Origin of the sequence: Allobosea spartocytisi, from assembly GCF_014764685.1 — a bacterium.
GTDB classification, from domain to species: domain Bacteria; phylum Pseudomonadota; class Alphaproteobacteria; order Rhizobiales; family Beijerinckiaceae; genus Allobosea; species Allobosea spartocytisi.
Genome location: NZ_JACXWY010000020.1, coordinates 1 through 57671, shown reverse-complemented (window position 1 = coordinate 57671; position 57671 = coordinate 1). Strand labels below are relative to the sequence as shown.

The window sequence follows — 57671 nt, the reverse complement described above, 5'->3', positions numbered from 1 at the left end:
CGGGCTTCTGGCCGCTGTGCGCCCTGTGCTGCGGGGCGGCAATTATCTGGCCTACTCGGCTGTGATGACGCCGCTGATCATCCTGCTCATCGACGCCGGCCGGACGTTGGAGAACGATCTGCTGCTCGATCGTCTCGTCGCCACGCTGATCGGCGCATCACTCGTGGTTGGCGCCAACTTGTTGTTCGTCCAATTCACTGCACGACGAAACGAAAACACGTCCCCGCCCGCAATCGCCCGGTCCCTCGACGACGGTGAGCCGTAGGCGCCGTCGGCGGCGAGCTTGGCCGGCCACAGGCCGAAGCGCTCTTGCGTCCAGTCGAGCATGGTCCGGGTCGAGCCGACCTCGGCCTGCCGGATCGCGCGGCTGGCCTCGACCTCGACGATGACGGCGTGATCGAGATCGATCAGATCGTTGGTGGCATAGGCGAAGAAGGCCTGGCCCTTCAGGGCTCCGGTCCATTGCGCCGCCGGATCGGTGCGGGAGACGAACTTCGGCTAGGCCTCGCTGGCCGCGCCCCAGGTGGCCTCGTCGAGCGTGTCGAGATACTCGCGCACCGAGCGGCGGGTCCGGGCGAGATCGTCCCAGTCGACCGGCTCGGAGGCTTCGGCCGAACGCTGCTTGTTGGCATCAGCCTTGATCAGGCTGGCATCGACCGCAAAGCCTTCGCCGCCGACCAGCCCCTCCGCGATGCAGAGCCGCACGGGCGTCTCGAACAGCTCGCGCAACAGATCGCTCTCGCGGAAGCGGCCCTGCCGGTTCTTCGAGAAGGTCGAGTGATCAGGCGCGCCGCCGTCGAGCCCGGACCGACAGAACCAGCGGTAGGCCAGGTTCAGACGCACCTCCTCGCACAGGCGGCGCTCGGAGCGGATGCCGAAGCAATAGCCGATCAACAGCATCCGGATCATTCGCTCCGGATCGCTCACTTTGCCTAGATCAGGCTGCCTATGTTTCCAACGAGCTGCCCCTTGGCCACAAAAGCATGCTCGGTTTGCCGCAGGACGAAGCCGGACACCGGCGCCTTGATCTCAAGCGCATTCGCGGAAACGCCGCCAATCGGGTGCAGTCGCGCTACTAGTTGCCCACTTTCAACCTTGTCGCCGAGCTCAATGCAATGTTCCACCAGTGCAGGCGCAGGAGCGAGATATTGCCCGTCCGACCCGGCGCTGAAATGCACGCCGGCAAAGGGCACGGGCTCTAGCTGCGGCTTGATCGCGCCGAAATCGGCGAGCGCGCGCAGGAGGCCGTCCTCCATGATCGTCAGCTCTTCGGATTTCATCCGGCCGCCGCCGCCCTCGACCTCGATCGAGGCGAGATCGGCGAGCTTGGCGGCACCGCAGGCCGTCTCGTCGATGCCGTCGACATGCTGGACGAAACGGTAGCCCCAGGCTTCCATCAGCCGATTCAGGCGGGCATCGTCGACCACGCTCTTCTGCGTCGCGAAGCCGAAGACCATCGGCACCACCGAGACGTCGCTGCCGCCGGCATGAACGTCGATCAGCAGATCGACGACGGGGAAGAGCCGCTCCGTCACGAAGGCGCAGAGCCGTTCCGTCGGCGTGCCGTCCGCCTTGCCGGGGAAGCAGCGGTTCATGTTCTGGCCGTCGAAGGGAGAGAGGCGCTTGCCCTTCTGCGAGGCCGGGAAATTGAGCGAGGGGATGATGATGACGCGCCCGCTGACATCGGTCGGCGTCAGCCGTTCCGCCAGGCGGCGCAGCACGATCTGAGCCTCGTATTCGTCGCCATGGATGCCGCCGAGCAGCAGCACCGAGGGGCCTTCGCCATTATTGATGCAGCAGAGGATCTCCCCTGCGATCCCCTCCGGTGGTCCCGCGATCGGGCCGAGGTCGTGGACGGTCTTACCGGGGCGGGCGGGGTCGAAATCGGTCAGCATGAATCCAGATCCTGTCCTGCGGCGGATGCGGGCAGGGCCGCATCCGCCGGCTGGCGTCGATGGTGTGGAGGGGTCAGGCCGCGGCGCGCCCGAGCGCGGCGGCTTTGAGCATCTCGGCCGGCTTGTGGAAGCGCAGCGGCGAGAACGGCTCCAGCGCCTCCGGCTTCTCGCCGGTCGCGATCCATTCGCTGAACAGCCTGGTGAAGCCGAGCGAAATGGCGAAGCCGTGGCCGGACCAGCCATAGCCGTAAATCAGGTTCGGCAACGCCTCGGCCTGTCCGATCAGCGGAATCTGGTCGGCCGCGACAGCCTCCACCCGCGACGCGTCGACGCTGAGCAGGCTGGAGTTGTCGATGAAGGGCATGGTCAGGAGGCCGTCGGTGACGTTCTGCGTCATCGAGCTGAGGGAGCCCTTCCACAGCCCTTCCGGCGTGTAGCCGACATGGGCTCCGCCCGAGAGCATGATCGTGCCGTCCGGGAGCTGCTTCACCGCCAGCCGGCGATGCGCATGGGAGAGCAGGTGGTTGATCGTCCTGTTCAGCGGGTTCGAAACGAAATGCATCTGCGGCATCAGGTTCCAGACCGGGCCGAGCTCATGCGGTTTCAGCACGGGCTTGAGCAGCGCCTCGGCGCCGGCATTGGCGACGACGACGAGGCGCGAGCCGACCGGGACCGTCTCGCCGCTGGCGAGCTTGACCGCCGTCACCGCCCCGCGCGTCTGCACGATCTCGGCGACCTTGGCGCCGGTGCGGATGACGGCGCCGGCCTTAGCCGCCTCCTTGGCGAATTGGCGCGTCGCGAAGCTGTGGTCGCCGACGCCGTCATGCGGGCACCAGATCGCGCCGAGGATGCCGGGAGCAAGCTCAGGCTCGCGGGCGAGCGCCTCGTCGCGCGAAAGCACCTCGGAGGGTGTGCCGAGGCTCGCCTGGACCATCGCGGTCGCTTCCATGCGGCCGCGCACCTCGTGCTCGCGATGGCCGTAGGAGACGTCGTAGATCTTGAGACCGCCGACGCGGCGGTAGCCGACGCCGCCCTCGATCCTGGCCTGGTATTCGGCCCAGAGTTGCTGGGCCAGCGCGCAGACCGGCAATTCGCGCAGGTCGCGGCCGCTGGCGCGCACACCACGCTCGCCGGGCCCGCCCGAGGCACCGCCAGCGATCTCGCCGGCCTCGAGCAGGGTGACGCTGCGGCCCGCCTTGGCGAGTTGATAGGCCAGGCTCGTCCCGTAGATGCCGCCGCCGACGATGACGACTTCGGAGGCGCTGTTGTGATCGGACATCGATCGAATCCTTCGTCTTTCAACTCTCTTGGATGTGGGGGCGTTCAACCGCGAAATGACAGCTCGCGGCGCTGCGGCCCCCGGGCGCAGGGTGGAGAACGGGCGTTTCCTCAACGCAGCGGCGCGGCAGGCGTCCGTCGGGCGTGTTGACGCCCGGCAGGCCCTCGGCGGCGAGCTCGCGAGCGAGCGGGCAGCGCGTGTGGAAGCTGCAGCCGCTGGGTATGGCGAGCGGGCTCGGGATCGAGCCTTCGAGCAAAGCGGGGCGCCCGGCGCGCTGCGGCGGCACCGCAGGCGCGGCAATCGCCATCAGGCTGCGCGTATAGGGATGACGCGGCGCGCCGCAGACCTCCTCGACATCGCCCTGCTCGACGAAGCGGCCGAGATACATGACACCAACCGCGTCAGCCATGTGGGCGACCAGGGCAAGGTCATGGGTGATGACGATATAGGTCAGCGCGAGGCGGGCCTGCAGCTCGGCGAGCAGGTTGATGATCTGCGCCTGTACGGAAACGTCGAGCGCGCTCACCGGCTCGTCGAGGACGAGGATATCCGGCTCGCAGATGATGGCGCGGGCAATGGCGACGCGCTGGCGCTGGCCGCCCGAGAGCTCGTGTGGATAGCGGACCAGATGCGCCGGGTTCAGCCCGACCATGGCGATCACGGCATCGATGCGCGCGGCGCGGGCGGCGCGCTCGCGATGCAGGCCATGCACGGTCAGCGCCTCTGCCAGGGTGTCGAATACGGTCATGCGCGGGTCGAGCGAGGCGCGCGGATCCTGCAGGACGAGCTGGACCTTGCGGCGCAGCGCGCGCAGGCCGGTCTTGTCGAGCGTCGAGAGCCGGGTGCCGTCGATCGTGACCTCGCCGGCAGTGGGCTTGAGCAAGCCGACGACGAGCCGGGCGAGCGAGCTCTTGCCGGAGCCGGATTCGCCAACGATGGCGAAGCAGGTCCCGCGCCGGACGCTGAACGAGACGCCGTCGACGGCGCGCACCACCGGCGCCGCGACGCGGCTCAACAGCGTCTTCCGGCCGCCGAAATGCCGGCTGATCCCATCCACGACGACGATGTCGTCGCTCTCGGTGTCCGGATGTCGGGGCGGCAGGCGGAAGAGCGCGTTCACGACAGGCCCTCCTCGGCGAAGAGGCAGGCGACCTGCCGGCCGGAGACGGTCCGCGGCTCGGGCTCCCGCTCGGCGCAGTCCGGGCGCCCTTGCGTGCGCGGGCAGCGCGGGCGGAAGGTACAGCCCGCCGGGAACTGGCCAATGAGCGGCGGCTCGCCCGGAATGCTGCGCAGCGGCCGGCCGCGCCCCTCGCCGGCACCGGGCGCGGAGGCGCGCAGCGCCAGCGTGTAGGGATGCAGCGGCCGCTCCAGCACGGTCGCGACCTCGCCGCTCTCGACGATGCGGCCGGCATACATCACCGCGACGTCGTCGGCGAAGCGAGCAACGAGGCCCAGGTCATGGGTGACGAGCAACACCGCCATGCCGCGCTTCGCCTGAATCTCGCGCAGCAAGACCAGGATCTGCTGCTGGATCGTGACGTCGAGCGCGCTGGTCGGCTCGTCGGCGAGCAGAACCTGCGGGTCCTGGGCGAGCGCGATCGCGATGACGATGCGCTGTTTCATCCCGCCCGAGAACTGGTGCGGATACATGGCCAGGCGCCGCTCGGGATCGGCGATCCTGACATCCTTCAAGAGGGCGATGCAGCGCTGCCGGACGGCTTCCTTGTCGAGGCTCGATCCGGCGCTCACCGCCTCGGCGAGCTGGGCGCCGACCGTCAGGACCGGGTTGAGGGCGCTCGCCGCGTCCTGGAAGACGACGCCGATCTTGCGTCGGCGCAGCTCGCGCAGGGCCGTCGCGGAAAGCCCGAGCGCGGATTGCCCGCCGATGCCGATCGCTCCTTCCGTGATCGCGACCTCCTGTGGATTGGCGAGCGTGCCGATAGCCCGCAGCAAGGTCGATTTGCCGGAACCGGATTCGCCGACCAGCGCCAGCGTCCGGCCCGGACGGATCGCGAGATCGACCCCGCGCACGACATCGAGCAGGCCGTCGCGGGTCCGGAAGGCCATGCGCAGGGCCTTGACCGAAACGGCGTTCACAGCGTCGGGAGCAGTGGCGGGAATTGTCGGGGAACCGCGGCGCAGGAAGGCGAAGAGCGGCGCCCTCCGGGCAGTACGCCGGCTGGTCGGGTCGTAGATCACACGCAACGCTTCGCCCAGCAGGTTGAAGGCAAGCGCGGAGACGGCCAGGAACAGCCCCGGAAAGGTCGCGAGATAAGGGTGGCTGCGAATATAGGAGCGGCTTTCGCCGAGCATCGTGCCCCATTCCGGGAAGGGCGGCTGCGTGCCCAGCCCGAGGAAGCCGAGGCCGGAGGCCGAGAGAAGCGTCGAGGCGAAGAGCAGGGTCGAGAGCGTCAGGAGCGTGCCCGAAATGTTCGGCAGCACATGGCGCAGGATGATGCGGGCCGGGCTGGCGCCGAGCGCGGCCGAGCCCTCGATATAGGGTTCGGCCAGGATGCTCAGCGTCACGGCGCGGGCCGTGCGAGCGAAGACCGGCACCGCGACCACGCCGACCGCGATGATGACGTTCTGGGTATTGGCGCCGAGGATCGCTACCACCGCTAGCGCGAAGACGATGTCGGGAAAGCTCAGCATGATGTCGATGGCGCGCATCAGCACCGCCTCGATCCAGCCGCGCCGCCAGGCGGCGAGGATGCCGAGCGGCACGCCGATGAGGAACGCCACGGCGACACCGCCGACACCGATGCCGAGCGTCGCGCGCGCACCCACCAGCACGCGGCTGAAAACGTCGCGGCCGAGCTGGTCGGTGCCGAACCAGTGGGCGGCGGAAGGCGGACGCAGGGTCTGGGCGAAGTTCTGGCGGAAGGCATCCTGCGGCGCCAGCATCGGCCCGAAGACCGCGAGCAACAGGTAGAGCACGACCAGCGTCAGCCCGATCGCGCCCTTGGGCTGGGCGAGGATGCGCCACAGCAGGGTCCAGCGCCGGCGCGGAGGGGCAGCGTCGGATTTCGCGGCGAGAGGGGGAGCGCCGGCGGCCATGTCCTGCACCAGGCTCATGCCGGCCTCTCCTGCTCGCGGGTGCGCGGGTCGAGCCATTGCGTCAGCAGGTCGGTGACGAGGTTGATGACGACGAAGAAGACCGCGAACATCAGGATCGCGTACTGGATCACGGGATAGTCGGCGCGCGAGACCGCATCGACGAGCAGCCGGCCGACGCCGGGGATGCCGAACACAGTCTCGGTGACGACCGAGCCGCCGAGCATGCCTCCGAACTGCACGCCGGCGACGCTCACCGCCGCGATCAGCGAGTTGCGCAAGGCATGGGCGAGCACGACACGGGTTTCGCTCAGCCCCTTGGCGCGGGCGGTGTCGAGATAGTCCTTGCCCATCGTCTCGGTCAGGCTGGCCGCGACGAGGCGGCTGAACATCGCGGCCGGCCGCGTGGCGATGACGAGGATCGGCAGGACGAAATGCGCCGGTGTCGAGGCCCCGGCCGCCGGCAGCCAGCCGAGATGGACCGCGAAGAGCCAGATGCAGAGCAGGCCGAGCCAGTAGATCGGCATCGAGATCCCCGCGAGCGTCAGCACGGTGATCGCCGCATCGGCGAAGCCGCCCGGGCGCATCGCGCTGACAATGCCGGCGAGCGTGCCGACGACGACGCCGATGACGAGCCCGCCAATCGAGACGATCAGCGTGTTCGGCAGCCGCTCCGCCAGTTCGACGACGACGGGGCGATGGGTGCGGAAGGAGGTCGCGACGGCCGGGTCCCAGATGCCGCGCAGGAAATGGCCGTAGCGCGTGAGCAAAGGCTCGTTCAGGCCGAGGAACTGACGGATGCTCTCGATCTCCTCGTTCGAGGCGGTCGGCCCGGCGAGAATCTGCGCCGGGTCGCCCGGAATCAGGTCGACGAAGAGAAAGACGAGCAGCGAGACCGCGAACAGCGTCGGCAGGGCTCCGCCCAGGCGTCTCAGAACGAACATCGTCCGGCCCTCCGCTTGCGTGGCGCCGGAGCATTTCCGCGTTTTCCAGAAACGCGGAAATGCTCCAACTCTTTGTTTGATCGCATTTTCTTCACGCGAACCCGTGCCCACTTCGCTCGAGAAAGCGCTAGTTCAGGGTCACCTTGTCGAAGACCAGCGTCTCGTTGGGCTGGACGGCGAAGCCCTGGACGCGGTTGGCGACGCCGATCGCCTGGGTTTGGTACCAGAGGAAGAGGAAGGGCTGATCCTTCCAGACGATCTCCTGGACCTCGCCATAGATCGCCTTCTGCTTCGCCGGATCGGTCGTGGCCCGGCCTTCCTTCAGCAGGGCGTCGACGCGCGGATTGGAATAGCCGGTGCGGTTGGCGCCGACGCCGGTGTAGAACAGGCGGTAGAGCGTGTAGTCCATGCCCGCCGTGGCGCGCCCGACCATGCCCATATTGTCGGTGCGCTGGGCCGGCTCCATGCCGACCACCTTGGTCCAGGTCCCGCGATCGACGACGAGCGGCGTCGCCTTGATGCCGACATCCTCGAAGGAGCCGGCCAGGGCCTGGCAAACCTGCACGTCCTTGATGTAGCGCCCGGTCGGGCAGGTGAAGCTGAGCGCGAGCTGGCCGGGCTTGTAGCCTGCTTCCGCGAGCAGCTTTTTGGCGCCGGCCGGATCGAACGGGATCGGCGGGAAGGTCTTGCGCAATTCGTCCTGCGTGCCGGGGCCGACCATGCCGACCGAGGGCGTGCCGAGCCCGCCGAGGACACCCTTGGCGATGCCCTCGCGATCGACGGCGAGGTTCAGCGCCTGGCGCACCCGCGGATCGGCCAGCGGGCCGCGCAGCACCATCTCCATGTTGATCGAGAACATGCTCGGCGGGGTGACGACCTTGGCGCTCTTGAGCGCATTGATCGCGGCGATCGATTCGGGCGGTACGCGCTCGACGATGTCGGCGGCGCCGGTCTCCATCAGCGCCATGCGCGAGCCGTCCTCCGGCACCACGGTGAACTCGATCGCCTTCAGCGTGGCCGGATAATCGCCCGCATATTTCGGATTGGGCACGAGGCGGAAGCCTTCGCCGCCGACATAGCGCTCGACCATATAGGGGCCCGAGCCGACAGGCTTGCGGCCGTACTCAGCGCCCATCTCCTTGAGCGCCTTGACGTTGACGATGCTGGCTGCGGTGCTGGCGAGCAGCATCAGCACGTGGCCGTTGGGCTCGGCCATGTGGAACTCGACCGTATCCTCGCCGACCGCCTTCACCGTGCCGAGCGAAGCGTAGAGCCCGCGATAGATCGAGCCGGTCTTCTCGTCGAGCATGCGGTTGAAGCTCGCGGCCACCGCCTCCGCGTTCAGCGGGTCACCGTTGCTGAAGGTTTTCCCCGCCCTGATCTTGACGGAGAAGACCTTGCCGTCCGGCGAGAAGGAGGAGTCCGTCGCGAGGCTCTTCTGGACGTTGTTCTGCGGATCGAGCCGGAAGAGCCCCTCCAGCACCGCGAGATCGACCGCATTGCCGACCGGCAGGTCGTTGAAGGCCGGGTCGAAGGTCGCCGGATCGGCACCCACGGCGACGCGCAGGACCCCGGCGGGCTGCGCGAAGGCCTGGGCGGCGAGGAAAGAGAGGCCCGTGGCCAACGCCGCCACGGTGCAGGAATGACGAAGGCTGCGCATGTTCTGCTGTTCCCCAAGCTGGCAATTTCGTCGGTCCGGGCAAGCGTCATGGCGCGCGCGAGCGCCCCACCACCGTCCCGGTGCGAAGTCAGTCTCTGGTTTTTTGGCCGCCTTCCCGGTCATCCGGTCGAAAGTGCGGATAACGGCGACATCGGTCAGCAGATCACAGCATTCGATCTGCCTCAAATTCATAAATTTACGATCTATATGAACTCAGGTTATGGTCATGCCATGCATTACCGCCAGGTCGAAGTCTTCAAGGCGATCATGGATTCCGGCTCGATCACCGAGGCGGCCAACATCCTGCGCATCTCGCAGCCCGCGGTCAGCAAGGCCCTCAAATTGCTGGAGGCCGAGCTGGGCTTGCGGCTTTTCGCGCGCACGACCAAGGGCATCGCCGCGACCGAGGAGGCGCGGCTGCTCTATACCGAGGTCGAGCGCACCTATTTCGGCATGCAGAATCTGGCGCGCTTCGCCGCCGGTCTCAGCGACCGCAAACAGGGGCGCATCGTCGTCAGCACCATTCCCGCGCTGGGCATCGCCTGGCTTCCGGCGATGATCGCCCGCTTCTCCGAAGCGCATCCCGACGTCACGATCTCGCTGCATTCGAGCAATTCGGCCGACGCCGCGCGGCTGGTCGGCAGCGGCGAGATCGATCTCGGCATCGCCCAGCTCCGCAGCGAGGAGTACAATCTCTCCCGTCGCAAGCTGTTCGACCTCGAAGGGGTCATCGCCTTGCCGGAAGGGCATCGGCTCGCGGGCAAGCCCTTCATCGAGGCATCCGATCTCGCGAATGAGAGGATCATCGCGCTCGGCCCCGAGGACGAGTTCCGCCGCAAGCTGACCCAGGCTCTGGAAAGCGACGGCCAGCATCCCCGGACGATCATCGATGCAAGTCTCGGCCTGACCATTTGCGCGCTCGCGGCCGCCGGCTGCGGCGTCGGCATCGTCGACAGCGAGGCGGCGCGGATGCGTGACGGCCATGGCCTCATCTTTCGCAGCTTCCGGCCGGCGATACGGGTTCCGATCTTCCTGTTCCGCCAGCGCGGCCGGCCGACGAGCAAGCTGGTCGAAACTTTCATCGCCAGCCTCAAGCCGCCGCCGCCTTTCCGGAGCGCGGCGGGCTGAGCCTGACCGCGGCCGACCCAGCTCTCTGCCCGGGGCCTTCCCACAATGCCTCAGGCGCTTCCCCGCAGGACGCCATTGGGGGAGTATCGCTCCGCGAACTGCGCAGCCACGGGCACAGGACGCAGCGGTCGCATGTCTGCGAGGGGACGGATGACGGTGAATCTCAGGCATGTCGAGCTTTTCCGCCACATCATGCATCTCGGCACGCTGACCCAGGCGGCCGAGATGATGTCGGTCTCGCAGCCGGCCGCCAGCAAGATGCTGAACCAGCTCGAGCGCAGCACCGGCATCATCCTGTTCCAGCGCATGAAGGGACGCCTCAAGCCGACACGGGACGGCGAGCTGTATTTCGCGGAGGTTCAGCGGACCTGGGAAAGCGTCGAACGTCTCGAGCGGATGACGAAGGACATTCGCGAACTGCAGTTCGGGCGGCTCAATCTCGGCGTCATGCCGATGCTGGCAGGGACGCTCATCCCGCCTTTGCTGACGCGCTTTTGCCGGCAGCACGAGAAGACCTCGGTCAAGCTGCATTCGCGCAGCTCCGACCGCATCATCGAATGGGTCATCGCCGGGCAGATCGATGTCGGGATCACCGAACATTTCACCCCGCATCCCAATGTCGTGTGCCGCCTGATCGCGCGCATCCCCAATGTCTGTGCCGTGCCCGAAGGCCATCGCCTCGCGGGGCTGAAGACGATCCGGCCCGAGGATCTCGACGGCGAGAACTTCGTCTCGATCGGATCGCCGGATCGTCGCATCTTCGTCGAGAAGGTCTTCGAGCAGGCAGGCGTGCTGCCGCGCATGTTCATCGACGCGCCAATGGCCAACGTCGCCAGCGCCCTGGTCGCGAACGGCGCCGGCATCGCGCTGGTCGATGAGCTCAACGCGCAGAGCTTCATCGGACGCGGCCTCGTCGCGAAGCCCTTCACGCCGGAAATCTTCTCTCCGGTCTGGCATCTGCGTCCGAACACCCTGACGGGCTCCTCGCTGGCCGACGCACTGATCCGGGATATCGAGGACGAGCTGGAACGGCTCGGCTACAGCGCGGATTCGTGAGGAGCGGGAGGGCGCCGCAAAGGTCCAGGTCGGCACGGACGCCATAACCTGCAGGAATGAACTGGCAAAATCATATTCTTTGACGCCTCGATTTCCGGTCCATACCTTCGCTGTCATTGACATAGATCAAACAAACGGGACCCGGTCCTGGCTGCGCCGCACAGCGCATCCAGAACACGGGAGATCTATGGTCAATCTGAACGGGAGATACTGGCCGCAATGCGGGTTTTCGTCTTTCTGACGAGGAGGCTGATCTTTGCGATCATCCTGATGCTCGGCGTCAGCGCAGCGATCTTCTTCCTGATCAACGCGATCGGCAATCCGATCGAGCTGATGATGGCGGAGACGCCCGGCATGACCGGCGAGGTGATCGAGCGCATGAAGTCCTATTACGGGCTCGATCAGCCGCCGCTCACCCGCTACCTGCTCTGGCTCGGGCGGCTGCTCCACCTCGATTTCGGCACCAGCATCGTCTATAACCAGCCGGTCGGTTCGCTGATCCTGACCTGGGGCTGGCAGACCCTCAAGATTCAGGTCCCCGCCATCCTGATCGCGCTGGCAATCGCGATCCTCTTCGGCGTCACGGCCGCCCGCCGCCAGCATTCGCGCTCGGATTTCGCGGTGATGGGCACGGCGCTGCTTGGCCAGTCCCTGCCGGCCTTCTTCCTCGGCATCCTGCTGATCTTCCTGTTCTCCTACACGCTCGACTGGCTGCCGAGCTACGGCGCCTATTCGACCCGCAACCCGCTCGGCGGCAGCCCGACGCTCGACGCGCTCTGGCACATGGTGCTGCCCGTCGCGATGCTGACCTTCTTCAACACCGCGACGCTGACGCTGCTGATGCGCTCGAACATGGTCGACGTGCTGAAGAGCGACTTCATCGCGGCGATGCGCGCCAGCGGCATTCCCGAGCGGCGCGTCATTTACGTTCACGCGCTGCGGGCCGCCTTCATCCCGATGCTGACCTATCTCGGGCTGCTGATCGGCCTGATGCTCGGCACCGCGCCGGTGACGGAATCCGTCTTCACCTGGCCGGGGCTGGGCTCCCTCTATGTCGCTGCGATCCACCAGCTCGACTACCCCGTCATCATGGGCGCGAGTGCGGTCATCGCCTTCATGCTGATCTGCACGACCCTCCTGACGGACGTGATCTACGTCCTCATCGATCCCCGCATCAGCCTGGAGTGAGCGGCGTGACCGACCAGACGATCGCGAGCCACGCATCCCTGCCAAAGCCGCTGCCCAAGCCCGCAAAGGGGATCTGGCGGCAAGGTTGGCAGCGCTTCACGAAGAGCCGCACCGGCATGCTCGGCCTCGTGCTCGTCATGCTCGTCGTCGCGACAGCGGTGATCGGCCCCTTCCTCGCGCCCTTCGATGCGCATGACCAGAGCCCGATGCTCGACCCCGGCGCCAAGGCGCCGCCGAGCTGGACGCATTGGCTCGGCACCGACCGCATGGGCTACGACGTGCTCAGCCGCCTGATCTACGGCGCGCCGACGGCGCTCGCCGTCGGGCTCGGCGCGATGTCGATCGCCTCCGTGATCGGCGTGCTGGTCGGAGGCTTTGCCGGCTATCGCGGCGGAACCACCGACGAGGTGCTGATGCGCTTCACCGATTTCTTCCTGGTCATCCCGATGTTCGTCGTCATCCTCGCCGTGGTGCGGTTGCTCGGCGTCGCCATCGTCAACACGCCCTTCGAAAGCGTGCCCTATCTCAATCTCGGCGTGATCATCCTGCTGATCGGCGTCTTCTCCTGGGCGCCGATCGCGCGGATGACGCGGGCCGAGTTCCTGCGGCTCAAGAACCAGGAATTCGTCGAGGCGGCACGCTGCATCGGCGCGACCTCGGGCGACATCCTGTTCCGCCACATCCTGCCGAACGCCCTGCCCTCGCTCGTCGTCATCGTGGCGCTCGGCATCGGCGGCGCCGTGCTGGCGGAGGCGATGATCGGCTTCCTCGGCTTCGGCGATCCGGCCGCAGTGAGCTGGGGCCAGCTCCTCTACTTCAACTACGAGGCGCTCAAGGTCGCGCCCTGGGCTTCGCTGAGCCCCGGCCTCGCGATCTTCATCACCGTGCTCGGCTTCAACCTTCTGGCGGATGGGCTGACCGACGCCTTCAACCCGCGGGCCAAAGTCTGATGATGAGCGTCGCCGCCGAAACGCAGGCCGCTGCCGCCTTGCCCGGACAGCCCGAGGCTGCAGCCTCGCAGGCGCCCGTGCTGGTCTCGGTAGAGAAACTGCATATCCAGTTTCCGCCCTGGAACGCGCCGATCCGGGTCGTCGAGGATGTCAGCTATCAGGTGCGTGCCGGCGAGACGATGGGCATCGTCGGCGAATCCGGCAGCGGCAAGACGCTGTCGAGCCTGGCGATCCTCAACCTCCTGCCGCCGCCAGCGCGGATCGCGGGCGGGCGCATCCTGTTCGAGGGCGAGGACCTCGCGGCGAAATCGCAGCGCGAGATGCAGAAGCTGCGCGGGCGGCGCCTCACCATGATCTTCCAGAACCCCGGCTATTCGCTCAATCCGCTGCTGACTGTCGGCGCCCAGCTTGCCGAGATCCTGAAGGTTCACGAGAAGCTGCCGCGCGCGGCTGCACTGCAGCGCGTCGAGGAGCTGTTCCGTCTCGTCGGCATCACCGATCCCGGTCCGCGCCTGTCGCAATACCCGCATGAGATGAGCGGGGGCATGAAGCAGCGGGTCTGCATCGCGCGGGCGCTGCTGTGCAATCCGGCGCTGGTGCTTGCCGACGAGCCGACCACGGCGCTCGACGTCACCATCCAGGCGCAGATCCTCGACCTGCTCGAGGATCTGAAGCAGCGGCTCGGCATGTCGATGATCTTCGTCACCCACGATATGGGCGTGGTGGCGCGCATAGCCGACCGGATCACCGTGATGTATGCCGGCCAGGTCTGCGAGACCGGCGACAAGCACGCCGTCTTCGCCCGGCCGTCGCACCCCTATACGCAAGCCCTGCTCGCCTCGACGCCGCGGATCGACAAGCGCTACGCCGTTGATGCCGAAGGGAGGCGCGAGCGCCTGCCGACGGTCGGGCTCGCGGCGACGCCGGGCCAGCCGCTCGGCGGCGGTTGCCGCTTCGCCGGGCGTTGTCCGGAGGCTGCGCCGGACTGCACGCGGCTCGTGCCGCAGGCCGCCGCAATCGAGCCCGGCCGCGTCGTCCATTGCCTGAAGCGCGGCAGCGCTGGAGTGCCCGGCCATGGCTGAGACCGCGATCGCTCCCGTGCCCGAGCCCCGCCAGCGTACGAGCCGTAAGCCGCTGCTCAGTGTCGACGGGCTGGTGAAGAGCTATCCGCTGCACCGGCGCGGCCTGTTCCGCCAGAAGGTCACCGGGGAAATCCGCGCCGTCAACGACATCAGCTTCAGCCTGGACGAGGGCGAGACGCTGAGCATCGTCGGCGAGAGCGGCTGCGGCAAGACCACCGCCGCTCGCTCGATCCTGCATCTCGTCCCGCCGAGCTCCGGCGCGATCAGGCTCGGCGATACCGATGTGCGCGCGACCTTCTCACGCGACCGCCGGCCGGAGGTGCTCGCGCTGCGCCGGCAGATGCAATACGTCTTTCAGGATCCCTATCTCTCGCTCAACCCGCGCTGGAGCGTCCGGCAGATCCTGTCGGAGCCGCTCAGGGTTCACGGCCTCGTTCCCCCGGCGCAATGGGACGGCGCGGTCGAGGCGCTGCTGGAGCGCGTCGGGCTGCCGGCCGAGCATGCCGACCGCTACCCGCATGAATTCTCCGGCGGCCAGCGCCAGCGCATCGGCATCGCACGCGCGCTCGCCGTCGAGCCGCGCCTGCTGATCTGCGACGAGCCGGTGTCGTCGCTCGACGTCTCCGTGCGCGCCCAGATCCTCAACTTGCTCGCCGAATTGCAGGAGGAGCTGAAGCTCTCCTATCTCTACATCTCGCACGATCTGAGCTCGGTGCGCTTCCTCAGCAACCGCATCGCGGTGATGTATCTCGGCAATCTCGTCGAGATCGGCGAGGTCGACGAGATCTTCGCCCAGCCGCGCCATCATTATACCGCGGCCCTCATCTCCGCGATTCCGGTGCCCGATCCGGCCCGGCAGAAGCCGCGCGACGCGATCAGCGGCGAGATTCCCAGCGTGGTGAAGCGGCCTTCCGGCTGCGTCTTCCACACCCGCTGCCCGGCGGCGCTGCCGATCTGCTCCCGACAGGTTCCGCCGCTCGCCGCCCCGGACGGCGCCCACGCCTTCGCTTGCCACAACCCGCGCTAATGCGGACCAGACCCACAGGACATGCCATGATGAACATCATCGTCGTCGGAGCCGGAATCGTCGGCAGCTCGGTCGCCTACCGGGTGGCGCAGGGCGGGGCGAAGGTCACCGTGCTGGAGGCCGACCGTATCGGCGGCGGCACCTCGGGCGTCAGCTTCGCCTGGACCAACTCCAACAACAAGACTCCGCGCCCCTATCACGACCTCAACGTCGCCGGCATGCGGGCCCATGCGGCGCTGAAGGAGGAATTCGGCGCCACGCCCTGGTTCCACCAGAGCGGCAGCCTGGAATGGCGCGTCGATCCGGCGGAGGCCGCTGCGCAGGCCGAGAAGGTCAAGCGGCTGCGCGACTGGGGCTACGCGGCCGAGTTCATCGACAAGAAGCGCCTCGGCGAGCTCGAGCCGGAAATCGCCCTCGATGCGGTTCCGGACGAGGCTCAGATCGTGTTCTGCCCGGAGGAGGGCTGGGTCGATCCTGTGCTCTATGCCGGCACCATGCTGCGTGCCGCGCGCCAGCGCTACGGTGCCGCGCTCAAGACCGGCGTCAGGATCACCGGGCTGGAAACGCGCAATGGCCGCGTCGTCGGCGCGCGGGACGAAAGCGGCGCGCTCCATGAGGCCGATCTCGTGATCAACTGCACCGGTCGCTGGTCGAACGAGACCGTGAGCCAGACCGCGCCGAACGTGCCGCTCGCGCCGACGATCGGCTTCCTGGTCTTCACGCCGCCGGTCGGCGTCGCATTGCGCCGACCTTTCCACGCCCCCGATGTCGATGTCCGGCCGGACGGTGCCGGGCGGCTGATGGTGCGCAAGGATTCGCTCGACGACCGCTTCGCCGCACTGGAAAGCCGCACGCCGGATTGCGAGGAGGCGCGGATCGCCATCGCCAGCGCCGCCGAGATCCTGCCGGGGTTGAAGGGCGTCAAGGCCGAGGCCGTGCGCACCACGATGCGGCCGATTCCGGCGGACGGGCTGTCGACGGTGGGGCCGGCACGCGGGGTCGACGGCTACTACGTCGTCGTCACCCATAGCGGCGTCACGCTCTCGCCCTTCCTCGGCCAGGCCGTGGCAGACGAGGTGCTGCATGGCCGCCAGCGGCCGGAGCTGGAGGCGTTTCGCCCGGCGCGCTTCCAGGCCTGAGCGACACCGTCACTTCCGTTTCCAATCAACCAGAAGAGGGGACAACGATGTCTGAGAAATCGACGCGACGTGACGTTCTGAAATGGACCGGCGCGGGGGCCGCTGCGCTCGCCGCCGGCGGCCTGCCCGAGCCCGCTCTGGCGAAGCCGCCCCACTTCAAGCTCTATCTGATGATCTTCAACAACCTGCAGTCGCGCATGATCTGGACCGATTTGATCGGCAAGCAGTTCGCGCGGCTCGGCATCGACGTCAATGCGAGCTACCAACCGCCTTCCGTGGTCATCGCGCGGCGCGCCAACGACAGCGGCAAGACCCATGTCGAGGGTGGCTTCGACATGTATTCGGAGCGGATCTACTATAACGGGCTGGCGCCAAGCCCCGAGGCGCTGTTCCACAGCAAGAACGTGCCTCCGAACGGGCAGAACTACTATCGCGTCGCCGACCAGCAGATCGACGCGGCCATCGAGACATATTCACGCGCGATCACGCCCGAGGACCGCAAGACGGCGATGGCCGCCTTCGTGAAGCGCTGGTACGAGATCGAGCCGCTGCACATCGTCTTCTATCCGGAAGAGGTGATCATCACCAATCCGAAGCTGAAGGGGATGGAATCGACGACCTATAACCCGGTCTTCTATCCGCGGCCGGAGGACTGGTCGATCGAGGGCGCGACCGGTGACGTCACCGCGACCTTCGCCTCCTGGCAGCCGCCGAGCCAGCTCATCCCGATGTATGGCAGCGGCTATAATGAATCCAACATATTCGGCCCGGTCTACAACGCGCTGATGGAATATGACAGCTGGGCCAACAAGAAGCTTGTCCCGGCGCTGGCTGAAACGGTCAAAGGCTCGGAGGATGGCAAGAGCTGGGTCATCAGCCTGCGCAAGGGCGTGAAATGGCATTCCGGCGAGGAGTTCACCGCCGAGGACGTCAAGTTCACCTGGGACACGATCATCGACAAGACCTATGCGAGCCTGTTCCAGGCAACGCTGTCAGCGGTGATGGGTTCGCGCGACGCCTATAAGGTGACCGGCACGCACGAGATCACGGTGACGCTACCGCAACCGAACATGTTGTTCTACGACTTCCTGTTGCCGGTCATCGCGATCATGCCGAAGCATGCCTACAAGGACATCAAGCCGGAGGAATTGCGAGGCCACGTCATCTCGACCTGGCTTGGCACCTTCCCGGTCAAGACCTCGGACGGCAAGGTCTTCGCGGCGAAGGGCGGCGTCGGCACCGGGCCCTGGATCCCGCAGGGCTTCGACCCCTCGCGCAAGGCCTACAAATACAGCAAGAACGAGAACTACTGGCGAAAGACCGACGGCAACGTCAAGACCTTCTACGTGGTCAACATCGAGGGCGCCGATGCCTTGCTCAGCGCCATCAAATCCGGCGCCATCGACGCGCATGACCCGATGTACGATGTCGGCGGCCTGCTCAGCACCGTCGATCCGTCATGGGGCAAGGTCAATCGCTTCGACTCGTTCAAGTGGATGCAGACCTGCCTCAACCTGAACCATCCGGTCTTCGGCACCGGCGTCGAGACGCCGCTCGGCAAGAAGGATCCGAGCCGCGCCGCGGAAGCGGCGATGTATGTCCGCAAGGCGATGAGCCACATGATCCCGCGTGAGCAGATCATCAAGAACGTCGTTGCCGGCTTCGGCAAGCCCGGCACGGTGCCGATGCCCTTCACCTCGGAATTCTACGACCAAGACCTGCTGAAGCCGATCGCCTACGACTTCAACCTGGCGAAGCAGTACATGGAAAAGGCCGGGTACACCTACTGACGTCCCGGGCCTCGTTGCGACGGGCCGGGCGATCTCGTCCGACCCTCCCAAACCACCACAAAACTCCCAAGGATCAAGATGATGCGTGTCGCTGTGCTCGGTGCGGGCTCGATTGCCTATGGCAATGCCGCCCTTCTTTCCTCCCTCGGCCATGAGCCGGTGCTGTGGTCGCCATCCGGCAAGAGCGGCCGGAGCCTCGCCAAGGGCGAGCCTCTGACGGCGACCGGCAGCCTGACCGGCAGCTTCAAGGTCGCGGTCGCCGCGAGCGCCGCCGAGGCGGTCGCCGGGGCCGGGGCGGTGCTCTTCGCCCTGCCGGCCAATGGCCACCGCGCGGCGATGGACGCCGCCGCCCCGCATCTCGCGGTCGGGCAGGTCGTCATCATCAGCTCCCACACCTCGTTCAGCGGCCTCTATATCGCCCGCAAGATCGCCGAGCGAGGGCTCGACGTGCCGGTCGTCGTCTGGGGCACGACGGTGACCGCCGGGCGCAGGACCGGAGATGCCAGCGTCAACGTCTCGACCGTCCGCTCGAAGGTCGACATCGCGACGATTCCCGTCTCGGCCTCCAAGCGGGGGCTGACAATCTGCCAGCAGCTGTTCGGCGATCGCTTCGTCCAGCGCGACGACGCGCTGGCGATTTCGCTGTCCAATCTCAACCCGCAGAACCATCTCGGCATCGCGCTGTGCAACTTCACCCGCATGGAGCATGGCGAGACCTGGGGGCAGAACGAAAACAACACCGATTCCGTCGGCCGCCTGCTCGAAGCCCTCGACGCCGAGCGTCTCGCCATCGCGGAAGCCGCCGGCTACAAGGTCCGCACCATCCGCGAGCACTACAATCTCTCCTTCCATGTCGAGCCCGGACCGGTCGGCGAGATGGCGCGCCAGCTCGCGGCCCGCGGCAATGGCGGCAACGGACCGAGCAGTATCGACACGCGCTATGTCCTAGAGGACGCCCCCTTCGGCCTGCATCCGACAGTGCTGCTCGGCAAGCTCGCCGGCCGGCCCGCGACGCTGCACCAGGCCGGCGTCGACATCTTCTCGGCGCTCTATGGCCGGGATTTCGCGGCGGAAAACGATCTGCTCGGCGAGATCGGCCTCGAAGCGATGTCGCTCGCCGAACTGAAATCGCTGGTGCGCGACGGCTGGGCTGCGAAGCGCGCGGCGTAAGCCTATTCGAACCTCCCCCTTCTCTAGCGGATATGGATCATGACTGAGATCATTGTCGTCGGCGCCGGCGTCCTCGGGACGTCGGTCGCCTACCGGCTGGCGCGCGCCGGCGCCAAGGTCACCGTGCTCGAGGCGACACGCGTCGGCGGCGGGACATCCGGCATCTCCTTCGCTTGGACGAACTCCTCGAACAAGACGCCGCGTGCCTATCACGACCTCAACGTGGCCGGCATGCGGGCCCATGCGGCGCTGAAGGACGAGTTCGGCGCGACGCCCTGGTGGCACGGCGGCGGACGCATCGAGTGGCGGGCGGAATCCGAGCAAGCCGCGCTGAAGGCCAAGGTCGAGCGGCTGCGGAGCTGGGACTATGCGGCCGAATGGATCGACCGCAAGCAGTTGCTGGAGCTGGAGCCGGACATCGCGCCCGAGGCCGTCGGCGACGCGCCGATCGCCTGGTACCCAAACGATGGCTGGCTCGACCCGGTGGTCTATGCCCATGCGATGATGAGTGCGGCGCGGCGCCATGGCGCGACATTGCGGACGCAGACCAGGGTGGCCGGCCTGATCGTCGAGGGAGGCCGGGCGAAGGGCGTGCGCAGCGAGGGCGGCGAGACCTTCCATGCCGACATCGTCGTCAACTGCACCGGGCGCTGGTCCAACGACACGGTCGGAGCCGCAGCGCCGAACGTGCCATTGGCACCCACGATCGGTTTCCTCGTCTTCACGCCGCCCGTTCCGGCCAGCATCCAGCGCGTCATCGCCAGCCCCATCTGCGACTTCCGGCCGGATGGAGCCGGGCGCCTGATGCTGCACTGGGGCGCAGCCGACGCCACGGTGACGCCGGAGATCGGCGTCAATCCCGGCATGGAGCAGGCGCAGGATCTCGTCGACCGCCTGCTGCGCATTCTGCCCGGCCTCGCCCCGCTCAAGCCGGAAGCCGCGCGCGTCACCGTGCGGCCGATTCCGCAGGACGGTCTATCGGCCATCGGCCCGGTGCCGGGTGTCGAGAACTACTACGTCATGGTCACCCATAGCGGCGCGACGCTGTCGCCGGTCTTAGGGGCGATGGCCGCCGACGAGATCGTTAATGGAAGGACGCGACCAGAGCTTTCGAGCTTTAGGCCAGCGCGCTTTTTTCCATGATTGAGCCCCTTCCCGGTCGTCGTCCACAGCGCGCCTGTGAACGCGTTCAGGAGAAATGGCATGAATGGAGGGCATCGATGCGATTGCCCTCCGGCAAACGAGCGAGCGGAGATGGCCATGGAAGGTTGCACAATCGCCTGAACCCGATCCCGGATGGCCTGTTCGAGCTGACAAAGCCAACCAAGGTTGCTTCGCTGATGGCAGTTCCAGGTGGCTAGCTTGCCGCAGAAGCGTCGATCGCGAAAGCTCGCCGTCAGCCGCAAGCTTCGTACATTGACTGGAGGCCAGGAGGTTGGGAATGAGCCAACTTTGCCAATCGTATCGCCGCGCAAACTGGATTGCCGGAAAGCAGACGCTCCACGAGTCAGCAAGGGGCCAAACCCGGGCGCGTCGCTCCTGTAAAGGCCGGCCGGATTGCATGAGCGAAGTAGATGGTCTTCCGCGTCACCGTCTCACGCGTTTCAGGGTCTTTTCCTGAAAGGCTCTTGGCGCAAACTCTTCCTCCCCGACGACGCCATGACCGCGGGCCGCTGGATAGGAGCCCTTTCCTTAGATGTCGCCGTTCCGAATTGCGATCCGAACTGCTTGCGCAGTGGTCGCGTTTCCCTGGGATTGCCGCTCCCGCCGCATATGGTTTTCCGGCTCGCCCTATTGCATGTTCGCGAGGCTCGGCCACGATTGATCGGCGGGGTTTCACCCTCTCCCGTCGACTACCCAGTCAGCAGAAGTCCGGATTTTAGCAGAATGGACATCTCGCCACGTCAGCTCGCACATCTGCTGGCGATCCATCGCTCCGGCTCACTCCTGCGTGCCTCGGAGGGTCTCGGCGTTGCACAGCCATCGCTCTCGGTCAGCGTCGCCCGGCTCGAGGATGTGACCGGCCACCGGCTCGTTGAGCGCGGGAGGCACGGTGCCAAGCTCACCGCGGCCGGGCTGGCTCTTCTGAGGCATGCGGAGAGCCTCGAAGCCGTGCTGCAGACGGCAGGCGAGGAAATGCGGAATCTCCGGGTCGGCGTTGCGGGGCCGCTAATTGTGGGCGGCACGCCGCTCTCGGCGAGCAGCATCATCCCCGACATCCTGTCGAGCCTCTACCGCGAGCAGCCCGCCATGGCCTGCAGCGTAATCGAGGGCTCGGACGACGACCTGCTCGCCGGCCTCCTGACTCACCGCATAGATGTCGTCATCAGCACGATCAGCGGCCATGGCTCGAGCGGCCGCGAACGTGAGGACATCGCGAACGAGCCCTTGTTCGGAGCCGGCGTCGCCGCGCTCGTCCGGGCCGGTCATTCTCTCGCGGGAGAAAGGGAACTGTCCCTGACCGAGCACCGGGAGGCTCTTTGGGTCATGCCGCCCGAAGGCAGCACCTTCACCACGCTAGTGGAGGCGCTGTTCACGACGGCGGGCCTGGCTTTTCCCGAGCGCATCATCCGCGCAGCGCCCTTCGGCGTGCTGAAGGAGATCGTGCGCCGCACCGACGGTATCACGATCCTATCGCACCAGATCGTCCGCAGCGAACTGGAGGATGGCTCTCTCGTCGCGCTGCCGCTAAGGCAGCAGCCTGCGAAGCGCATCTTCGGCCTGCGCACCCTCAAGCAGCATCCGATGAGCGCGCTCGCCAGGCGATTCATCGAGATCGCGCGGGAGAAGGCAGTTGATTACGACCACGCCTGAACGGCCCGGGCGGCCTATCACTGTGGCTCGATGCCCAAGGTCGGGATGAGCTTCGCGGCGCTGTCGTATTGACTTCGCAGGAAGGCCGCGGCGCTCGCCGGCGTGGTGGCGTCCGCCTCGAACTCGAAGCCCAGCTTCGCCGCTGCGCGCTGCAATTCGGGGTCGGCCGTGGCCTGCGACACGGCCTTCGCCAGCTGCTCTGCGATCGCGGCAGGCAGCCCGGCCGGCGCCATCATCATGAACCAAGCCTGAAGGTCGGCGGAGGGGAGGATTTCGGTGATCGCCGGCAGGTCCGGCATCGATGCGATGCGCCGCGTCCCCGCGGCGGCGATGGGACGCAGGGCCTTCTCCTCGATATGCGCCTCCGCGACCGAAACCGACAGGATCGCCACCTCGGTCCGGCCGGTGACGGTGTCCTGAACCGCGCTGGAGATCGTGTTGTAGGGCACGAGCACGAAGCGGGTGCCCGCCGCCTTGTTGATCGCCTGCCCCAGAATGCCGGACAGGTTGCGCGGCCCGTCGACGGCGATCGACAGCGAGCCCGGTTTCTCCTTCTCCAGCGCGATCAGCTCGGCGAGCGACGTCGCCTTCACTGACGGGTTGACCACGATGACCTGGTTGCTCCTGGCGATGAATGCGACGGCCGAGAGGTCGCGCAGCGGATCATAGGAGAGCTTCTTGAAGGTGAAGGGATTGGTGACCAGGCCGGCCGAGGTGGTGAACAGCAGCGCATAGCCGTCGGGCGCCGCCCGCACCACAGCTTGCGTCCCGACGACATTGGCGGCGCCGGGCTTGTTCTCCACCACCAATTGCTGGCCGAGGCTGCGCGCCATGCGCTCGGCGATCATACGGCAGAGAATGTCGGGGCTGCTTCCTGCCGATTGCGGAACGACCACGGTGATCGGCTTTTGCGGCCAACTCTGCGCACGGGCGGCCGTGTCGACCAGGAGGCTGCCTGCCAGGCAGGACAGCAATGCGCGTCTATCGAGGGTCTTCATGATATCCTCCCTGAATTTGGGCCGCTCCTATCGACGTGGAGCGGTCCCGATACGGCTTCGGCCGGCCGTCGTCAGATTTCGTCGCGAACGCCGTTGCTCAATGTGCCGAGGCGATCGATCTCGACCTCGACGAGATCGCCGGGCTTGAGCCAGAGCGGCGGATTACGCTTGGCGCCGACGCCGCCCGGTGTCCCTGTCGCGATCACGTCGCCGGGCTCGAGCCGCGTGAAGCGTGAGCAATAGGCGATCTGGGTGGGGATATCGAAGATCATCTGGCTGAAGCGGGCGTCCTGAACGACCTGGCCGTTGACCCTGGTCTGCAGCCTCAGCCCTGAGAGATCGCCCAGTTCGTCGGGCGTCGCCATCCAGGGGCCGAAGGCACCGGTGCCGGGAAAATTCTTGCCCGGTGTGAACTGGTGCGTATGGCGCTGGAAATCTCGCAGGCTGCCGTCATTGTAACAGGCGTAGCCGGCGATATGGTCCCGGGCGTCGGCATTCTCGATGTAGCGCCCCGCCTTGCCGATGATCACGGCGAGTTCGCCCTCGTAGTCGAGATCGGTCGAGACTTTGGGCCTGATGATATCGGCGAGATGCCCGATCTGAGTGTTGGCGTAGCGGGCGAAGACAGTCGGGTTCTCGACCTCCGAGCGTCCGGTCTCCTGACGGTGCATCTCGTAGTTCAGGCCGATGCAGAGAATCTTGTCCGGGTTCGGAACGACTGGCAGCCACGTGATCCGCGCCAGCGGGATACTGTCCGCCTTTGCTGCTGCGGCGGGGATGGCCGCCAGCGCATCGGCCGCGAGCACGGCTTTTAGGTCTGCGAAGCGATCGTGAAGGACCGCGCCGACATCGGCGATCGCCTCGCCCGAGACCACGCCCCAGCTCTGTCGGCCGTCGATGGTGAATGAAGCCAATTTCATGGTGTCGCTTTCTTCTGCGAGATGGCGGAGTGAGGTGCCATCGGCTCTCAGGCCGCGGCGGTGGTTCGGCCGGGGAGCGACCCGGCATAGGCATGCAGCGCAAGCCGGAGCTCGGCCAGTAAGGCGAGGCAGGCGGCGGCCGCGTCCGCCGTCCCGAAGACGTAGTGATCTGGACGGATCAGCGCCGCGCCGGCGTCCTGTTCCGCCAGCCATCCGGCCAGCACGCCGTCCCGCTCGCGGAACGCCTCGACGGCAGGCGGCACGGCCACCGTGCCGTCCGATAAAGCAAGGACGGTCACGCCGAGGTCTTGGGCGGCATCGGACAGGGCCGATAGCTGCTCGGGCCGCCAGCCCGGAGCTCGCGTATCGATGACCATACGCCAGCCCGTGCCGAAGACGGCGTCGAGCAGACCCTCGCGGCCGGCAGCCATCGCGTAGGGCTGTGGGAAAAGGCGTCCGGTGCCGGGGCGACGCGATGAGGACAGTAGGCCAGCCCGAAGCGGCGGGATCACCGACTGTCGGGTGATCGTCGCTGGAACGCCGCCGCTTTCGGCCAGAAGCCGCGCGTCGCGTCGCCTCGCCGCCTCGGGATCGCGCTCGCACAGGACGGCTCCGATCCCCTTGATCTGCTCGATCAGCTCGCGCACATGCGGGCTGCGCTCCTCGCCATAGGTGTCCAGGAGCGAGGGGTCGGCCTGCCCCGCAAGGACGGCCTGCAGCTTCCAGACGATGTTCGTAACGTCGCGCATGCCCTGGCACATGCCCTGTCCCAGGATCGGCGGCTGCTGATGCGCCGCGTCGCCGGCGAAGAAAACGCGGCCGCGACGCCAGTCCCGCAGGACGAGGGCGTGAAAGCGGTAGCTGGCGGCACGCCAGAGCGTGGCGTCCTGCGGCCCGATCCAACGGTTCAGGAGGTGCCAGACGCGCTCAGGCCGCTCCATCTCGCGCGGGTCCTCGCCGTCGAGCAGCATGATCTCCCAGCGCCGGTGATTGCCGGGTCCGACGATGTAGACGGACGGGCGGTCGGGCTCGCAGTAATGCGCCGAGTTGGCGGGAAGCGTATCAAGCTTGTCGGGGTCGACCTTGAGATCGATTACCACCCAGGGCTCGTCGAATTCCAGATCGTCCAGCGTCGCGCCGACCATGCCGCGCAGGCTGCTCGAAGCGCCATCGCAGGCGATGACGTAATCGGCGGTAACGCGCCCGCTGCCTCCGGCTGCATCGCAAAGTTGCAGCATGACACCACTTTCGTGCTGCATGAGCCCGGTCACCTGCGTGCCCAGGCGCAGCTCGACACCGGGCCAATGCCCGGCGTGGTCCCGCAGCGCCGCTTCCAGCGGCGGCTGCGTGAAGACCATGGTGGGCGTGTAGCCAAGCGGATAAGGCGTGCCGACCATGCCGATCCGCCGCAGCAGCTCTCCCTGGCTCCCGAAATGCTCAGACAGGTCGAACGGCGCAATATAGGGCGCTACCGCCTCGGCGACACCGAGATTGTCGAGAACGCGCAGGATCTCGTGGTCGAGAGCGATCGCGCGAGGCTTGTCGTAAACCTCGCTGGTCCGGTCGATGCACAGCGTGTGAATGCCCGCCTGGCCGAGGAGGTTCGCAGCGAGGGCTCCGGCCGGGCCGAAACCGACGACGGCGACCTGAACGTCGTTTGGTAGACCGGGTGGATGAGAGGTCGAAAGCTCGGGCTGCATCGGTTTCGTCTCAGCGCAGGGGCTCGGAAAGGGTCACGTCGAAAACACTCGGCGTGCCGGCGGATGCTTCAGGGGCATTGATGGTGATCTGGAGCGCAGGTGTCGCCGACGCGTTGCGGTTGCGATGCACCATGCCGGCCGGAAAGATCGCGAGCTGTCCAGCCGCGGCGGTGCCGCCTTCGAGTCCGATCTGCAGATCGAGCTCGCCGTCGAGCATGAAATAGAACTGATCGAAGGGATGAACGTGCAGGCCCATCCCACTGCCCGGCTGTACGGCGGCCACGAAGGCCCTGAGCCGCTCCGAGCCGCGCTTGCGGTCGAGTAGCGGCTGGGTCTCGAAGGCGCGCCCTTCCGCGGCATGGCCCTGATGAGAGCTGAAGGCATCGGATGAGACGCGATCCGCGAGCTCCGCGAGCGGCGTGCCAAGGGCCGGCGCTTCCCCCGACGTCGTGGGCACCGCCGACCGGATGTCGAGGAGAACTGGCTCGCCACCGCCCACCGCGCGCAAGGCATGGGGCCTGCTCCGGGGCAGAAACAGGAAATGCCCCTTCTCCAGCGTCACGCGTTCCTCACCGGAGGTCGCCTCGACGGCGCCCGCCAATACGTAGATCAGTCGCTCCTCCGAGGAGGTCGGTCCGGCATCGTCGCTGCAGCCTTCGCCAAGTGTCAGAAGGCCGATCTCGCAGCTCTCGATGCCCTGGGCCGCGCCGGCTAGGACATGGCGCATCGCGCTGGCGCCGGCAGAACTGAAGGCAGGAGCGGAGGTAACGTGGCGCATGGCGGGTCGACCCATCACACCGCGGCGACGGCAGCATCGGCGGCCGGCAGGCGCCTGCGGCTCATCTTTCCGATCGCGATGACGGCAAAGGCGATGACGAAAGCGGGCGCGATCGGCAGTTCCAGCACGTCCTTCGCCGTCCATCCGCCCGCGAGCAGCAAGCCGATCAGCGAGGGGCTGAACGCGGAGCCAAGGCGTCCGACGCCGCTGGCCCAGCCGATGCCGGTCGCCCTGATCGCGGTCGGATAGCTTTCGGCCGCCAGCGCATTGACCAGGCCGAGACCGCCCATCACCGTCCAACCGGCCGCGAAAGCGCCTCCGAGAAGCAATGTCGGATTGCCGGCGGAATGGGCGATCGCGAAGACGAACGGCGCGATCAGCACGAAGTTGACGGTCGCGACGCGATAGGTGCCCCAGTGCGCGGCCATGGGCCCGAGGAGCGCGGAGCCGAGCATGCCGCCCAGGTTGAAGACCGTTGCGGCGAAGACCGCCTGCTGCTGTGTGAATCCGAAATCGCGGGCCAGAGTCGGCAGCCACTGGAACAGCAGATACATCACCGCCAGAATGGTCGCATAGCTGACCCAGAGCAGCACCGTCGTGCCGGCCAGGCCCTCGCCGAACAGACGGCCGAGCGAGACGCGCCCGGCCTGATCCGCCATCGTGAAGCGTGCATCCTGCGGCAGCGCCACCTGCGGCGCGATACGGCGCATAAGCGTGGCGACACGTACCTCGTCGCCGCGCCGCGCGAGCAGGAAGCGCGCGGACTCCGGCAGAGCCACGCATGTCGCGATCAGGGCGAGAAGCGTCGCCCCGCCCGCAACGAAGAATAGGGCTCGCCAGCCAAAGGCCGGTTCGAGTGCGGCGCTCAGGAAGCCGCCCAGCATCGCTCCGGCGGCGATGCCGCCGCTGACGACGAGAACACTCGTCTGACGATGGCGGGACGGTGCAAACTCGGCGACGAGGGCGCAGATACTGGGCAGAAGGCCACCGATGCCGATGCCTGCCAGCGCCCGGAAGACGATGAGATGATTGAGATCGCGCGCGAACGGCACGGCGAGGGTGAAAGTGCCGAACAGCGCGACGCAGGCGATGGTGCAGGGCCGCCGTCCCCAGCGATCTCCGGCATAGCCGAGTACGAAGGCGCCGATGGTCAGTCCGACCAGAGTCGCGGTGAAGACCGAAGCGAGCTCGGAGCGCGCGATCCCGAGTTCGGCCGAGAGGGCTGGCGCGGCGAGACCGAGCGTGACGTTGTCGATCCCGTCCAGCATCGCGAGGACAACGGCGAGCCCGAAGATCCCGAACCTGTAACCGCCGATGGTCTGGGTATCGATCAGGGTATCGATCGATAGTCTCGGTGAAGTTTCCATGGGTTTCCTCGTCTTTTTTCTTCTATGCCGGGTCTCATGCCCGACGGTTGATCAGCCGCGCAGCCGGTGCCCCCCGCTGCGGAACGCGAACAGGTTCTGGATCCGTTTCCAACGTTTGGTATGGGGAGGGGTCACGCCCCATTGATCGAGCCGGCCCGCAGGCCAGGCCCAGTATTCGGGACCGTTATAGGGATAGCTGTCGTCGATCTGCAGGACGTCGGAGGTATATTCGAGCGGGATTTCCTCCGGCCCCGCGAAATAAGCGAAGACGTTGTCGGCGCAACCATGCCGACCCACGCCCCATTCGATGGGATAGCCCGCATCGCTCATCCGCCCGGCGCCGCGCATGACGGAGTCTAGATCGGCCATCTCGAAGGAGAGATGGTTGAGCGTGTTCGCATCGGCCTGACAGATCACGATCGAACTGTGGTCCGGCGAATCCGCGTTAAGGAACGCCTGGCGCCCCGCCCGGTCGACGAGCTTCATGCCGAGGCCATCGACATAGAATGCCGTCAGGCGGGCCGCGTCGGGGTCGTTGAAGTTGACATGCGCGATCTTGTGGGGCCGGTCCGGCTGCGGCTCGTCGTCGTCGTGGCACGCCGCGCCTGCGACGACCGCCAGACACCGTCCACTCGGATCGGCGAGTCCGAAACCGTAGCCGCCCTCGATCCTGTCGAGCGAACCGGGAGGCTCGACCGGGGTCTCCATGGCCGCCAGGCGAGCATGGATGGCGTCGACGATGTCGCGCGTCCTGGCCTCATAGACCACCCGCCCGATCCGGGCTGGACCATGGCTCGGGCGCAGAGCGAGGATATGATGAAATTCCGCCGTGCCGCGCAGGTAAATCGTATCGCCGTCGCGCGCGACTTCGCTGAGGTGCCAGACATCCGTGTAGAACCGCGCGGACCGCTCGGGGTCCGCCAATTCAAGCTCGACGCTTCTTACACCGGTGATCGTCGATCTCGTCGCCATTGTCATAGCGGCGGCTTCAGCGCGAGAACTCATCGCCCTGATAGGCGACGATGGGCAGGTAATCCTCGCGCACCGGGCCGAAGATATCGACGTTGATCGCCGTCCCGTCCTCGGGCGCCGGTGGCTCGACATAATGCACGTGGTGGGCCGGAATGCGGATGACAGTGCCCGCCGGGCAGTCGAAGAGCTGATCCTCGACATGAAGCTTCACCCGCCCTTGAATGATCATGAAAATCTGGTCGAAGGGATGGCTGTGGGGCGAGCCTTGGCAGCCGGGCTCGAGGTAGTTGTACGTGACCAGCACCCCGTCGCTGCGGAAGCCACGCTGGACGATGCCGGGCTTGAGCTCGCGCGAGGGAATCTCGTCCCAGTGATAGGCCTTGACGGCCTTCTTTTCTGTCATGTCGTCCTCCCGAATTCTGATCTAGGCAGCTATGTCGCGTGCGACGTGGGCATGGAGCTGCAGGAACGGCCCAATCGCTTCCGGTGGCCGGGCTGCGAAGCCGCTACGCGCCGCCACTGCGAAATCGGGCAAATGCGGCCGGGCAAGGTCGATACGGCGCAGGGCACCGTCCCGCCCATCTGAGAGATGGATCAAGCCGAGACAGAGCGTCGTCTCGGGCGGCGGCTGAAGCGGTGCCAGGCCCCGAAAGAATTCATCCGTCTCGTGACGCAGCGGTATGGGGATATGAAGCAGATCGACCGGCCGGGACGCACGGGCGAGCAGATCCTGCGCGATCCCTGCCATGGCTACGGCATCGGCGGGCGTCATGGCGAAGCGCGCGCCGTCGCGGCAATCGAGATGAAGGGCGAGGCGGGCATGAGCGGGTACCTGGTCGATCACGCGCAGCGCCTCCTCCACGAAAGTTGCTCGCGCATCCTCCGCCAGGTCTTCTGTTGTTTCACGGACGGTTTCACTGAGATCGGCGTAAGGCAGCTCGAGCTGAATCGCCGCTTCATCGGCTTGCATCTCCGCAACGAGGCCGGCGACGTGGGCGCAGAGCGCATTTGCATAATCGTCCCGGTCTCGGCGGAGCCGCCCAAGCCCGTCGGCATACTGGATAGCCACGGGAAGGCTGGTCTGCAGCCTCGCATTCTTCGGAATCAGGCCTCGCCGTTTGAGATCGGCGAACGCGGCGAGCGAGGCGCAGCGCCACGGAGCATAACCCCCGTCTTCCGCCGCAGGTGATCGATCGCCGGGGACCGCGATGTCGGCGGGGTCGCGTACGCGACCATCGGAGAAGATCGTCAACAGCCCAGCAAGGTCTGATGCCTGCATCGCCAGTGCCGAGCGGGAATCCATCCCCGGAAAGGCGCCGACGAGGTGCAGGCACTCTTCTGCGCGAACCGCTTCAGTCGACTGTTCCGATCGATATGCCTGCCGCTCCTGCATGCCCCACCGCAGCTCCGATCTGGACTAATGCGGCGGGACGGTGCCAGGAGCGAGGATCGTCGGATAATAATGATTTATCGATTTGATATAGCCTTAATCTATATAACACGGTGCATTCGGTCGCCGCATCGCGCTCCTCCGCTATGGATGCCGAACTAAGCAAAACTGCCATGGTAGCGGTGATCCGCGCCCAGCGGCCCCGGCAACGTAGGTCTGTGATTAGCGATGATGTCTGGGAAACGCACTCTGATTGATACTGATCCCCCGTGAATTGGTCCGCCCTGAAGTATGTCTTGACGATCACCCGAGAGCGGACCCTCCAGACGCCAGCTTTGGGCCAGATTCGGCCGCCGCGCCGCCGCGCGAATTGGATTGCCGGAGAGCGGACGCTCCAGATGTCGGCTAAGCGTAATGCCGGCCGCGACGCTAAGCGTGTCATCTCCTGGCCAAGCTGATGAACGCTGTTCTGCAACCTGTTGCGCCCGGCGTTGATGAACCATGCCCGCCGCGCGGCCAGAGGCGGGCGGGAGCGGTGTGGGTGCTGATCGCGGCGATCGTGCTGACGCCGGGGGCGGGAACGGGGCGAGATGTTTGCGACGCTGTACGAAGAACTGAGCACGATCCTTGAGTGGACGGAGCGGCAAGCGGTTGGAAGGCTGCTAGAACGACAAAACCCGCCGCTAATGCGACGGGTGTTGTTGATTTGGTTGCGGGGGCACGCAACTACCGATTCCGACACTCGTTAGCAGCGGCGATCTGACGCCAATAGTCCCTTCTCCATGAAGGAGTTCGAAGCCTTTTGGGCGCGCCATTTCCGGCCGTAATCCACCAAAAATCAATGCCTTAGCTGTCCTGCGAGCTTGTTCGCGCCTGCTCGCTGCATAACAATTTGCATAACAAGAGTGCATAACAGGACAGCGAGTGACGATTCCGGTTCACATCAGCCAGCGTGGCGGCGTTTATCAATATGTCAGGCGCGTCCCCGACGAGCTGGCTGCCGTCTTCGGTTGATCGCGACGACACAGCGGGTTTTGGTACCGCCATTCGGAGGTTCGAATCCTCTCGCCCCCAGCGTGGCGGCGTTTATCAATATGTCAGGCGCGTCCCCGACGAGCTGGCTGCCGTCTTCGGTTGATCGCGACGACACAGCGGGTTTTGGTACCGCCATTCGGAGGTTCGAATCCTCTCGCCCCAGCCAAAATTCGTGATTTGCGAAGAGCTTGGTGTTTTCTGAGCGACTCTCAGCTACTTTCAGAAGCACGTCCGTTTTCCATGGATTTCCCACGCGATCCTTGGTTCCAAAAGGGCTGATAGCGCCGAGTTTCCTACGGTTCTTCCGCCACTCAAGGATCGAAGCGTGACAGCATTTGTCCGCCCGGTTGCGAGTTCTATCCTTCCTGTCACCGGTGTTAGGTGGTGGGAGGATAGCCGGTGATAAAACCGCAAACGCGAAGTACTTTGACATGGTAATGGTCAACCACCGGGCGAGCGTCGCGGCAGACCGACCACCGTGCGACGGCCGGATGTCGTTATCCCTAGCCTTTGGAAGAGATCATGGCCGTTCAGGTGGCAGCAAGCGCAACCTTGTTGGGACGGGCGGTGGTTTATAGAGTGCTGCGTCCAGCATGCGCCCAGGGAAGATTTCCTGAATTTTCTCCGGAAATTATTCTTATTGTGGATTAGTAATGATGGAAGATTCTCGTTGAGGGAGCTTTCGTCGATGCGCGCCCTAGCGTTTTTGGCTGACGATCGAACACCAAAAAAGTGGTACAATGCTTGCGAGCGAGCGGCGGTGGAAAATCGGCTTACAAAATTTACCTATCAGACAATTTTTATCTGTCCGGCATTGCCGGCGGAGTCAATTGAGTTTGTTCTAGCGGATGCCGCCGTGCGATGCCCGTTGCCGAAAGTTCCGTTATGAGCTGGAAGTTCAAACAGCAAGCAGCCTCGGCCGGTGTCCTCCATTGCAGCCGAAGGGCCGCCACGTTGGGATTGATTGCCTGGCCATTGGGGGGGTGCAACCAAGGCGTCGTGACCTATCGCTTTCGTCTGGTTGTCGAAGTGATCGATGACGGCGAGCTGAAGTCTGGATCCAGTGTGATCGAGGTTTCCACTTGGGTGAGCGGTGGATGGGGCTTCTCCGAAGTGGGAGGAACGCGAAGCAGCGCAAGAGGCGAAACGGCTTTCGTCGATCTGGGGCCAAAGGGGTGCCTTGTGCCGCTTTTCGTGTTTCCGTTTCCTGGGAGCGGTTTTCTAGAAAGATTAGCTCTTTTAGCATTTAGAAAAAAATATCCTGAAATAACTGCAAAGCAACTTTCTAAGATGCAGGGCGAAGCTGATCTTCAAGCTGAACTTCAGCCGTATCTTGCAAGTTTCTCAAATCCGCTCGATCCCGGAACTGTCCAGCTGGTTCCGGGCGCGAATGTAGGCGCGATATTCGGGCAAAATATGCGGCTAAAACGCATTTATATCGAATTGACATCGGAAGCGCCGGCGGGCGGGCTGCTAAAAGAGCGAATGCCTTGGGTAGTCGATCACAAGACTTCGGTTGAGGTGGCCAAAAAACTAGCGGTTCAGGGGCTAGATTTTGGCGGTATATCAGGAACTTCTTATATGTTCATGCGCGGAAATTAAATTGGGCAGGGATCTTCTCTTAGCGATTCTGGCGATGGATGCCTACAATCGTGATTATAACCAGGGGGTTTTGTATCTGGCAATCAAGTTGGCAGTGCTACGCTAATAGCAAACCCCCATCAAACCCTGCAGGTTATCGGGAGGCCTCGTTTTATGCGCAGGCTTACCAACTGGGCAATGAAATCGTTATTTCCTATCGTGGAACTGACGTGGCTTAGCTGCCTCCTCCCTGAAGCGAGCCATCTCGCTCCTGACGGCAACAATCTCCGCGAGCTGACGCTTGCGCCATCGACCCTGAGCTCCTTGGAAACTGCGGCGGGCTCGCAGGCTGCTCTTGTTCGACGGTTTCCAACGCGCGCCTCAGGCGGCGGGGCAACATCTCGGTGGCTACGCGGTTATCGAATGCGCTTCCGCTGCGTGCTCATCGTTCGGGATGCGTCGCGAAATGCATGGGCGAGAGCGGAAGCAGAAGGAAGCAGCAATCCGACTGACGGGACAGGCCTTAGGTCGCCACTTCTGACAGGGCCTCGGCGAGCTGATCGATCTGCGAGAAGCGAAGGCCAGCGATGTTCAGGCGCCCTGAATCTGTTCCGTAGACGGCAAACTCCCGCCGCAGACGCTCCATGCTTTCTGCAGAAAGCTTGAGCGTTGAGAACATGCCCTTGTGCTGCCGGATCGCCAGCATGTGCGCTGGTGCGTTCTTTCGCTGCAGGGCATCGGCGAGCAGGTTTCTAAGCTCCACGATGCGGCACCGCATGGCTTCCAACTCCGCTCGCCAGGCCTGAGATTTCTCGAAGACCTTGATGGCGATCGCGGCACCGTGCTCCGGCGGAACGGAATAGTTGCTACGCGTCAGGTGCTCCAGCATGCGCGGCACCTTTTCCAGCATTGCGCCATTCGCGGAGACCACCGTCGCTGTGCCGGTTCGCTCGCAGTAGAGCCCCATATTCTTGGAGCAGCTTGCGGAGATCAGGACGGTCTCCACCCGATCGACCAGAAGCCTGAGGCCCAGCGCGTCCTCATCCAGGCCATCCCCAAAGCCTTGATAGGCGGTGTCGACGAAGGGAATGAGGCCACGCTGATTGCACAGCTCGGCAATGGCAGCCCACCGATCCGCCGGCAGATCGATGCCGGTCGGATTATGGCAACAGCCGTGCAGGAGGATCACGTCTCCCGCACGGGCCTGCGCAAGATCATCGAGCGCTGCGTCGATATCGAAGCGCCCATCCTGCTCTCGCCAACGATAGTTGCGCACCCGAAGGCCGGCCGTCTCCATCAATGGGCGATGATTCACATAGGCCGGATCAGTCGACCAGACGGTGGCTTCGGAATTGGCTCGCGCGACGAGGTCTCCAAGCAGCCTGAGTGCACCGGTCGCCCCCACCGTTTGGATGGTGTGCTGCTTCCCGAGATGCGGAGACGCTTCGCCCAAGAGCAGCTGCGCCATCCCATCGTTGAATGCCTGGTTGCCAACCAACGGTCGGTACGCCTTGGACGCCCCTTCCGACACGAGCTCGCGCTCCGCGTCCCGAACGACCTGCATGGTCGGCGTGACGCCCTGATCGTCGCGATAGACGCCAATGACGAGATTGATCTTCTCAGCCCGCGGGTCGCCTTGGAAGACAGCGTTCAATCCCCAAAGCGGGTCGGGAGCAAGCGTCGGCAGATCGATGAACATTGTCTCTCTCAGGTCCTGATGTGACGACGATTGGCGAGGACGACCCCGCAGGTGATCGCAACCACGCCTGCGATAACCTGCGGAGAAAGCGTTTCACCGAGCAAAGGAACGGCGACGAGGCTTGCAAGCGCCGGCGCGAGTGAACCAATGAGCGCGCTTCGCTCAGCACCGAGACGCCTGATCGAGATGACATAGGTCAGGCTTGCCACGAGCCCTGCACCTAATCCTTGTGCCAGGAGGAAGGGCGCAGCTTCTGCCAACCCGAAGGCTCCGACATGCGTTTCGACCACGCCGGATAGGATGAGGCCGAGCAGCACGACGACGGACGGCACGTTGAGGAGCAGCGTGGCGCTGACAGCGTCCAAACCAGCTCGACGCAGCCCAATCGTGTAGATGCCCCAGCAGAGGCTGGCGGCCAGGAGCAATGGTACGCCGCGTGCGAACGAGCCTCCGACCGGGGCTGCGAGAGCCAGAGTCGCGGCTCCTCCAATGACAAGCGCCAAGGCAGACCAGCGTGTCCCTTTTGGAATTCGACGCTCGATCAAGCTTGAGATCAGAACAACCGAGAGAGGCGTGGTGCCGGCGATCAGCGCGCCGACATGAGCCGCTGATGTGGAAGCCCCTCCAGCGGCGGCCAGGAAGAAGAATGGCAGCCCCGCCCCAAGGACGATCATCAGGGCCAGCCGGGGATCGACATTGCGAATGGCGGCCCACCTGGATCGGAGCAGTGGAAGCAGCAGGATCGCCGGCACTCCGAAGCGGATGAGCGCGGCATCGGCAGGCGCCAACGCCGAGGAGCCGATGTACCGGATCGAAAGAGCAAAGCCCGCCCAGATTCCGACCGTGAGGAAGATCGCAGCATACCCGTAGGTATCCAGCGTCGAGGTGCTGGGCGGCCCAGAATTCCGTTCGATGACAGCAGACATGTCCGGCCCCTTCAGTCAGGGCTGATATGCGCTGTCTTATTGGGCATTTTCATGCGAAGATTGCTGATGATACGAGAAGATTGGGCAGAAACTGCCAATAGGAGAGCGCTTTTGGATTTGAAGGACCGCCAGATCATCGCCGAGCTGCAGAAGGACGGCCGTCTCTCGAACCAGGAGCTCTCGGAACGGGTGGCCCTGTCACCGTCCCCATGCCTTCGGAGGCTTCGGAACCTCGAAGATAGCGGCGTCATAAAGGGCTATACGGCTCTGGTCGACGAGACGGCCTTTGGCCTTCCGGTGACCGTTTTTGTCGAGATCCGGCTCACCCAACACACTCACGCGGTCAACGCGAACTTCGAGCAGAAAATCCGCAATCTCAGCAACGTGCTGGACTGCTACGTCATGACAGGCGACGCGGACTACCTGTTGCGGGTCCTTGTCGAGAGCCTGCAGGACTATGAGAGCTTTGTCCGCAATCACCTTCATAGGATCGAAGGGATCGCCGCCATCAAAACAAGCTTCGCCTATGGCGTCGTCAAACGATCGAACGTGTATCCGTGGGTGGGATAACGGTGCCGACTTGTCGATTGAGAGCCTATCTCCTCTGAAGCGCGTTTGTTCCCCGGCGGCCAGCGCGAGCGGCGAAGCTGGTCTGTGTTGCGCAGCCGCGCGGTGGTGGCGGGGACGAAGACCTCCGGCGCGGCAGGCCAACTCCGCGATCCTTGATCAGGCGAACCGCCTCGATCTTGAACTCACGCCCAAACTGTCGTCGCCGCATATGTCCGCACGCTGATCGGCCGCTTCGCCAGCACACTGTCCTCGGTCCGGGCGGACGACCTTGGCGCCGTGCCGCTGAAGGCCCTGGTCGAGCGCCACCCCGTGGTGGATTTCGGCGCGGTTGACGACGTGATCTTCGGCTGCGCCAACCAGGCGGGCGAGGACAGACGACAAACTCATGAAAGAACAGTATGGCCCAAGCCATGTCAAAATCGTGCACGGAACGATTTCCTTGGCAGATCAATACGGTTTTGGGACACACTGGGATCCAGGCTCGACGGGTCTCGGAGCACCGCTAATAGCGATGTGGTTTGGCCCCATCGTCCGTCCATTCAGGCGGCAATCCAAGCTGGCTTCCGATCAAACCGCGAATTCCGGGAGCGCGACCGTACTGCTCACAAGCCGCATACTTAGGAGGAAGCCCGATCGCAGAATTGATCTTCTGCCATGAAGGCAGGTCGATTCCGACGCTGTCAAAGGGGCTTTCCCCCTTCACCAGCATTTGGCCGAAGTCGCCGCCGAATTCCGCCGCAAGATCATAGGCATCACTCGATTTGGATGCGCGGGGTGAGTTGAACAGCGCGTTCGCCCCCCTTCCCCAAATCATGGACGCTTGCTGTCGCCCTCGAGGATCCAGGGCTTCGGCCTCCATCGAGAGGTTGCCTAGCCCGATCGGGATGCGTGGAGTTGGAATGGGAGCCCCGACGTCAACGAAATTCATGCCGAGTGAGACGGCTGCGGAAACGCCTGCTGCGACTTCGTCAGTTTCCGTCACATGGGTCACGTTAGCCTTGACGATCAAATCTGCGGGCTGATCGGGAGCCACGACTCGGAGGCGGTCGCTGACGCTGATGCATAGGGCGCGATTGACAGCGTTAGCGATCAGAGCGCGCTGCTCGCTCGAAAGCTTCGGCCCGAGTAGCGGAGCGAAGGCGGTCGGAAGAAGCTTGACCGTGCTGGCGGCCAACACCTGCTCCTTTCTCACGTTTATGCGCGACTTGGTGATCAGCCCGTCAGAAGGCTTCATCCCTTCGTAGGACGACAGCTCAAGCCCCTGCACGAGAGGAGTGGAGGCGCAGGCCGGGAGCATTCCGACCATCACCAGCATCATCAGATGCCTGCTATTGAATCCGCCTGCATGACGCTTCACACCAAGCTTTCGTCCACAAAGACTGGATTGGCTCGCAGGGGCGCATGATCGCTCCTCACACAGGGGGGTCGGAGTTGGAAACAGCTCGATGCTTAGTGCGATCTCGCGACTCGAATCCGATACCTCGGCTAAAGACGTGGCCGCGGTTTCCGAACCTCCCTCACGCAGTGGCAAGAGTGTCCCAGAAGGGCAGTCCGGCAGATGCCGGCGCCGCTCGTCCCAGATGCGTCGCCGGCGCAACCGGCTGGGTCGAGCGGATATAGTTGGAATGAATCTGGCTAAGACGCGCATCTGCACCACCGATTTCTGTCGATGGTGTTCCTTAAGGTGCTCTCATGGTTCAAAATCCGGCTGTAGATGTCCGAACGTTTCCAGCAGGTCTGGATTTATTGCAAAGCATGGCGCGATGCGCGGCCAGCAACATTCGACACAAAAATCGGCTACCTTGCTCTGTCACGTGGCGCTACAGCAGCGATGCCAATCTATCCGCCGGTCCCGATGTTCATGAACCCGAACGCCCAAATTCTTGTCGTGGACGACGACGGTGAGATCCGTAAGCTGCTTGCCCGCTACATGCAGGAGCAAGGTTTTCGGGTGCAGGTCGCCTCGAAATGCGCGGAAGTGCGGGAGAAGATTGCGACCAACCGGATTGATCTCATCATCCTCGACGTCATGTTGCCCGATGGCTCGGGGCTGGATCTCTGCCGCGACTTGCGAGCGACGCGATCGAACATACCGATCATACTTCTGACCGCCCTGAAGGAGGATATCGACCGGATCATCGGTCTCGAGATCGGAGCCGACGACTATCTGGGAAAGCCCTTCAATCCGCGCGAACTTGTCGCTCGGATGCGGGCCGTACTACGTCGGGGAGCCTATGCCGACGAAGAGCCCCGGTCCACGGGCGTCTTCCTGTTTGAGGGCTTCGCTGCCGATCCATCGTCACGCTCACTGATTGGTCCGAGGGGCGAGGGCGTACCGTTGACAGGGGCCGAGTTCGACCTCCTCGTCACATTCCTGCAAAGGCCGGGCCGTGTGCTTTCACGCGATCAACTTCTCGATCTGACCCGGGGGAACGGTGGCGACGTCACCGACCGTTCGATCGACGTCCTGATCAGCCGCCTCAGGCGCAAGCTGTCGGACGGAGGCGCCGCTCAGATATTCAGGACAGTCCGCAATGGCGGTTACCTTCTCGCCGCCAAAGTCCGTGTTCCAGACGGCCCAGGATGAACACCCTTCGTGCGAAGTTCGCCCTCCTGCTCGTGGTCTCGATCGTCGCGGTGGTCGCCTTGATCACCCTTGCGATGATGTACTTCTTCGCGACGCCGAAGGATATCGAGGCCGGCCTGCTCGCTCGGCAACTCATCACCCTGGAGCGGCTCGGCAAACAAAATCCGGAATCGGAGCTGCTCTCCCGACAGCCGTCGGCGGGTGAGCCTGACGGCGATGCGTCCGAGCTTCTTCGCGCGGCCGCAGCACAGCTCGGAGCGACGCTGGACGTCGCTGTGACGCACCATGCCAAATCCAGTCAGCTTTGGACAGTCTCGCTGCGCGTTGGACCGGGTAGCTGGGTCTTGGTCGACATCGATTCCCTGTCGGATCCCGCCTTGTGGGAGTGGTTGGCGTTCATCACGATCGGCGTGGGATCGATCGCCGTGTTCGCAGCCCATCGCATGAGCCGGCCTCTCGCGCTCCTCGAAGCCGCCGCGGAGTCAATCGGCCCGGACGGCAGCGTCGCGGTGTTCTCCGAACGCGGGCCGGCCGAGGTTCGCGTGACTGCCGCGGCCATCAATTCCCTGTCGCTCCGGTTGAAGCGGGCTATGGAGAGCCGCATGAGGCTCGTCGCCGCGGCCGGCCACGATTTTCGTACCCCGCTTACCCGGATGAGGTTACGCGCGGAATTCGTCTCGGATGATGAAGAGCAGGCATTGTGGCTAAAGGATATCGACGAACTCGAGCGCATCGCCGACAGCGCTATTCAGCTTGTCCGCGAGGAAGCAACGAAAGCCTCCGTCCAGGTCATCCGGGTCGATGAGCTGGTCAAGATCATCGTCGACGAGTTGCGGCAGCAGAACCTTCCGATCGGTGTCATGGATACTGTCGAGGTTTACGCAAAAGCCGATCGTCTGGCATTGAGCCGCGCCCTCCGGAACCTCTTGATCAACGCTGCGACGCATGGCGTGCGGGGTGTCGTCAACGTAACCGGAGGCACGAGCATAAAAGTCACCATCTCCGACGAAGGGCCGGGCATCGCACCAAATCTGCTCGATCAAGTGTTCGAACCCTTCTTTCGTGCCGATCGAGCCCGGCGCCAAGCCATCCCCGGCGCCGGTCTTGGCCTTACGATCTCCCGTGAAATCATCCGCAAATATGGTGGCGACATCCGGATCCGGAATTCTGCGGATGGAGGTTTGGTTCAGATCGTCGATTTGCCGTCCGTCACTTAGGCCTGCGTCGCTCGTCCCCCAATGTCACGAGGGTACTGCATTGATATCTGCGGACCGGGCGCCAGCAATGATTCAACATAAATCGCCGGCCCCAAGCAATATCGGGACATGAGAGACCGCAGATTCGTGGTTTTCCCGATGCATCTGGTGTTCTCCACGCATGGGGAGAATACCAATGACCCGCTTCCGCTCGCTCTGCCTGATCCCGGGGCTGAATCGAGAGCGCACCATCCTGGCACTTTTCCGCATCCGTGCGTTTTTCTGGTGCTTCCTTTCGCTCATCATGACCTCGCCGTCCGCAGCTTCCTCGGCAGGTGAGGGACATGGCCGCAACATTCCAATCACAGTTCTGGTCGACACCGTTCGTGAGGAGCCGATAGCTGCCACGATCTCCGCGACAGGAAACGTCGCCGCCTGGCGCGAAATGCCGGTCAGCTCAGAAACGGGCGGGCTTGCGATCAGCGAAATCCACGTGGACGAAGGAGACAGGGTGGAGAAGGGCCAGGTTCTGGCGCGCCTCAGCCGCAGCGTCGCCCTCGCCAAACTCAGCCAGAGCATGGCAGCAGTTGCCGAAGCGGAGGCCAACCTTTCTCAGGCGATCGCCCAGACATCGTTTGGCCGCGTCGCCGGCGCGCGAGACACACAAAAACGCATCCGCGCCCGACGGCGAGGCGTCAAACGCATGCCGTCCTTGCGATTTCACTCAAACGCGAGATTCCACTGCCGTTCAGTTTGTTTGCCGACCTAATGACCTCCAAGTCATCCCTCACGCCATGGACAGCGTCCACTGTGCAAGGTGACATGAACCTTGCTCGTTCTGGCTAACATCCTATGAGCGACGGATCGCTGCGGCCGCTCAGTCCGGTGTAGCCCAGGTCGACATCGCAGAGCCGGGCTAAACCGGAGCGATGGTTAGCCGAGCTGCCAAGGCATTGCGAAGTAGGCATAGCCCTCGCCGTTGCGCGCCATTCGCCCGAAGCCGGGCCAGGGGAGATGCATCCCGCCGACGAAGGTCGTCTTGCCAGCGATAGCATCGAGCGTCCTTACTCGGCTCTCGACCCCGAGAGCAGGATCCACGTCTACTCCGACGCGCGCCCGCGGCGTCGGAAGCTGCAGCACCGGGGAATGCACCACATCGCCGAGGATCAGCAACGAGGCAGAACCGGATGTAAGCATGAACGACGTGTTGCCCGGCGTATGTCCCGGTCCCGGCAGCGTCGAGAAGCCGGCAACGACCTCCTTCTCCTGGTCGGCGAAGCGGCGGATGCTGTCCTTGTAGGGCGCGATCGACCTGCGGGCGCCAGCAACGAAAGCCTCGCCCTGAGGCACCTTGGACAGGTTGGCGTCGTCCATCCAGAACTTGTACTCGGCGTCAGAAACGAGCACCTCGGCGTTGGGGAACACTTTCTTCCCGTCCGCGGTCGAAATGCCAAGCGCATGCTCCATGTGAAGATGGGTCAGCAGAATGGTATCGACCTTTTCCGGCGCGACGCCTGCCGCCTTGAGCGAGGCCTGCAGGCGACCGGTCGTCGGCAAGTAGGTCGGGCCGCCGCCGGCATCGATCAGCACGACGTTTTTGCTCGTCTCGACCAAATACGCACCGACCGGAATCGCGAGTCCCTCGGGGTGCGGATAGAGCAGCGTATCGAGCTTCGAGATCGTCTCCGCCGAGTCGGGGAAGAATTTCGCGAGGCCGTTTGTCGGCACCACGAAGCCGCCGTCCAACAGGGCGGTGACTTTTGCATCGCCTACAGTCGTCTGGAAGAACGCAGGGGTCTGGGATGCGGCACCGGTTCCGGAATAGGGGCCGGACTGGGCGGCCGCAGGCGAGACGAGACCGTGCCGACCCGCCGCTAGGGCGCCCAAGGCAGCTAGGCCACCGACCATGACGCCCCGGCGTCCAAGCGCGATTTCAAGTGAGGATTTAGGACACATGTATTCATACTCCATTTTCAAGTGTTTCCAGGAGTTCGGCCATGACAAGAGCGGATGGGTCTTTTGGGAGGCGACCGCTCCGGCGGCAGGTTTCTGGTAAAAACGCAAGCTGACGCCTGACTGACAGTTTTTGCGAGATTTCTTCATATTCCTGTAAGCTTGAAAGCATAAATTATTTTGAAATATCTGATTAAAATCTCGATTGGAGGCGAAACGATATTATAAATATCGACAATATATAGTTAGATAGGCCTGTATTGACATAAATTTTTATAGAATTATCGATATATTCATCGAACACTATCCGATGCTCGGCAATTCAATGCACGATCATGTGACTGCGCTCGGAAACGAGTGAATTGACTGCTCCGCCTGGTGCGGAGCCGTCAATTGAGATCGTTCTTCCGACAGTTCGCCTAAGCATCGAGCTCCGCCCATCTGGAGCTGAGGCTCAGGTGCTTCAAGCTCTAGTTCCTGCCGCGGAGATATCACTGCGAATGGGAAGCGCTGAGCAATTCTGCGGGCGTGACAAAGCCGAGGAAGTCTGGGGCGCCACTCGACGGAGCAAAAACCGCTAATCCGCCTTCGGGGAATTCGCTCTGCGAGACGGAGCGGCCCAGGATCATGGCGAGCGGATAGATGTGGCCCACGAGCACGTCCACTTTTCCACCCTTGGACGGAATACCTAGGCGACGACTGACCCAGGCGACATTCGCCGCCAAGCGCGCCTGGTCATGCTCGTAATCGTCGGCTGTCAGTTCAGGAACCGCTTTGACGTTGGTTTCCCCGAATGCGAGTTGCGCCGTGTCGAGGGCGCGAAATACCGGACTGCTGAGAACTTCACCGACCGGTATGGTCAATTCCTTGAAGCTCGCTCCCAAGGCGGTCGCCTGACGCCGGCCTTCTTCCGAGAGATTGCGCTGCCCTTCTCGTCGACCGAGATCTCCGGTGTCGACCTGAGAGCGATCGGTGATGGAATGGCGCATGTATACCGACACTCCTCCGCGTTGGAGCGTCCTGACTAGTTCAGACGCATTCGCGGCGCGAACTGTCCGCGTGAGAGAGATTGCCGAGTACGACGCTGCGATCCCTGCCAATAGGCGTCTTCTGGATATCATTTTCTAAGCCCCATCAAAGACGATAAGATCGAATGACTGATATCTTCGGCAAGATTGTGATATTAAATTCATAAATTCTGGCAAATTACCGAAATAATATTTGTATAAAAATGCCTTAATCGACAACAATTCGACCAATTCTAGGATGTATCTGTAGCGACTCATGGAGCTTTAACCTGACAGCAGGCTGACAATCTGCGGAACAGTGCTTCACCTTCCCGTAAGTTTTCTGATGAGAGGCACGTTGGATCTCGGATCGAAACAAGCCGGCCTTCAGGTCATGCCGTTCAAACACAATGCCTGCCGCCGTCATCGTATCGGCAAGATGAAGTTCAAGGCGACGAACTGGGCAGACGACGAGGCCAGCTGACACTTCGGATGACGCCGGAGGCGGTATCGTCATGGCAAGCGCCCACGCGGAAAACAGGCGGTGGCCAGCCGCGCTATAGCGATCTGGCGATCGAGACTGCGCTGATGCCGGGGCTGGTATTCGGCCTGCGGCTGAGCCAGACAGATTTCTGGCCACAGTGCTCCAACTTTTGGGCCTCGATCTCGCTGTTCCCCATCACACGACCTTGAGCCGGAGGGCAGGTAAGGTGCGATTGCGGAGCGCTCGGCACGATGATCGTGATCATAACCCGGAGAATGGGCCGATCCATGTCTGCATTCGACGCTGGACGCCGACAGCGGCGACATCATCGCGCATGTCGGCCAGCTTGCGCACGATGGCAGCGATTCCGGCGGAAACGAGACCGCTGGCGTACCGTCAACCAACCGTCGGCAGCTTCACGGTCACCCGGACGCCGGTACTTGATTCGGGGAGCGGTGAAGTCACCGAGAGTGTCGCGCCCGAGCGGTCGGCGATGGTCTTGACGATGGCGAGACCCAGACCGTTGCCGTCGATCTTGCCGGCGCCGCGCTCAAAGCGGCGCATAAGGCGGTCCAGCGCATCGGCTGGCACGGCTGCCCCCTCATTGGAGATGCAAAGCAGGCCGTCCGGCCTCAACGATATGTCCACGGCGCCGTCCTGCGCGCCGTGGCGCAATGCATTCTCGATGAGGTTGCGACCGAGAATGCCGACGATATCTGGATCGAGCATGGAAAGCACCGAGACCTCCGTCAGGACGAGCGTGATCCGCCGTTCCCCGGCCCGGACAAAATCGTCAACGATCAGGCGCAGGACCGTCCGCAGATCCGAAGGATCGTCGAGTTGCAAGCGACCGCCTTCGGCGCGGGCGAGTTGCATGAGCTTCTCGGACATGCGCATCAACCGCTTCAGCGTAGTCTCGATCTCCGTGGCACGTTGGCCCGTCCGCTCTTCGCGGGTTTCGAAGCGAATGCGCTGAGCCTGGGCGATGGCGCCGGCGACCGGCGTGCGCAGCTCATGCGCCGCATTGGCGGCAAAGCTGCGTTCCGCCTCGAAGGCGTCCGTCAGCCGACCGAGCAGTTGGTTGACGCCGGCGGAGATGGGGGCGAGTTCGCTCGGCAGGTTGGCGTCCGGCAGGGGCGAGAGGTCCCGCGCGCCGCGCCGGGCAAGACCTTGCTGCAGTCCGCGAACCGGTCGCAGGGAGCGGCGGACAGCTACGGCGATCGCCAGAAGGCTGAGGGGAGTGACGATGATCAATGGCAGCGCCAGGCCGGCGAGCATCGTGTGCGACATTCCCCGGCGATGACTGAGCGGCTCGGCGACGTCGATCGTGAGGTTTCCGTCGCGGGTTGCGTCGGCGTAGATCTTGTGGGTCTTCGTGCACCGGAATCCGGGCTGGGTGAACGGCGGAAAGACGGAGGCGTCGACGCCGTCCGATGCGAGTAGAATCCGGCCCTCCCGATCGCGCACGACGAAGGTGAGATCTTGTCCATAGCGGGCCGCGCGTCCGATCAGTGTCGGACTGTCCCCCTCGTTGCCCGCGATCGACGGTTCGCGCCGCAGGCGTCCTTCGCGCAGGTCGCGCCGCGCGATCGGCAAAATGCGCTCCGCTGTGGTCTTCAGCCCGTCGTTGAAGACTTGCTCCATCTCTTGGCCAACGCGTCGCGCGGTGACTGCCGCGGCGGCGAGCCAGAGCACGGTCACCGACAGACCTATCGCGAACGCCAGACGCGCCTGGATCGAGTCGAAGAGTCTCACGGCCTGCCTAAGCGATAACCGAGCCCGCGTTCGGTCTGGATGACGTGCGCGCCGAGCTTCTTGCGCAATCGGCTGATGTGGACCTCGATGGCATTGCTCTCGATGTCGCTATCGAAGGAATAGAGTCGTTCCTCGAGGCGCGCCTTGGAGAAGAGCTGCCCGGGGCGCTGCACGAAGGCTTCGAACAGCACCCATTCGCGCGCCGTCAGGGTAACGGGTTTGCCGCCGAGGGTCATGTTGCGGGCGGCGAGATCGATCTGAAGCGGGCCGAGCGTCACGATGGGATTGGGGTTGCCGGCATAGCGGCGCACCACCGAGCCGATGCGCGCGGAAAGCTCCGCCAGGTCGAACGGCTTCACCAGATAATCGTCGGCTCCGGCGTTCAAGCCGGCGATACGGTCGGATACCTGATCGAGCGCGGTCAGGATGATGACGGGCGTCTCCTCACCCCGCCCGCGTAGCATCCTGAGAAACGAAATGCCGAGCCCGTCCGGCAGCATGAGATCGAGCAGGATCAGGTCGAAATCGGCAGCGGCAAGCGCATCGTCGGCATGATCCAGACGGTTGACCCAATCGACGGAATGACCATCGTCGGCCATCTGATCTCGGGTGGCTGTGCCCAGCACCAGATCGTCCTCGATCAACAGCACCCGCACCGTCACCTCGACTTTCAACTCTCCGACATCCCGCAGCGCTCGGGGCGCGTGTATGACAAACAACTGCTGCGGAGCAAGGCAGCAAAAGACGCCTGGCCTGGAGCAAGTGGGATCGTGAACAGACGTCTTCTGTCTGGGCATGGTCCTCAGCCCCGTTGTCGCGGCTTGTTCGTCCACCCACCAGCTTACGGGAAGCTGAAGCGATATCGAGTCCAGCGTCAGGCTGCGGTCAGTTCCGGCGCCGGATAATCACCATGGGAGCCAAGACGGATGGCGACGAGCGCTGGCGCCAAGCCTGTCGGCAGGCGCCAGGTGCGCACGGTCCGACCGGTTCAACAGCCTCTGTGGCAGATAAGGAGATTTGAGCGCATGCCTAATCTCTTACTGCCTGGAGCGCCCGCCGATCCAGAACAGGACATGTAGATGACGACCAACTTATCCCGACGGACAGCCATCCAGGCATTTACTGCCTCGATCGTAACGGGCGCTCTGGCCGGCCGCGCGCTGGCGCAGCAGGGCCACTTCCACGGGGCGCCGTTCTCCACGCTCAGCGGAACCACCGTCGAGGAATTGGCGCCGCATCAGATCGGACAGCGGCAATTGGAGAGTCCGGCGCCGAAGGGACCTCAGGGAAGATGGGAGGCGCGGACCGCGCTGCCGCTGCCCAGATCCGAAATGGCCTGGGCGACGGCCCTGAACGGACGCATGCATGTGGTGGGCGGCTATGGGGAGGGCGCGGTCAACCGCGCCTACCACCATGTCTACGACCCGCAGGAGGATCGTTGGAGCATGCTTGCGCCTTTGCCGCGCGGCGCTAATCACGTCGCCGTCGTCGCCGACGGCGGCCGTCTCTATGCGTTGGGTGGATTTCTGGAGCAGAACCGGACGCCCGACGACAACGCCTTCATTTACGATCTCAAGACCGATAGCTGGCGGCCGATCGCCCGCCTGTCACGCGAGCGTGGCGCGGCCTCGGCGGTGGCACTCGATGGCAAGATCCATCTCATTGGCGGCGCGGCCCTGCCCACCCAGGAGCGGGCGAGTATCGGCTGGCACGAGGTCTATGATCCCGGCGCCGACCGTTGGGAGATGCGCAAGCCGCTTCCCGCCGCCCGTGATCACGCCGGTGCGGTCGCCTATGGCGGGCGGATCCATGTGATCGGCGGGCGCTTCAACACTTTCGAATACAACACCGACCGTCACGACGTGTACCATCCGGACAGGGACAGCTGGGCGTCGGCCGCGCCCATCCCGACCGGGCGGTCCGGACACGGCCTCGTCATCTATCGCGGACGTTTCTTTGCGATGGGCGGCGAGCAGCGCGACTTCGACCGGAACTGGCAGCAGCATGACAAGGTCTTCGGTCAGCTGGAGAGCTACGATCCGACGAGCGATACGTGGCAAAGCCATGCGCCGATGACGACGCCGCGGCACGGACTCGGCGCGGTGGCGCTGGGGGACTGGATCCATGTCGCCGGTGGCGGGCCGGTGGTCGGAGGCGGCATGCAGTCGTCGATCCACGAGGCGTTCACGCTGGGCTAAGCTCGGAGATGCGGTGCGCCGCTCGAACCTGATCTGCGACGCCTATGGTCGTCTTTTCCACCGGCTACGGTGCATGCCCGTCCGCTCGCAGCAGGTCTAGGTGTCGAAGCTATGAAGGTTGTTCATCCGGGCCGGGACTGAGAGGCTGGGGTTGCGAAGCTCCAACTCTTGCACCGGAGGTCCCCGGATGAACGTCCATCAGAATGCCCGTCTGACGCCTTCGGGTCGAGCGCTGCTTGCGGAGCGTGTCGAGCGGGGTTGGCCGCAGACAAGACTGGAAGGCGTTGCTGCGCAGGGTAAGCGTCCGCTTGCCGCTGCCAGCCGCGATCGTCGCATAGCCCCTCCCCCCGCTCCGGGAGAGGCTGCAATGCTCCTCGGCTATCATCACGAGGATATCGGCGTCCGCAAGCGCAATGCTGTCCTGAGAGCTCACGACACGGCCCTCCCATAGTGAACCGGGTCGGAAGCGCCGCGGATGGTGCGCCAGGTGGCGGGGAACGTGTCGATGTCCATGGCCTGTCCTTTTCGATGGAAGATGAAGGGCCCGGGGCCGTCATGGGCTTGTCCGGTCGGGTGACGGTGCGACGAGGGTCATTCGGCGTCCTCCGGACGCGCACCGTATCGCGCTGACATCGCGCTTCCTGTCGCTGGCACGGCGCCACCTCCTGGAGCTGGCTCGTCATGGCGAGGTCATGGACGAGATGTCGGCGAGCCTGCTCACCGATAATCTCTGCAATCTGATCGGGCTGTCGAGCGATGCCGACGGTCCCCGCCCCGATCGTCTGCATGAGGCGATCCTCGCCTTCTGCCGCGGGCGGCTCGGCGACGAGACGCTGTCGCCTGGTGTCGTGGCGGCGCATTTCAACATCTCGCTGCGCACGCTGCATGCACGCTTTGCCGCATCGGGCCAGAGCTTCGGGCGCTGGCTCCTGGCGACGCGGCTGGAGGAGAGCCGCCGCGCCCTGCTCGACCCGCGCCGTGCCGCCGAGGGCATCGCCTCCATCGCCTATTCGGTCGGCTTCAACGACCTGTCGGCTTTCAACCGGGCCTTCCGCAACCGCTTCGGCGTCGCACCGCGGCAACGTCGAAGCAGAGATCGCGCTTAAACCATGTCGACGGTGCGCCAATTCCGGACATTGCATGATTGGCCGGAAGCGGAAGTATGCGCGGTCCTTGCAACTACCAGAGGACCAGCTGACCTCGATTGTAGCAGCTCGTTGCTAGCGCTGGCGATTAGCCGTTGGTTCGCCTTGTGACCTGCCCTCGTAGGTCCGAAGTCCGGCGCTGCAACTGCCCGAACGAGACGATCTCGCCGGCGATCGCGCTGGCGGCAACAGTCGGCGGGCTTGCGAGCCAAACCTTGCCGGGCCCCGAGCGGCCGGGGAAATTGCGGTTGATCGCGCTGATCGTCATTTCCTCCGCTTGCGACGACACCCCCGGCCCGCATTGCGCGCAGGCGCCGCAGGCGGGATTCAGGATCTGGGCGCCGACGCGCCTGAACGTGTCGAGATAGCCACGCTCCTCGCAGTAGCGCCGCACGGCAACGGTGCCGAACTGCAGATAGAAGGTGACGTTGTCCGGTACCTTCAGCCCGCGCGCGGCCGCCCAGGCCAGAACCTCGTGATACTGGTCGAAATCCTCGCGCTTGCCGGCCGTGCAGGAGCCGCCATAGGCGATGCCGATCGGGACGGGGGCGGCGAGCCCGTCGCATGGGACGCCGTTGCCGGGATCGCCGGGGGCCGCGAGCATCGGTGTCAAGGCCGAACAGTCCAGCGTCAGCTCGGCGGCATAGGGGGCGCCCGGATCGCTCGCCATCCAATCCTCGATCACGACATCGACCTGGCGCCGCTCGCGGATGAAGCGGGCTGTCTCTGCATCGGGCGCGACGATTCCGCTGAAGCCACCGAGCTCGGCTGTCATGTTGGTCAGTGTCGCGCGTTCATCGATCGACATCGCCGACACGACCGGCCCGGCGAATTCGAAGACGCGGCCCAGTCCGAGGCCGGCTCGGATCCGCGGCTCGGCGAGCAGCTTCAGGACGACGTCCTTGGCGGTTATGCCGGCGGGCAAGCTGCCCTCGAGGCGGATCAGGAGCGATTCCGGCACGGTGAGCCGGACCGCGCCGGTCATGAACGCATTGGCCATGTCGGTCGTGCCGACGCCGAAAGCGAGACAACCCAGCGCGCCGGAATGCGGGGTGTGTGAATCGGTACCGACGCAGATCTCGCCGGGAACGGCATAGGTTTCCGCCATCAGCGCATGCGAGATGCCTTCCGAGCCGTCCTCGCCGACGAGATAGCCATGGTCCTTCAGGCCGTAGTCGCGGGAGAAGGCGCGATGCCCTTCCGAGAGTCGGCGGATCGCCGGCAGCAGATTCTGCCGCTGATGGGTCGGCGAGCGATGCGCATAGGCGTTGTGATCCTCGAAGCAGAGGATCGTGTCCGGCTCGTGCAAGGCGAGCGGCCGGCCATAGCAGCGATGCAGCATATGCGCCGCCATTGCCGTGTAGATTTCGTGGATGAAGCGAAAGCGGGCCTTCACGAAGCCGCCGCTGCCCGGCTCGGCGGCCCATCGGCGGCCAGGCTCGGAGAGGAGATGGCGCGCGATGATCTTCTGAGTGAGTGTTTGCGGCCCCGTGCCGTCTGGTAACGGCGCTGGCTTCGCAGCGAAGAGGTGGGCCCTGCCATACTCGAGCAGGCCGCCGCCGGCGAGAATTCGGGCCGCCAGCTCGTCGCGTCCCTGCAGCAGATCGGCGAGCGGAATGGCTTCGCCGGCCCGGATGCGGTCGAGCAGGCCAAAATCGGTCGAGGTGAACAGCCCGATATTGTCGCAGTTCTGGCGGTAGATCCGCTCGAAGCTCTCGGCGATGACGAGCCTGATCCCGGCCGCGCGCTCGGCCAGGGGCGCATGCTCGCGCGACGAGCCCTTGCCGTAGCGGCGGCCGGCGACGAGCACGCCGAAGCCGCCGAGACGCAGGCCGTCGAGCGGAATCGGGTTGCTCTCGCCGGCGCGATAGCCGGTATGGGCGTGCCGGCCGATCTCGTCGTCGAAATGCACCAGCGAGGGCAGCGGCGTGATCTCGTCGGTCGAGACGTCGTCGCGCAGCAGACCCGCGGTGGCGCGGTCGAGTTCCTCGCCCTGCAGCTGCCGGCGGACGACCCCGGCATCGGCCGACAGGAACAGCACCCGGCCGTCGAAGCGGATCGACTGCATGACCGGTCAGGCCTGGGCTTCGAATTGCGGCTGCCAGCGCAGCAGATAGCGCTGCAACTGCCGCACGATGGTCGCGAGCAGGATGCCGACGACCATCATCGCGAAGATCGCGACCATCATCTCGGCGGCGTTGGCTCGCGCCTCGGCCTCGATGATCAGCTTGCCGAGGCCGCGCTCGGCCCCGATGAACTCGCCGACGATGACGCCGATCAGCGCGAAGGACACCGCCGGCGTCAGCGAGGCGAACACCCAGGCCAGCGCCGAGGGGATCACGACCGTGCGCAGCACCGTCATCTCGGAAGCACCGAGCAGACGCGCCGCGGCGATCTGGTCGCGGTCGACGGCGCGCGTGCCCTCGAAGGTGTTGAAGAAGACCACGAAGAACACGACGATCCAGGCGGTGACGATCTTCGACATGTCGCCGAGCCCGAACATCAGGATGATCAGCGGCACCAGCGCAATGCGCGGGATCGAATTCATCGCCACGACATAGGGCTGGAAGATGCGTGAGAGATAATCGGAGCGCCCGAGGATCAGCCCGCAGGCCACGCCGGAGACGGTGCCGAAGACGAAGCCCCACCACATGTTCTTGAGCGTGACCAGCAGCGCCAGCCAGAGATTATTGTCGTTGCGGGCGAGGCAGGCGCCGAAGCCGGCCGCATCGCCGAGGCAGCTCAGCTTCAGGAAGCTCGTCCAGATCATCGACGGCTTCGAGATGAAATAAGGGTCGAGGATGCCCGGCACGAGCGGTTTCAGCGCAGCGATGGCGCGCAGGCTCCAGCCCCATTCCCAGATCGAGAGGACGACGACCAGGATCGCGACCTGCCAGGCGACGACCTTTGCGGAGGATTGCTTCATCGGTTCACTCCGCCTTGGTTCGCCTGAACTCTTCGCCGAGCGAATGCCAGATATGGGAGTAGAGCCTGCCGAACTCGGCGCTCTCGCGCAGCGAGACGGCGTCGCGCGGCCGGGCGAACGGCACCTCGAAATCCTCCTTGAGCCGGCCGGGCCGGGCCGAGAGCAGGATGATCCGGCTCGCCAGGGTCAGCGCCTCGCCGAGGTCATGGGTCACGAACAGCACGGTCTGGCGCTCGCGCTCCCAGATATCGAGCAGCGTCTTGTGCATTTCGAGCTTGGTGTGCGTGTCGAGCGCCCCGAACGGCTCGTCCATCAGCAGGATCTCGGGCTCCATGATCAGCGTGCGCATCAGCGCGACGCGCTGGCGCATGCCGCCCGACAGCATGCGCGGGAACTTCGCGCCGAAGCCGCCGAGCCCCGCAGTCTCGATCGCTCGCGCGACCTTGGCCTTGCGCTCGGCCTTGTCCACGCCGGCGATTTCGAGCCCGTAGCCGATATTGGCTTCGACCGTCCGCCACGGGAACACGGTGTCGCGCTGGAAGACGTAGCCGACCTTGCGGTTGACGTCGCCGTGCCGGACTTCGTCCGCATCGATGGCGATATGCCCGCTGCTGCGCGGGATCAGGCCCGCGACCATGTTGAGGATCGTGCTCTTGCCGCAGCCGGACGGGCCGAGCAGGGCGACGAACTCGCCCTGTTTCACCTCGAAGGAGACATCGTCCACCGCCTTGACCCCGGCTTCGCCGGAGCCATAGCGCTTGTCGAGATTGCGGACGGTGATGCGGATGCGTTCTTGCGCCGGCTCTGCCTGCGCGAGCGGGGTGTCGAGCCGGGTGCGTTGAGCCAGCGCCATGACCGGGCTCACCCGAACTTGGCGCGTGCGGCTTCGAGGAACGTCATGTCGACGATGTCCTCGAACTTTGCCGGCGGGATGTCGGTGCCCTGGCGATACCAGACCTTGCCGCCGCGCTCGAAGGAGGCTTTGTCGATGCGCCCGTCATACTCCCAGGTCTGCTTGTCGAAGCCGAGCTCCGCTTTGACCGCATTGGGATCCTGGCCGCTGTAGAGCTTCTCGCCCACCAGCGCGTAGACCTCCTCGATCGGGGTCGCCTTGACCCATTTCATCCCCTGATACATCGCGTTGACGAAGGCTTGGACCGTGGCCTTCTCCTGCTCGCAGGTTTCCGTCAGCGCATAGAGGACGAGGACGGGCACGGTGCCGCCATAGGCGGAGACGAAGACGCCAGGCTTTGAGGTGTCGAAGATCGCCTTGCCGAAGCCTTTCGCCTCCGACTCGACCACCCAGCCGGGAGGGGCAATGATCGCATCGAACTGCTTGGTCTCCAGCCCCGGCAACATGGTGTTCAGCCCGCCACCGGCAACCCAGGTCACCTTGTCGCCCAATCCCTTCGACTCGAAATTGTAGGTCCCATACATCCAGGTACCGGAGCCGATCGCTGTCGCGGCGATCACGGGCTTGCCACCATTCGGCCGCTTGTAGGCCGCGAGCTTCTCGACGCTGTCGATGCCCGCATCGAACAGGTCCTTGCGGACGACGACATTGGCGATCGATGAGATCATCTGCGTCGCCATGATGATCTTGCAGGGTTTGCCGCGCGTCGAGAGTTGCAGCGGGTGGCTGGCGTCGCCATGGGCGAACAGCGCCTGGCCGGCCGCCAGCGTCTGGCGGCCATGGGTGCCGGCGTTGCCGACAACCAGCTTGAGATCGAGCTTCTCGGCCTTGAAGAAGCCGCGCGCCTCGGCGATCGCTCCGAGGGCATAGACGGGTGTCTGCGGCCCATAAGCGAGCGAGGCTGTCGCCGATTGGGCGCCTGCCGCGGCGGGAATGAGGCCGGCCATTGCGAATGAACCGCCCCCCGCCAGCAGGTCTCGACGTGTGATCTTCATGGCGTCCTCCCTGGACATTGTCAGTTCGCGGTGCCGGTTTTCCGGTCTTGCAGTTCGGCCAGCACCTCTTCGGTGTGCTGGCCGATCATGGGTGGATCGCGGCGCTTGGTCAGGCGGCTGCCGTCGAAGGTGAAGGGCAGCGCCGGCGTCTTGACGGTGCGCCCGTCGTTCAAGGTCAGCTCAAGCAGCCCCTGCGAGGCGTTGAGATGCGGATCGTCGAACAGGTCGCCCGGCGTGTTGACCGGCGCGAAGGGCAGTTCCAGCCGCTCCAGGATGGTGCTGATCTCGGCTAGGTCGTAGCCCGCCACGATCGACCTGATCTCGGGGATGATCCAGCCGCGATTGTCGACGCGGCCCTGGCTGGTCGCGAGCCGCGGGTCACCAAGCCAAGCTTCGCGGCCAAAGGCGCGGCAGAAGCCTTCCCAATGTTCCTCGCCGACGATCGAGATGAAGATCTTGTCGCCGCTCTTCGTGTCGAACAGGTCGTAGACCGGCCAGGGCGATTCCTTCACCGACCACGGAACGGAGCGCTCGCCCGTGACGCTTTCGAACATCATCGCCTGCGCCATCAGGAAGACATTGTTCTCGAACAGCGCGCTCTGGATGTAAGCCCCTTTGCCAGTGCGCTCGCGCTGGGCCAGCGCCGCCTGGATCGCGATGACCCCGAACATGCCGCCCATGATGTCGTTGACGGAGGCGCCGGCGCGCATCGGCTTGCCGGGAAGCCCCGTCATATAGGCGAGGCCCCCCATCATCTGGACGACCTCGTCGAGCGCGAGGCGGTTCTCGTAAGGGCCCGGCAGGTAGCCCTTCAATGAGCAATAGATCAGGCGGGGCGCGTCGGGGGCGAGCGTCTCGTAGTCGAGGCCGTATCGGGCCAGCAGCCCCGGGCGGAAATTCTCGATCAGCACGTCGGCGCGCACGATTAGCTCGCGGGCGGTCTCGCGCCCCTCAGGCGTCGCCGTGTCGATGACGACGCTGCGCTTGTTGCGGCTATAGGTGTTGAAGAAGCCGGAGGCGACGCTCTTGAAGAAGCGTGTCCGGTCGCCCTTGGGCGGCTCGACCTTGATCACGTCGGCGCCGAGATCGGCGAGGATCATCCCGCAGGATGGCCCCATCACCATTTGCGAGAACTCGATGACCCGGACCCCTTCGAGCGGCAGCGGGTTCACGCGGCCACCCCATAGACCTTCGGCAGCCCGGCCTCGCGGACATGGCTGCGGATACGTTCCTCCGGCAGGGCTGCGGCGAGTATTTCGGTGGCCGCGAGCAGGTGTTCGAGATCGATCCCGGTCCGCAGGCCCATCTGCTCGAGCATGAAGACCAGATCCTCGGTCGCGATGTTGCCGGAGGCGCCGGGCGCGAAGGGGCAACCGCCGAGCCCGCCGCAGGCAGCGTCGAAGCTGGTGACGCCGGCCTCTAGTCCCGCCAGCACATTGGCGAGGCCGAGCCCCATCGTGTCGTGGAAATGCAGCCGGATCGGCATCTCCGGGCCGACCGCGCTGCGGACGGCCTTGACGAGCGAACGGACGAGCCGCGGATCGGCGTAGCCGACCGTGTCGGCGAGGCCGATCTCGTCGACGCCGCGCCGAGCCAGCGCTTCGGCGACCTGGCAGACATCGCGTTCGGCGACACGGCCTTCGAGCGAGCAGCCGAAAGCGGTCGGGATGCCGCCCATCACATGCGGTGCTTTGGCCTGTTGCTTCGCCTGCGCGACGATGGCGCCGACGATCTCCGCCTGTTCCTCGCGGGTGCGCCGCGTATTGGCCATGCTGTGGCTGTGGCTGGCGGAGACGATGCAGTAGAGCATCTGGGCTCCGGCCGAGATCGCACGCTCGGCGCCCTTGGCGTTCGGCACCAGCGCGCCGACCCGCCATTGCGCGCTGACCGCGCGCGCGGTTTGCACAAGTTCCGCTGCATCGGCGAATTGCGGGAAGGCCTGTGGTGGCACGAAGCTGGTCGCGTCGATCTCGCCGAAGCCGCACCGCGCCAGCGCCTCGATCCACTCCCGCTTCGTTTGCGTCGGCATCACCTGCCGCACCAGTTGCAGCCCGTCGCGGGGGCCGACCTCGCAGATTTGGACGTCGCGCATAGCCTACCCTGAGCGTTATTTTGTCATTTGTTGCTATAAAGTACAAAATCTGCGATTGGATTGTCAATCGCCGTCCGGGGCATAGAGTCCCGCGCAGGCATCGTGGCGGGCAGGGCATGGACGAAGGGATTTCGACTTCGGCAAAGACGATCGAGCTCGCGGGCCAGATCATCGAAATCGCCCGCAGCGAGAACATCCGGTGCGGCGAGCGGCTGTTCGAGCATCGACTCGCCAATCGCCTTGGCATGTCGCGCGGCCCGGTCCGAGCCGCCTTGCGCTCGCTTGCCGAGGCCGGGCTGGCGGAAGCGGTTCCGAACAAGGGTTTCGTCCTGACCCAAAGCCTCGACTCGGACATCGCGCTGAAGGCGCTGAACGCCGGCGACCGGAGCGAGACCCACTACCTCGCGATCGCCAAGGACCGGCTCGAAGGGCGCGTGCCCGATGTCGTCAGCGAGGCCGAGCTGATGCGCCGCTACGGCCTGAAGCGGGCGGAGCTGTTGCGCTTGCTCGACCGGATCGCGGCAGAGGGCTGGGTCGAACGGTTGCGCGGCTATGGCTGGCGCTTCACCCAGACCCTCAACAGCCCCCTCGCTTACGCCCAGACCGGGCGCCTGCGCATGATGATCGAGCCTGGCGGCATCCTTGAGCCGACATTCCGGTGGAACGCCGAGCTGATGGCCCCGGTGCGGGAGCACCAGGAGCGCGTGCGCAAGGATGGCCTCAAGGTCTTCACCCTATCGGAGATGTTCCGCTTCGGCTGCGAGGTGCACGAAGCCATCGCGGAATGCTCCGGCAATGCCTTCTTGCTGGACGCGCTACGTCGGCTCAACCGGATCCGGCGGCTGTTCGCCTATCGCTTCATTCCCGATTTGGAGATGGTTGAGCGGCACACGCAGGAGCATCTCCAGATCCTCGACCTGCTCGAACGCGACGACCGCGAGCAGGCCGCCGCGCTCATGCGGGCCCATCTCCACTGGAGCGGTGGCGGCGACCAGATCAGCTAGCGATTAAAACGGTTGGCCTGCGCCAGAAACCGACATTCGAAGTGGGTCGGAAAGCGGACGTTGGATGGTCAGAGCTATCTCCGTCAGCTGTCGATCCGTAGCTGCCCTTGCGAGTGTCCGTCTGCGGGGATGAGCCCTTGCACTTCTGCCTGCGTTTTCGTTTCCTCAATGGCAAGCAAGCGTGCCCTCTCCTCGGCCCGCCAAGACAAGCGCCCGTAATCGATGTCAATAGCGTTCTCGAACTTCGCAAGGTCGAATCCGAGAACCTTCAATCCACGCCTGAGCCGGAAGCGGGCGAAGCCGTCCAGGATATTCTGAAAGCCGAACTTGGGTTTCTGTTGGATCTCGCGGATCGTATGGTACAGACCGATGAGGATCAGCACCGCACCGCCGCCCCAGGCGAGCGCTCGGGGTAGCCCGACGGTCGCGCGCCATGTCCCGACGGCCGCAACGGCAACGATTGTCCATGTCATTACGCGCTCAAGACTTGCTGCGGAGGCATTAGTTCGCCTTAGGAGTCCTTCAACGCGTTCAACCTCAGCGCGACGGGAGGCTTCGGCATCGGCTTTCAGCTGTCTGCGTTGCTCTCTGAGCTCTTCGAGTTCGGCATCGCGCCGGGCCAATCCCGCATGGGCCTCCGCGAGTTTGGTCGCGGATGCCTCCCTGATCTCCTTTTTTTCCTGGCCGTGACGCTGAGCGGTGGCCCTGAGCTTGAACCGGGAGCGGCGCTCCAACGGTGATGCCTGGCGCAGCGAACTCGCCAAGGTCGAGAAGCAGATCGCTGGGATCGTCGAGGCAATCGCCGACGGCATGTACCATCCGTCGATGAAGCAGAAGATGAGCGGGCTTGAAGCCCGCAAGATCGAGCCGACCGCTCTGCTGGCGGATGAACCTGCAGATCAGCCCGACCAGTTGCCGAACGCAGCCGCGGTCTACGCACAGAAGATCGCCAAGTTGACCGAAGCGCTGAACGAGCCCGCCGCTCGGCCAGAGGCGGGCGGGAGCGATGCGGGTGCTGATCGCGGCGATCGTGCTGACGCCGGGGTCGACGCGCGGCGAGGTCTTCGCGACGCTGTACGAAGAACTGAGCACGATCCTTGAGTGGACGGAGCGGCAAGCGGTTGGAAGGCTGCTAGAACGACAAAACCCGCCGCTGGAGCGACGGGTGTTGTTGATTTGGTTGCGGGGGCCAGATTTGAACTGACGACCTTCAGGTTATGAGCCTGACGAGCTACCGGGCTGCTCCACCCCGCGTCAATGATTTGGCCTTTGGCGTCCTGGATGGGCGATGCGGCCTGTCCTGG

The 57671-nt window shown here is 64.7% G+C and carries 49 protein-coding genes, 1 tRNA gene and 3 pseudogenes (1 of these 53 running past the window's edge); 23 read left to right on the top strand and 30 right to left on the bottom strand.

All coding sequences use genetic code 11. From position 1 onward, the window contains the following. Window positions 1–265: the end of an FUSC family protein gene (locus IED13_RS29280; RefSeq protein ID WP_318652308.1), read on the top strand. It extends 932 nt beyond the left edge of the window; only the last 265 of its 1197 coding nucleotides appear in the window; its start codon lies off the left edge, out of view; the stop codon is at window positions 263–265. Here the strand turns inward: IED13_RS29280 and IED13_RS23265 are convergent. From IED13_RS23265 to IED13_RS23235, 7 genes and pseudogenes are all read right to left on the bottom strand, one after another. Continuing rightward, window positions 256–921: pseudogene (locus IED13_RS23265) on the bottom strand (transposase); the annotation flags it as partial. The gene IED13_RS29280 and the pseudogene IED13_RS23265 overlap by 10 nt on opposite strands. Window positions 922–932: 11 nt before the next feature. Beyond that, the gene (locus tag IED13_RS23260) at window positions 933–1895 is read right to left on the bottom strand and encodes a M14 family metallopeptidase (protein WP_191125617.1); all 963 of its coding nucleotides are present in this window, start codon (window positions 1893–1895) and stop codon (window positions 933–935) included. A 73-nt stretch (window positions 1896–1968) separates the two neighbouring features. Then, window positions 1969–3174, bottom strand: coding sequence for an NAD(P)/FAD-dependent oxidoreductase (locus IED13_RS23255; RefSeq protein WP_142023173.1), 1206 nt, complete (start codon window positions 3172–3174; stop codon window positions 1969–1971). Window positions 3175–3193: 19 nt separating this feature from the next. Then, complete coding sequence (locus IED13_RS23250; RefSeq protein ID WP_191125616.1) at window positions 3194–4294, bottom strand: ABC transporter ATP-binding protein; 1101 nt, start codon at window positions 4292–4294, stop codon at window positions 3194–3196. Then, window positions 4291–6249, bottom strand: a complete 1959-nt coding sequence (locus IED13_RS23245) for a dipeptide/oligopeptide/nickel ABC transporter permease/ATP-binding protein (RefSeq protein ID WP_191125615.1) — start codon at window positions 6247–6249, stop codon at window positions 4291–4293. Before IED13_RS23245 ends, IED13_RS23250 begins: the two co-directional genes overlap by 4 nt. Continuing rightward, on the bottom strand, window positions 6246–7172 hold the full coding sequence (locus tag IED13_RS23240; RefSeq protein WP_038363357.1) for an ABC transporter permease: 927 nt from the start codon (window positions 7170–7172) through the stop codon (window positions 6246–6248). Before IED13_RS23240 ends, IED13_RS23245 begins: the two co-directional genes overlap by 4 nt. A 127-nt stretch (window positions 7173–7299) precedes the next feature. Beyond that, window positions 7300–8832: an ABC transporter substrate-binding protein gene (locus IED13_RS23235; protein WP_038363356.1), complete on the bottom strand. Its 1533-nt coding sequence runs from the start codon at window positions 8830–8832 to the stop codon at window positions 7300–7302. Between the two features lie 231 nt (window positions 8833–9063). Between IED13_RS23235 and IED13_RS23230 the strand changes: the two genes are divergently transcribed. From IED13_RS23230 to IED13_RS23180, 11 genes are all read left to right on the top strand, one after another. Beyond that, window positions 9064–9960 carry a LysR family transcriptional regulator gene (locus IED13_RS23230; protein WP_191125614.1) on the top strand — a complete coding sequence of 299 codons (897 nt, stop codon included), beginning with the start codon at window positions 9064–9066 and terminating at the stop codon, window positions 9958–9960. 150 nt (window positions 9961–10110) lie between these two features. Then, window positions 10111–11016, top strand: a complete 906-nt coding sequence (locus IED13_RS23225) for a LysR substrate-binding domain-containing protein (RefSeq protein ID WP_162720122.1) — start codon at window positions 10111–10113, stop codon at window positions 11014–11016. A 219-nt stretch (window positions 11017–11235) separates the two neighbouring features. After that, window positions 11236–12204 (top strand): ABC transporter permease, encoded by a 969-nt coding sequence (locus IED13_RS23220; RefSeq protein WP_113252927.1) that lies wholly within the window; start codon window positions 11236–11238, stop codon window positions 12202–12204. Between the two features lie 5 nt (window positions 12205–12209). Further along, complete coding sequence (locus IED13_RS23215) at window positions 12210–13154, top strand: ABC transporter permease (RefSeq protein ID WP_133560827.1); 945 nt, start codon at window positions 12210–12212, stop codon at window positions 13152–13154. A gap of 2 nt (window positions 13155–13156) precedes the next feature. Continuing rightward, a complete protein-coding gene (locus IED13_RS23210) occupies window positions 13157–14236 on the top strand; it encodes an ABC transporter ATP-binding protein (protein ID WP_191125613.1) in 1080 nt (359 codons plus the stop codon). After that, window positions 14229–15263 carry an ABC transporter ATP-binding protein gene (locus IED13_RS23205; RefSeq protein WP_191125612.1) on the top strand — a complete coding sequence of 345 codons (1035 nt, stop codon included), beginning with the start codon at window positions 14229–14231 and terminating at the stop codon, window positions 15261–15263. The genes IED13_RS23210 and IED13_RS23205 overlap by 8 nt, the downstream gene beginning before the upstream one ends. Window positions 15264–15289: 26 nt before the next feature. After that, window positions 15290–16402: an NAD(P)/FAD-dependent oxidoreductase gene (locus tag IED13_RS23200; protein WP_191125611.1), complete on the top strand. Its 1113-nt coding sequence runs from the start codon at window positions 15290–15292 to the stop codon at window positions 16400–16402. Window positions 16403–16449: 47 nt separating this feature from the next. Next, a complete protein-coding gene (locus IED13_RS23195) occupies window positions 16450–18192 on the top strand; it encodes an ABC transporter substrate-binding protein (protein ID WP_038363347.1) in 1743 nt (580 codons plus the stop codon). Window positions 18193–18273: 81 nt separating this feature from the next. Then, window positions 18274–19362 carry an NAD/NADP octopine/nopaline dehydrogenase family protein gene (locus IED13_RS23190; RefSeq protein WP_113252922.1) on the top strand — a complete coding sequence of 363 codons (1089 nt, stop codon included), beginning with the start codon at window positions 18274–18276 and terminating at the stop codon, window positions 19360–19362. Between the two features lie 39 nt (window positions 19363–19401). Then, a complete protein-coding gene (locus IED13_RS23185) occupies window positions 19402–20505 on the top strand; it encodes an NAD(P)/FAD-dependent oxidoreductase (RefSeq protein ID WP_133560831.1) in 1104 nt (367 codons plus the stop codon). A 516-nt stretch (window positions 20506–21021) separates the two neighbouring features. Next, window positions 21022–22176, top strand: a complete 1155-nt coding sequence (locus tag IED13_RS23180; protein ID WP_191125610.1) for a LysR substrate-binding domain-containing protein — start codon at window positions 21022–21024, stop codon at window positions 22174–22176. 17 nt (window positions 22177–22193) lie between these two features. On the opposite strand, the gene IED13_RS23175 is transcribed toward IED13_RS23180, so the two are convergent. The 8 genes from IED13_RS23175 to IED13_RS23140 form a co-directional block, all read right to left on the bottom strand. After that, window positions 22194–23174 carry a Bug family tripartite tricarboxylate transporter substrate binding protein gene (locus IED13_RS23175; protein ID WP_191125609.1) on the bottom strand — a complete coding sequence of 327 codons (981 nt, stop codon included), beginning with the start codon at window positions 23172–23174 and terminating at the stop codon, window positions 22194–22196. A gap of 71 nt (window positions 23175–23245) precedes the next feature. Further along, entirely contained in the window at window positions 23246–24094 is an 849-nt protein-coding gene (locus IED13_RS23170) for a fumarylacetoacetate hydrolase family protein (RefSeq protein WP_191125608.1), read from the bottom strand. A gap of 47 nt (window positions 24095–24141) precedes the next feature. Continuing rightward, window positions 24142–25794 carry a bifunctional 3-(3-hydroxy-phenyl)propionate/3-hydroxycinnamic acid hydroxylase gene (locus IED13_RS23165; protein WP_191125607.1) on the bottom strand — a complete coding sequence of 551 codons (1653 nt, stop codon included), beginning with the start codon at window positions 25792–25794 and terminating at the stop codon, window positions 24142–24144. A 10-nt stretch (window positions 25795–25804) separates the two neighbouring features. Next, window positions 25805–26521, bottom strand: a complete 717-nt coding sequence (locus IED13_RS23160) for a cupin domain-containing protein (RefSeq protein WP_260368469.1) — start codon at window positions 26519–26521, stop codon at window positions 25805–25807. Between the two features lie 65 nt (window positions 26522–26586). Further along, a complete protein-coding gene (locus tag IED13_RS23155; protein WP_191125605.1) occupies window positions 26587–27939 on the bottom strand; it encodes an MFS transporter in 1353 nt (450 codons plus the stop codon). A 51-nt stretch (window positions 27940–27990) separates the two neighbouring features. Continuing rightward, entirely contained in the window at window positions 27991–28911 is a 921-nt protein-coding gene (locus IED13_RS23150) for a VOC family protein (RefSeq protein ID WP_191125604.1), read from the bottom strand. Between the two features lie 16 nt (window positions 28912–28927). Beyond that, a complete protein-coding gene (locus IED13_RS23145; protein WP_191125603.1) occupies window positions 28928–29314 on the bottom strand; it encodes a cupin domain-containing protein in 387 nt (128 codons plus the stop codon). Between the two features lie 21 nt (window positions 29315–29335). After that, the gene (locus IED13_RS23140; protein WP_191125602.1) at window positions 29336–30304 is read right to left on the bottom strand and encodes a hypothetical protein; all 969 of its coding nucleotides are present in this window, start codon (window positions 30302–30304) and stop codon (window positions 29336–29338) included. A gap of 1917 nt (window positions 30305–32221) precedes the next feature. Here IED13_RS23140 and IED13_RS23135 point away from each other — a divergent pair. Further along, window positions 32222–32938: a hypothetical protein gene (locus IED13_RS23135; protein WP_191125601.1), complete on the top strand. Its 717-nt coding sequence runs from the start codon at window positions 32222–32224 to the stop codon at window positions 32936–32938. 502 nt (window positions 32939–33440) lie between these two features. Here the strand turns inward: IED13_RS23135 and IED13_RS23130 are convergent. Continuing rightward, window positions 33441–34616, bottom strand: a complete 1176-nt coding sequence (locus IED13_RS23130; RefSeq protein ID WP_191125600.1) for an amino acid aminotransferase — start codon at window positions 34614–34616, stop codon at window positions 33441–33443. 8 nt (window positions 34617–34624) lie between these two features. Further along, entirely contained in the window at window positions 34625–35542 is a 918-nt protein-coding gene (locus IED13_RS23125; protein ID WP_191125599.1) for a DMT family transporter, read from the bottom strand. 111 nt (window positions 35543–35653) lie between these two features. Between IED13_RS23125 and IED13_RS23120 the strand changes: the two genes are divergently transcribed. Further along, the gene (locus tag IED13_RS23120) at window positions 35654–36112 is read left to right on the top strand and encodes an Lrp/AsnC family transcriptional regulator (RefSeq protein WP_191125598.1); all 459 of its coding nucleotides are present in this window, start codon (window positions 35654–35656) and stop codon (window positions 36110–36112) included. Window positions 36113–36316: 204 nt separating this feature from the next. After that, a pseudogene (locus tag IED13_RS23115) lies at window positions 36317–36490 on the top strand (thiolase family protein); the annotation flags it as partial. 124 nt (window positions 36491–36614) lie between these two features. On the opposite strand, the gene IED13_RS23110 reads toward IED13_RS23115, so the two are convergent. Continuing rightward, a complete protein-coding gene (locus tag IED13_RS23110) occupies window positions 36615–37430 on the bottom strand; it encodes a DUF3313 domain-containing protein (RefSeq protein ID WP_191125597.1) in 816 nt (271 codons plus the stop codon). Between the two features lie 543 nt (window positions 37431–37973). Here IED13_RS23110 and IED13_RS23105 point away from each other — a divergent pair. The 3 genes from IED13_RS23105 (at window position 37974) to IED13_RS23095 (ending at window position 40664) form a co-directional block, all read left to right on the top strand. Beyond that, entirely contained in the window at window positions 37974–38699 is a 726-nt protein-coding gene (locus tag IED13_RS23105) for a response regulator (RefSeq protein WP_191125633.1), read from the top strand. Continuing rightward, on the top strand, window positions 38696–39916 hold the full coding sequence (locus IED13_RS23100; RefSeq protein WP_191125596.1) for a sensor histidine kinase: 1221 nt from the start codon (window positions 38696–38698) through the stop codon (window positions 39914–39916). The genes IED13_RS23105 and IED13_RS23100 overlap by 4 nt, the downstream gene beginning before the upstream one ends. Before the next feature lie 175 nt (window positions 39917–40091). After that, a complete protein-coding gene (locus tag IED13_RS23095; RefSeq protein ID WP_191125595.1) occupies window positions 40092–40664 on the top strand; it encodes an efflux RND transporter periplasmic adaptor subunit in 573 nt (190 codons plus the stop codon). Between the two features lie 164 nt (window positions 40665–40828). Here the strand turns inward: IED13_RS23095 and IED13_RS23090 are convergent, their stop codons facing one another. Next, a complete protein-coding gene (locus IED13_RS23090; RefSeq protein ID WP_191125594.1) occupies window positions 40829–41998 on the bottom strand; it encodes an MBL fold metallo-hydrolase in 1170 nt (389 codons plus the stop codon). Window positions 41999–42339: 341 nt separating this feature from the next. Next, entirely contained in the window at window positions 42340–42837 is a 498-nt protein-coding gene (locus IED13_RS23085; RefSeq protein ID WP_191125593.1) for a histidine phosphatase family protein, read from the bottom strand. Between the two features lie 412 nt (window positions 42838–43249). On the opposite strand from IED13_RS23085, the pseudogene IED13_RS23080 reads away from it, so the two are divergent. Then, window positions 43250–43637 (top strand): annotated as a pseudogene (locus IED13_RS23080) (transposase); the annotation flags it as partial. A gap of 98 nt (window positions 43638–43735) precedes the next feature. Here the strand turns inward: IED13_RS23080 and IED13_RS23075 are convergent. Together IED13_RS23075 and IED13_RS23070 are read right to left on the bottom strand one after the other, a co-directional pair. After that, window positions 43736–45094, bottom strand: a complete 1359-nt coding sequence (locus tag IED13_RS23075; protein ID WP_191125592.1) for a sensor histidine kinase — start codon at window positions 45092–45094, stop codon at window positions 43736–43738. Continuing rightward, window positions 45091–45750, bottom strand: a complete 660-nt coding sequence (locus IED13_RS23070; protein ID WP_191125632.1) for a response regulator transcription factor — start codon at window positions 45748–45750, stop codon at window positions 45091–45093. Before IED13_RS23070 ends, IED13_RS23075 begins: the two co-directional genes overlap by 4 nt. 423 nt (window positions 45751–46173) lie before the next feature. Here IED13_RS23070 and IED13_RS23065 point away from each other — a divergent pair, with 423 nt between their 5' ends. Together IED13_RS23065 and IED13_RS23060 are read left to right on the top strand one after the other, a co-directional pair. After that, window positions 46174–47292, top strand: coding sequence for a Kelch repeat-containing protein (locus IED13_RS23065; RefSeq protein WP_191125591.1), 1119 nt, complete (start codon window positions 46174–46176; stop codon window positions 47290–47292). A gap of 692 nt (window positions 47293–47984) precedes the next feature. Then, a complete protein-coding gene (locus IED13_RS23060; protein ID WP_191125590.1) occupies window positions 47985–48398 on the top strand; it encodes a helix-turn-helix transcriptional regulator in 414 nt (137 codons plus the stop codon). A 127-nt stretch (window positions 48399–48525) separates the two neighbouring features. Here the strand turns inward: IED13_RS23060 and IED13_RS23055 are convergent, their stop codons facing one another. The 6 genes from IED13_RS23055 to IED13_RS23030 are packed head-to-tail and all read right to left on the bottom strand — an operon-like array spanning window position 48526 to window position 55363. Then, complete coding sequence (locus IED13_RS23055) at window positions 48526–50505, bottom strand: aconitase family protein (protein ID WP_191125589.1); 1980 nt, start codon at window positions 50503–50505, stop codon at window positions 48526–48528. A 6-nt stretch (window positions 50506–50511) separates the two neighbouring features. Further along, window positions 50512–51363, bottom strand: coding sequence for an ABC transporter permease (locus IED13_RS23050; RefSeq protein ID WP_142021284.1), 852 nt, complete (start codon window positions 51361–51363; stop codon window positions 50512–50514). 4 nt (window positions 51364–51367) lie between these two features. After that, window positions 51368–52216 (bottom strand): ABC transporter ATP-binding protein, encoded by an 849-nt coding sequence (locus IED13_RS23045; RefSeq protein WP_142021285.1) that lies wholly within the window; start codon window positions 52214–52216, stop codon window positions 51368–51370. A gap of 8 nt (window positions 52217–52224) precedes the next feature. Continuing rightward, window positions 52225–53271 carry an ABC transporter substrate-binding protein gene (locus IED13_RS23040; RefSeq protein ID WP_142021286.1) on the bottom strand — a complete coding sequence of 349 codons (1047 nt, stop codon included), beginning with the start codon at window positions 53269–53271 and terminating at the stop codon, window positions 52225–52227. Between the two features lie 20 nt (window positions 53272–53291). Further along, window positions 53292–54443: a CaiB/BaiF CoA transferase family protein gene (locus IED13_RS23035; protein ID WP_260368468.1), complete on the bottom strand. Its 1152-nt coding sequence runs from the start codon at window positions 54441–54443 to the stop codon at window positions 53292–53294. Continuing rightward, window positions 54440–55363 carry a hydroxymethylglutaryl-CoA lyase gene (locus tag IED13_RS23030; RefSeq protein ID WP_191125588.1) on the bottom strand — a complete coding sequence of 308 codons (924 nt, stop codon included), beginning with the start codon at window positions 55361–55363 and terminating at the stop codon, window positions 54440–54442. Before IED13_RS23030 ends, IED13_RS23035 begins: the two co-directional genes overlap by 4 nt. Before the next feature lie 116 nt (window positions 55364–55479). Here IED13_RS23030 and IED13_RS23025 point away from each other — a divergent pair, with 116 nt between their 5' ends. Further along, entirely contained in the window at window positions 55480–56367 is an 888-nt protein-coding gene (locus tag IED13_RS23025) for a GntR family transcriptional regulator (protein WP_191125587.1), read from the top strand. 83 nt (window positions 56368–56450) lie between these two features. On the opposite strand, the gene IED13_RS23020 is transcribed toward IED13_RS23025, so the two are convergent. After that, on the bottom strand, window positions 56451–57101 hold the full coding sequence (locus tag IED13_RS23020) for a hypothetical protein (protein ID WP_191125586.1): 651 nt from the start codon (window positions 57099–57101) through the stop codon (window positions 56451–56453). Between IED13_RS23020 and IED13_RS23015 the strand changes: the two genes are divergently transcribed. Next, the gene (locus tag IED13_RS23015) at window positions 57079–57468 is read left to right on the top strand and encodes a hypothetical protein (protein ID WP_191125585.1); all 390 of its coding nucleotides are present in this window, start codon (window positions 57079–57081) and stop codon (window positions 57466–57468) included. The genes IED13_RS23020 and IED13_RS23015 overlap by 23 nt on opposite strands. Window positions 57469–57544: 76 nt before the next feature. Here the strand turns inward: IED13_RS23015 and IED13_RS23010 are convergent. Then, a tRNA-Met gene (locus IED13_RS23010) sits at window positions 57545–57621 on the bottom strand. Between the last annotated feature and the right edge of the window lie 50 nt (window positions 57622–57671).

Coding starts and splice junctions, on each gene's coding strand:
- IED13_RS23260 (WP_191125617.1), bottom strand. CDS start 1,895: ATGCTGACCGATTTCGACCCCGCCCGCCCCGGTAAGACCGTCCACGAC.
- IED13_RS23255 (WP_142023173.1), bottom strand. CDS start 3,174: ATGTCCGATCACAACAGCGCCTCCGAAGTCGTCATCGTCGGCGGCGGC.
- IED13_RS23245 (WP_191125615.1), bottom strand. CDS start 6,249: ATGAGCCTGGTGCAGGACATGGCCGCCGGCGCTCCCCCTCTCGCCGCG.
- IED13_RS23240 (WP_038363357.1), bottom strand. CDS start 7,172: ATGTTCGTTCTGAGACGCCTGGGCGGAGCCCTGCCGACGCTGTTCGCG.
- IED13_RS23235 (WP_038363356.1), bottom strand. CDS start 8,832: ATGCGCAGCCTTCGTCATTCCTGCACCGTGGCGGCGTTGGCCACGGGC.
- IED13_RS23230 (WP_191125614.1), top strand. CDS start 9,064: ATGCATTACCGCCAGGTCGAAGTCTTCAAGGCGATCATGGATTCCGGC.
- IED13_RS23225 (WP_162720122.1), top strand. CDS start 10,111: ATGACGGTGAATCTCAGGCATGTCGAGCTTTTCCGCCACATCATGCAT.
- IED13_RS23220 (WP_113252927.1), top strand. CDS start 11,236: ATGCGGGTTTTCGTCTTTCTGACGAGGAGGCTGATCTTTGCGATCATC.
- IED13_RS23210 (WP_191125613.1), top strand. CDS start 13,157: ATGAGCGTCGCCGCCGAAACGCAGGCCGCTGCCGCCTTGCCCGGACAG.
- IED13_RS23205 (WP_191125612.1), top strand. CDS start 14,229: ATGGCTGAGACCGCGATCGCTCCCGTGCCCGAGCCCCGCCAGCGTACG.
- IED13_RS23200 (WP_191125611.1), top strand. CDS start 15,290: ATGATGAACATCATCGTCGTCGGAGCCGGAATCGTCGGCAGCTCGGTC.
- IED13_RS23195 (WP_038363347.1), top strand. CDS start 16,450: ATGTCTGAGAAATCGACGCGACGTGACGTTCTGAAATGGACCGGCGCG.
- IED13_RS23190 (WP_113252922.1), top strand. CDS start 18,274: ATGCGTGTCGCTGTGCTCGGTGCGGGCTCGATTGCCTATGGCAATGCC.
- IED13_RS23185 (WP_133560831.1), top strand. CDS start 19,402: ATGACTGAGATCATTGTCGTCGGCGCCGGCGTCCTCGGGACGTCGGTC.
- IED13_RS23180 (WP_191125610.1), top strand. CDS start 21,022: ATGACCGCGGGCCGCTGGATAGGAGCCCTTTCCTTAGATGTCGCCGTT.
- IED13_RS23175 (WP_191125609.1), bottom strand. CDS start 23,174: ATGAAGACCCTCGATAGACGCGCATTGCTGTCCTGCCTGGCAGGCAGC.
- IED13_RS23170 (WP_191125608.1), bottom strand. CDS start 24,094: ATGAAATTGGCTTCATTCACCATCGACGGCCGACAGAGCTGGGGCGTG.
- IED13_RS23165 (WP_191125607.1), bottom strand. CDS start 25,794: ATGCAGCCCGAGCTTTCGACCTCTCATCCACCCGGTCTACCAAACGAC.
- IED13_RS23160 (WP_260368469.1), bottom strand. CDS start 26,521: ATGCGCCATGTCCTAGCCGGCGCGGCCCAGGGCATCGAGAGCTGCGAG.
- IED13_RS23155 (WP_191125605.1), bottom strand. CDS start 27,939: ATGGAAACTTCACCGAGACTATCGATCGATACCCTGATCGATACCCAG.
- IED13_RS23150 (WP_191125604.1), bottom strand. CDS start 28,911: ATGGCGACGAGATCGACGATCACCGGTGTAAGAAGCGTCGAGCTTGAA.
- IED13_RS23145 (WP_191125603.1), bottom strand. CDS start 29,314: ATGACAGAAAAGAAGGCCGTCAAGGCCTATCACTGGGACGAGATTCCC.
- IED13_RS23140 (WP_191125602.1), bottom strand. CDS start 30,304: ATGCAGGAGCGGCAGGCATATCGATCGGAACAGTCGACTGAAGCGGTT.
- IED13_RS23135 (WP_191125601.1), top strand. CDS start 32,222: ATGAGCTGGAAGTTCAAACAGCAAGCAGCCTCGGCCGGTGTCCTCCAT.
- IED13_RS23130 (WP_191125600.1), bottom strand. CDS start 34,616: ATGTTCATCGATCTGCCGACGCTTGCTCCCGACCCGCTTTGGGGATTG.
- IED13_RS23125 (WP_191125599.1), bottom strand. CDS start 35,542: ATGTCTGCTGTCATCGAACGGAATTCTGGGCCGCCCAGCACCTCGACG.
- IED13_RS23110 (WP_191125597.1), bottom strand. CDS start 37,430: ATGATGCTGGTGATGGTCGGAATGCTCCCGGCCTGCGCCTCCACTCCT.
- IED13_RS23105 (WP_191125633.1), top strand. CDS start 37,974: ATGAACCCGAACGCCCAAATTCTTGTCGTGGACGACGACGGTGAGATC.
- IED13_RS23100 (WP_191125596.1), top strand. CDS start 38,696: ATGAACACCCTTCGTGCGAAGTTCGCCCTCCTGCTCGTGGTCTCGATC.
- IED13_RS23095 (WP_191125595.1), top strand. CDS start 40,092: ATGACCCGCTTCCGCTCGCTCTGCCTGATCCCGGGGCTGAATCGAGAG.
- IED13_RS23090 (WP_191125594.1), bottom strand. CDS start 41,998: ATGAAGAAATCTCGCAAAAACTGTCAGTCAGGCGTCAGCTTGCGTTTT.
- IED13_RS23085 (WP_191125593.1), bottom strand. CDS start 42,837: ATGCGCCATTCCATCACCGATCGCTCTCAGGTCGACACCGGAGATCTC.
- IED13_RS23065 (WP_191125591.1), top strand. CDS start 46,174: ATGACGACCAACTTATCCCGACGGACAGCCATCCAGGCATTTACTGCC.
- IED13_RS23060 (WP_191125590.1), top strand. CDS start 47,985: ATGGACGAGATGTCGGCGAGCCTGCTCACCGATAATCTCTGCAATCTG.
- IED13_RS23055 (WP_191125589.1), bottom strand. CDS start 50,505: ATGCAGTCGATCCGCTTCGACGGCCGGGTGCTGTTCCTGTCGGCCGAT.
- IED13_RS23050 (WP_142021284.1), bottom strand. CDS start 51,363: ATGAAGCAATCCTCCGCAAAGGTCGTCGCCTGGCAGGTCGCGATCCTG.
- IED13_RS23045 (WP_142021285.1), bottom strand. CDS start 52,216: ATGGCGCTGGCTCAACGCACCCGGCTCGACACCCCGCTCGCGCAGGCA.
- IED13_RS23040 (WP_142021286.1), bottom strand. CDS start 53,271: ATGAAGATCACACGTCGAGACCTGCTGGCGGGGGGCGGTTCATTCGCA.
- IED13_RS23030 (WP_191125588.1), bottom strand. CDS start 55,363: ATGCGCGACGTCCAAATCTGCGAGGTCGGCCCCCGCGACGGGCTGCAA.
- IED13_RS23025 (WP_191125587.1), top strand. CDS start 55,480: ATGGACGAAGGGATTTCGACTTCGGCAAAGACGATCGAGCTCGCGGGC.